Source organism: Burkholderia sp. BE17 (assembly GCF_009362305.1).
Classification (GTDB): domain Bacteria; phylum Pseudomonadota; class Gammaproteobacteria; order Burkholderiales; family Burkholderiaceae; genus Burkholderia; species Burkholderia pyrrocinia_C.
On sequence record NZ_WHNU01000014.1, the window covers coordinates 1 to 57,671 of the forward strand.

Below are 57,671 nucleotides of genomic sequence, written 5' to 3' on the forward strand. Positions count from 1 at the left end.
GCCGCCAGCATCACGGCCTTCAGGCCCGAGCCGCACACCTTGTTGATCGTCATCCCCGGCACCGCCGACGGCAGCCCGGCCTTGATCAGCGACTGCCGCGCCGGGTTCTGCCCCGAGCCGGCCGTCAGCACCTGGCCCATGATCACTTCGCTGATCTGCTCGGGCTTCACGCCCGCACGCTCAAGCACCGCGCGGATCACCGTCGCGCCCAGCTCCGGCGCCGCAATCTTCGCAAGCGAGCCGCCGAATTTGCCGACCGCGGTCCGCGCGGCCGATACGATCACTACGTCCGTCATTTCCCTTTCCTCCAGGCCCGCACGACACGGCGCATCGTTACCGGCCCTGTTAAAAAAACTGCGGTGCATCGGACAGCGTGCGCCGCTGTCCGGTTTTCGTCAATCGCGCTGCAACACGTAGCGTCCCGGTGCCGGCTCGATCACCGGAAACTGCGCGGAACCGGGTTTGGCGGGCGGCGCCACCTTGCGGCCGCCGTACTGGTCGAGCCACTCGACCCAGGTCGTCCACCAGCTTCCGGGCTGCTCGGTCGCACCGGCAAACCAGTCGTCCGCGGATTCGGGCAGGTCGCTGTCGTTGACCCAGTAGCTGCGCTTCTTCTTCGCCGGCGGATTGATCACACCCGCGATGTGACCCGACGCGCCGAGCACGAACTTCAGCGGGCCCGACAGGATCGACGTCGATGCGTAGGCCGTCTGCCACGGCACGATGTGATCCTCGCGCGAACCATAGATGAAGGTCGGCACGTCGATCAGCGACAGGTCGACGGATTCGCCGCACACGGTCAGCGCGCCCGGCTCGCGTAGCTTGTTCTCAAGATAGGTATTGCGCAGGTACCACGCATACATCGGGCCCGGCAGGCTCGTCGAATCGCTGTTCCAGTACAGCAGGTCGAACGGCGCGGGCGTGCGGCCCTTCAGGTAGTTGTCGACGACGTAGTTCCACACGAGGTCGTTCGGCCGCAGGAACGAGAACGTGTTCGCGAACTCGACGCCGCGCATCAGCCCCGGTTGCGTGCCGTTCTTGCCGCCGATGGTCTGCTCGCGCATCTGCACGTGCGCCTCGTCGACGAACACGTCGAGGATGCCCGTGTCGGTGAAGTCGAGCATCGCGGTGAGCAGCGTCATCGACGCGGCCGGATGTTCGCCGCGCGCGGCGAGCACCGCCAGCGCGGTCGCGAGCATCGTGCCGCCGACACAGAAGCCGAGCGTGTTGATCTGTTCGCGGCCGCTGACCTGCTGCACGGCATCGATCGCCGCGAGCAGCCCTTCGTTCATGTAGTCGTCCCACGTCTTGTGCGCGACCGATGCATCCGCATTGCGCCACGACACGAGAAACACCTGATGGCCGTTCGACAGCGCGTGTGCGACGAGCGAATTCTCGGGCTGCAGGTCGAGGATGTAGAACTTGTTGATGCACGGCGGAACGATCAGCAGCGGCCGCTCGAACACCTTGTCCGTCTTCGGGGTGTACTGGATCAGCTGGATCAGGTCGTTCTCGTAGACGACCGCGCCTTCAGTACACCCGAGGTTCTTGCCGACCACGAACTGCGATTCGTCGGTCTGCGAAATCTTGCCGCGCTGCAGGTCGCCGAGCAGGTTCATCATCCCCTGCCGCAGGCTTTCGCCCTGCGTGTCGAGAATCGATTTCTGCGCGTCGGGATTGAGTGCGAGGAAGTTGCTCGGCGCGGCGGCGGCCGTCCATTGCTGGACCGTGAACCGGATGCGCTCGCGCGTTTTCGGATCGGTCTGAAGCGCGTCGGCCAGTTCCTGCAGGTAGCGCGCGTTGAGCAGATACCAGGCAGCCGCGAACGCATGCGCCGGCGACGCCTTCCACGCATCGCCGCTGAAGCGGCGGTCCTTCAGTTCGGGCGATTCGAGCTTCGCGGCGGCCGCCTGCTGCATCAGCGTCATGCAATCGCGCGCGTAGTCGGCCTGCAGCGTCTGCAGCCGTTCGGGCGGAATCGCCGCAACCGGCAGCTTCAGCCCCGCGAACGGCGACGCCATGCTGCCCAGATCGGGCATCGACGGCACCTGGAACGGAAACGAAGTCGGGAACTGGAATGTCGCGAACGGATTGACGGTGGCCGATGCGGTCGCGGCGCGCGCCGGATCCGCAAAACCGCGCCACGCACTCAACCACGACTCGAACATCTGCTGCATCGGCTGGGCGGCCGGATCGAAGCCGGTGCTGCCCGCGGAAGTGCCCGCCTGAGCGGACGTCGACGAATTTTTCGATGCTGTCATTACCTGCCTTACCGGTGATTCGTGAGCGTCTATCGTGAAATCCTGCTCGCGCGCGGCGTGCCGGCTGCGAGCCGGGCCGTCATGCTCTGGAGAGGCGTCTCCAGATTCTGCCGCAGTGCGGTATTTTTATCATTATCGTTTTCCCCATGTGAAGCGCCATGTCAAACCGCTGAACATTTCTGCGCAGAGATAATCCGTGTGCAACAGACGGGACAAGGGTTCCGGCGAAACATAAAACATTTTGGTCGACTTGACTTCGGGATTTTTCATTCGACTGCGCATGCAACGCCGCATTGCCGTCTAAATATCGAGATAACCGATTTCGCGACGCAACAAAACCATGCGCGCATGCGCATGCGTCAATCTGCCAGCCAGATCGCCGCCGCCATGCGGCCCGTCACACGGTCGCGCCGGTACGAATAGAAGCGCGCGCGCTCGGTGACCGTACAGGCGGTCCCGCCGCTCATGTGCGCCACCCCCGCACGCGCGAGACGCAGGCGTGCGAGCGCATAGAGATCGGCCAGAAACTTGCCGGGCGTGCCGTCGATCGCGACGAACGCACGACGGGTTTCATCATGCTCCGACTGCGGGGCCGTGTCGAGAAACGCGTCGCGCACGTCGGCGCCGACCTCGAACGCCTGCGGGCCGATCGCCGGCCCGAGGTACGCATGAAGCGTGTCCGTCGCGCCGCCCGCGAGCGCCGCGACGCGCGCCGCGGTCTGCTCGACGATGCCGGCCGCGAGCCCGCGCCAGCCCGCATGCGCGGCACCGACCGCGCGCCCCTGCGCGTCGCACAGCAGCACGGGCAGGCAGTCGGCCACCATCACGACGCAGACGGCGCCCGACCGGTCCGTGACGCTCGCGTCGGCCTGCACCGGCGCCGCAGCCGCGGGCGCCGCCGCGATCACCTCGTCCGCGCGCACGATCTGCGCGCCGTGAACCTGCTCGAGCCATGCCGCGCTCGACTGGCCCGCCAGCGCGAGCAAGCGCGCGCGATTCGCGGCGACATGGGCCGGATCGTCACCGGTATGCAGGCCGAGATTCATCCCGCCCGCCATCGCGGCACCGTCCTGCCAGCGCCCGTACGGGCCTTCGCTCACGCCGCCGTCGCGCGTCGTGATCAGCGCGCGCACGCGCGGCGCCACCTGCCAGTCGGGCTGCACGCAGTCCTGCCACGTCAACGGCGCCAGGTTCGTCATCGGCACTCACTCCTCCTCATCGTCCAGGTACGGCTCATCGTCGTGATACTCGCCGCCGAAATCGTCATCGTCGTAGACACCGTCATCGTCGTCGAATTCCTCGTCGCCCTGCCCGAAGCCGAGCGCCGCGACGAGTGCATTCATGTCGTCCGGCAGCGGGCAGCGCCACTGCATCGCCTTGCCGGTGACCGGATGCACGAGACCGAGCCGCCATGCGTGCAGCGCCTGTCGCGCGAACCCGTCCGGCAGCGGCGCGACCGAACGCTTGCCGCGCGCGCGTCCGTAGACGGGATCGCCGAGCAGCGGGTGCCCGGCGTGCGCGCAGTGCACGCGGATCTGGTGCGTGCGGCCGGTTTCGAGGTCGCACTGGATCGCCGAAACCGGCTGACGTTGCCACACGCATGTGTCAACCGTGCGGAAATGCGTGCGCGCGGGCTTGCCCGACGCGCCCGTGACGACGGCCATGCGCGTGCGCTCGCGCGGATCGCGGCCGATCGGCGCGTCGATCGTGCCTTCCTCGGGCATCGTGCCCCACACGAGCGCGAAATAGCGGCGCTTCACCGTGCGGGCCTGCAACTGGCGCACGAGGTCCGTCTGCGCGGCCAGCGTGCGCGCCACCACCATCAGGCCGGAGGTCTCCTTGTCGAGCCGGTGGACGATCCCCGCGCGCGGCAGGCCGGCCGCCGCGTCGCCGTAGCGATGCAGCAGGCCGTTCAGGATCGTGCCGCTCCAGTTGCCGGCCGCCGGGTGCACGACGAGGCCGGCCGGCTTGTTGATGACGACGAGCGCGTCGTCCTCGTAGATGACGTCGAGCGGCACGGGCTCCGGCGTGAACGCGAGCTGCTCGGGAAGCAGGTCGGGCACGAGCTCGATCTTCGCGCCGAGCGGCACCGGCTGGCGGATCTTCGCCGGCGCGCCGTCGACCAGCACGCGCTGCGCCTCGATCCAGCTCTGCAGGCGGCTGCGGGAGAATTCGGGGAACAGTTGGGCGAGCGCCTTGTCGAGGCGTTCGCCCGCGAGCGACAGCGGCACTTCGACGACGCGCGGCGCGTCATCGCCCGCCGCGGACGGCGTCACGGGCGGTTGCAATACGTCGCCGGTCAGATCGTCATCGAGGGAATCCCCCGAAGCAGCGTCGGCGGGCCGACCGCTTGGGCTATAATCTTCGCGATTTGGTGTGCCCGGCTGGGCATTCTGCGAACTTGAACGGGTCATTTAGACTGGGTCACCGAGACTTGAAGCTAGGACATGCGAGCATGATGAATTCGACCAAACGTACGGCCAGAACCGTCGCCGCCCGGGCTGCGGCGGTAGCGGCCGCGGCCCTCATCGCCGGCTGCCACGGCTTGCCGCAGAAGCAGGACGAGACGGCTACCTGGTCGAACAACAAATTATACTCAGAGGCCCAGGACGCACTGTCCGGCGGCGACTGGGGCAAGTGCGCGAAATATTTCGAATCGCTGCAAGGTCGCGATCCGTTCGGCCATTTCGCGCAACAGGCGCAGATCAACGTCGCGTACTGCAACTGGAAGGACAACGAAGCGGCAGCCGCCGACCAGGCCGTCGACCGCTTCATCCAGCTCCACCCCGATCATCCGGATATCCCGTACGCGTACTACCTGAAGGGGATGATCCACTTCAACGACGATCTGGGCCTGTTCGGCCGCTTCTCCGGCCAGGACATGAGCGAGCGCGATCCGCAGGCGCTGCGCGAATCGTACGATGCGTTCAAGGTCGTCGTCGACCGCTTCCCGAAGAGCAAGTACGCGCCCGACGCGGCCGCGCGGATGCGCTACATCGTCAACGCGCTCGCGTCGCACGAAGTGCACGCGGCCGACTACTACTACCGTCGTGGCGCGTATGTCGCGGCCATCAACCGCGCACAGCTCGCGATCAAGGACTACAAGGGCGCGCCGGCGATCGAAGATGCGCTGCACATCATGATCCTGTCGTACGGCAAGCTGAACCAGCCGCAACTCGCCGAGGACACGAAGCGCGTGCTCGCGGGCACGTTCCCCGACAGCCCGTACGTGACGGGCCATTCGCGCCCCGGTGCGAAGAAGTCGTGGTGGCAGTTCTAAAGCACTGCGCGACGCAACGCCAGTTGCACAAACAAAAAACCCGGCCATCGAGCCGGGTTTTTTGTTGGCGCCGCATTTCGGCGGCACCACAAGTGCGGTCGCCGCGCGCGCCGTCACATGCGTTTTTCCGAGCGGTGCTCGTCGAAGAAGTCCTGGACGACCGCGATCTCGCGGGTCCGCTTGAACGGCGGCAGGCTCTGCCAGATCCGGCGCCCGTAAGGCTTGTCGACGAGCCGCGTGTCGCAGATCATCAGCACGCCTCGATCCGTCTCCGCACGAATCAGCCGGCCCGCGCCCTGCTTCAGCGTGATCACGGCCTGCGGCAACTGATGCACGGCGAACGGGCTCAGGCCCTTCTTCGTCAGCGCGTCGAGCCGCGCGGCCAGCACCGGATCGTCCGGCGGCGCGAACGGCAGCTTGTCGATCACGACGAGTGACAGCGCGTCGCCGCGCACGTCGACGCCTTCCCAGAAACTCTGGCTGCCGACCAGGATCGCGTTGCCGTACGCGCGGAAGCGATCGAGCAACTCGGTGCGGCTCGCATCGCCCTGCACGAGCAGCGGCGTATTCCAGCCACGCGACTCGATCACGTCGCGCAGCTTCGACGCGATCCGGTCGACCGCGCGCAACGTCGTGCACAGCATGAACACGCCGCCGCCGGACGCCTCGATCGCCGGCAGCGCGGCATCGAAGACGGCATCGGTAAACGCGGGCGAAGACGGTTGAGGCAGGTTGCGCGGCACGTACAGCAGCCCCTGCGACTGGTAGTCGAACGGGCTCGCGAGCGTCATCGAACGACGCGAGCTGAGGCCCATCTGCGCCGCGTAGTGCGTGAAATCGCCGCGCACCGACAACGTGGCCGACGTAAACACCCATGCACGCGGCACGCCGGCGCGCTGCTTAGCAAAGATCGGCGCAACCGACAGCGGCGTCTCGTGCAACTGGACGGTATGCGCGAACACCTCGACCCAGCGCACCTTCTCGTTCGGATCGCCGTCGGACGCCGCCTTGTCACCGGCCGCTGCCTCATCGGCCTTCGCGGCCGCTTCCGCCGCGCCGGGCGCGACCCAGCCGGCCAGCAGGTCCTGCAATTCGCGTGCGCGCCGCAGGCATGCGCCGAGCGACTCCGCCCGTTCGGCCTGGCTCGCGAGCGCCGACGCAAGCGCATCGAGCGCCGCCTCGAGCGCGTCGAGCGCGCCGAACATCGGGTGGTCGTCGCCGAGCTGCGCGAGCGACATGCGGACGATCTGATCGTTCGCGAACGCGAGGCGCAAGTCGCGCGCCGCACGTTCGAGATCACCGCCGAGCTTCACCCACTCGACCGCGTCGCGCGCATGGCTCAGGCCTTCGGCCACCGTGTCGCGTGCGAGCTCGAGGATCTGCGTCGTCGACAGCGTCTCGCCGAAGAACAGCGTCGCCGTCTCCGGCAACTGGTGTGCTTCGTCGAAGATGATCGTGTTCGCGTTCGGCAGCAGCTCGGCCATCCCCGTGTCGCGCAGCATGATGTCCGCGAAGAACAGGTGGTGGTTGACGACGACGACGTCGGCCTGCTGTGCCTCGCGCCGCGCCTGCATCACGAAGCATTCCTTGTAGTGCGGGCACTCCTGGCCGAGGCAGTTGTCGCGCGTCGACGTGACCATCGACCACACGGGTGCCGTTTCCGGCACGCTCGCGAGTTCAGCCTTGTCGCCGCTCTTCGTGAGCTTCGCGAAGCGGACGATTTCCTGCAGGTAGGCCGTGTCCTGCCGCGACGGCAGGCGGCCGTTGTCGGCCGTGCGTTGCAGGTAGTAGTGGCACAGGTAGTTCGCACGGCCCTTGAGCATCGCGACCGTCACCGGCACCGCGAGCGCGTTGCGCACGGTCGGGATGTCGCGCTGGAACAACTGGTCCTGCAGGTGCTTCGTGCCGGTCGACACGATCACCTTGCCGCCCCACAGCATCGCGGGCACGAGATACGCATAGGTCTTGCCGGTACCCGTGCCGGCTTCGACGATCAGCGTGTTGTCGCCTGCGTCGCTGTCTGACTCGGTGGCCGCGGCATCGTCCGCCGCCGGCCCGGCCGTCTTGTCGCCGTCGCCGAGGCGGCGCGCCGGCCGCTTGCGAGTTTCGAAGATCTCGGGCTCGGGCATCCGGCGCGCGGACGCTTCCATCGCGGACGCGACTGCACGCGCCATCTCGATCTGCGACGTACGCGGCCGATAGCCGTCGAGCGCGCGCGCCAGCAACCCGCCTTCGCCGAAGATCGTGTCGAGTTCGTCGACACGCTTGCGGCTCAGCTCGAAGGTGCCTTCGGGCGCACGAACGCGCCCGGCGGACGATGTGTCTCGCCGGGCATCGGGGGTGGCTTCAAGCGGTGAATTCAAGGCAAGCGTTCCTGTGTCCAGCGCCCGAGCGGCGCCGGCGCTTGCCAGGCCGCGCTCAGGCGCGCTTATCCGGTTCCAGCTGCGATTGCAGCAAAATGATTTTGTCCTTGGCCGCCAGCTTTTCCTTCTTCAGCCGGTGCAGCGTGATGTCGTCGATGTCGGAGTGTCCTTCCTTCAGCTCGATCTCCCGAGCGAGCTGCTGGTGCTGCTCCTGCAATGCAGCCAAACGGTTGTGCAATTCCTGCTGCTGTTCCGTGAGACGGTTTTGCATGTTTGCCTCCTCATCGAAGCAGCGCGCCGACTGGCGTGCCGACGCGCACGAGACTGATCCGAATCAATCCAACACGTTACTGCCCCTGCTGTTGCTGCTGCTTGGCCTTGTCGGCCGCTTCCTGCTGGCGCCGCTCGACATCGGCCTTGTGCTGCACGGCTTCCTTCTGCTTCTGCTCGTAGCGCGCGGTGTTGTCCGCCCGCTCCTGCGCCTTCTGCGCCGCTTGCTGGTGCGCCTGGTCGAGCTTGCGCTGGAAGTCTGCCTGCTTCTGGTCGTATGCCTGCTTGCTCGCCGCGTGCTGCGGCCCTTCCGCGCCGCGCTGCGCCTGCTTCAGCGCATTCTGCTCCTGCTTATCGCGAAACGCAGCCGCGTTCGTCGCGTCGTTCGCCGCGCGCTGCGGCGCTTCCGCCGCGTTCTGCGCCTGCTTCAGCGCCTGTTGCTGGTCGCGCTGCTGCGCACGCACCGCACGCTGCTCGTCGTTCAGCGCGAGTTGCTCCTGGCGGATGCTCGCGCGCTCGTCGCGCATCTGGTCGCGTGCCTTGCCGAGACAGTGATTGACGAAGAACTTGCTGTAGCAATCGTGCTCGGCCACCGCATAACGATAATCGTTTTCCGCGGAGCGCTGATTGAGCACTTTTTGACGGGCATCGAAATCCGGTGCGGCTGTGGTCGTATCGGGCCCGGCTGCGACGGCGGGCGGCGCGGTTACGCCCGAAGCCTGCGCGAACGCGCCGGAAGGTCCGACGGACAAGGCCGCGGTGAGCGCTGCGCCGAGCGCGACGAGAGAAATGCGGGAAGTTGGCAACGTCGTAGGAAAGCTGCGGGACATGTGTCAAATTCTATCACCCCCGGCTGGACGCTCCGCCATTTATGGCAAAATGCCCCGCTTCACCCACCCGCGGCATCTGGCCCGTCGGGCCCGCCGTGCAGCCTGCCGCTCCGGCCTGCCGGCCCGCGCCGCGATTTCAGCAGGCAGATCATCCACGACATGACGGAAACCGTAGCACTCAAGATCGTACAGCGCATCGCCACCGAACTGTCCGTCCAGCCGCGCCAGGTCGCGGCGGCCGTGCAACTCCTCGACGAAGGCTCGACCGTTCCGTTCATTGCCCGGTACCGCAAGGAAGTGACCGGCAACCTGGACGACACGCAGTTGCGCCAGCTCGAGGAACGCCTCCTGTATCTGCGCGAGCTCGAGGATCGCCGCACGGCGATCCTGTCGAGCATCGACGAACAGGGCAAGCTGACCGACGAACTGCGTTCCGCGATCGATGCGGCCGACAGCAAGCAGGTGCTCGAAGACCTTTATCTGCCGTACAAGCCGAAGCGCCGCACGCGCGCGCAGATCGCCCGCGAAGCCGGACTCGAGCCGCTCGCGCAGGCGCTGCTCGCGAACCCGCTGCTCGACCCGCAGGCCGAGGCGGCCGCGTATGTCGACGCCGACAAGGGCGTTGCCGACGTGAAGGCCGCACTCGACGGCGCACGCGACATCCTGTCCGAACAGTTCGGCGAAACGGCCGAGCTGCTCGGCAAGCTGCGCGACTACCTGCACAACCAGGGCGTCGTGTCGTCGGCTGTCGTCGAGGGCAAGGAACACGAGGAAGGCGAGAAATTCCGCGACTATTACGACTACGCGGAAACGATCAAGACCGTGCCGTCGCACCGCGCGCTCGCGCTGTTCCGCGGCCGCAACGCAGGCGTGCTGACGGTCAAGCTCGGTCTCGGCGAAGAACTCGACGCGCAGGTGCCGCATCCCGGCGAGGCGATGATCGCGCGCCATTTCGGCATCGCGAACCAGAACCGCCCGGCCGACAAATGGCTGTCCGACGTATGCCGCTGGTGCTGGCGCGTGAAGGTGCAGCCGCATATCGAGAACGAGCTGCTCACGCAACTGCGTGAAACCGCCGAAACCGAAGCGATCCGCGTGTTCGCGCGCAACCTGAACGACCTGCTGCTCGCGGCGCCGGCCGGCCCGAAGGCCGTGATCGGTCTCGACCCCGGCCTGCGCACGGGCGTGAAGGTCGCGGTCGTCGACCGCACCGGCAAGGTACTCGCGACCGACACGATCTACCCGCACGAGCCGCGCCGCGACTGGGACGGCTCGATCGCGAAACTCGCGCGCATCGCCGCGCAGACGCAGGCCGAACTCATCAGCATCGGCAACGGCACCGCATCGCGCGAAACCGACAAGCTCGCGAGCGAACTGATCGCGAAGCACCCGGAATTGCGCCTGCAGAAGATCGTCGTGTCGGAAGCCGGCGCGTCGGTCTACTCGGCGTCCGAACTCGCGGCGAAGGAATTCCCCGAAATGGACGTGTCGCTGCGCGGCGCCGTGTCGATCGCACGCCGCCTGCAGGATCCGCTCGCGGAGCTGGTGAAGATCGAGCCGAAGGCAATCGGCGTCGGCCAGTACCAGCACGACGTGAACCAGCGCGAACTCGCCCGCTCGCTCGACGCGGTCGTCGAGGATTGCGTGAACGCGGTCGGCGTCGACGCGAACACCGCATCGGCCCCGCTGCTCGCGCGCGTGTCGGGCCTGAATGCGACGCTCGCGCGCAACATCGTCGACTACCGCGATGCGAACGGCCCGTTCCCGTCGCGCGAGCACCTGCGCAAAGTGCCGCGCCTCGGCGACAAGACGTTCGAACAGGCCGCCGGCTTCCTGCGCATCAATGGCGGCGAAAATCCGCTCGACCGCTCGTCGGTGCACCCGGAAGCCTATCCGGTCGTCGAACGGATGCTCGCGAAGATCAGCAAGCGCATCGACGACGTGCTCGGCAACCGTGAAGCGCTGTCGGGCCTGTCCCCCGCGGAGTTTGTTGACGAACGTTTCGGCCTGCCGACCGTGCGCGACATCCTGTCCGAACTGGAGAAGCCGGGCCGAGATCCGCGCCCGGAATTCAAGACGGCGACGTTCCGCGAAGGCGTCGAGAAGGTGTCGGATCTCGTGCCGGGCATGACGCTCGAAGGGGTCGTGACGAACGTCGCCGCGTTCGGCGCATTCGTGGATATCGGCGTCCATCAGGACGGCCTCGTCCACGTGTCCGCGATGTCGACGAAGTTCATCAAGGACCCGCACGAAGTCGTGAAGGCCGGCCAGGTCGTCAAGGTGAAGGTGCTCGACGTCGACGTGAAGCGTCAGCGCATTGCGCTAACGATGCGCCTCGACGACGATGCGGCCGCACCCGGCATGTCGTCGCGCGGCAGCCAGGATCGCGGCAACGCGGGACGCAGCGCAGCACGTCCGCCGCGTTCGCGCGAGCCGGAACCGGCCGGCGCGATGGCCGCGGCATTCGCGAAGCTGAAGCGCTGAGCACGCGAAAGCCGTCGACGCACGAAAGCCCGCCGCAAGGCGGGCTTTTTTATTGCTGCCGCGAACGCGCACGGCTCAACGCACGCAGGCGCCCCGGGCACGCAGCCGGTTACCGGACGGGATGGATTGGTTTGCGCGGAATACGCAGCGCGCTGCGGCTGCGTTCGCGCTTGCGTAGCGACCGCCGGCAGTGCGAAAGATCGCGGCAGGCCCCGGTGGGCGGCCGGCCCCGGCGGGCGGCAGACGCGGCGCGCGGCCGGAAGGCCCGCGCGCCGCGCCCGGTCAGATCTCGATCTTCGTGCCGAGCTCGACGACGCGGTTCGCAGGAATCGAGAAGAAGTCGGTCGGCTTCGCGGCATTCTGGTGCATCCACGCAAACACGCGCTCGCGCCAGATCGACATCCCAGGCAGATGCGTCGGCACGACCGTTTCGCGCGCGAGGAAGAACGACGTGTCCATCAACTCGAACGTCATGTCGTGCGTGCGGCCGAATTCCTCGAGCACGGCCTTCACGTCCGGCGTCTCGTTGAAGCCGTACTCGGCCTTCACGATGTACAGCCCGCCGCCCGCATCGCGTGAGCTCAGGCGCTTGTCGTCGCGCACGTAAGGAAAGTCGCGCGTGACGAACGTCAGGAAAATGGTCCGCTCGTGCAGCACCTTGTTGTGCTTCAGGTTGTGCAGCAGGCTGACGGGCACGAGCTTGTCGTTGCCGGTCAGGTAGATAGCGGTGCCCGACACGCGATGCGGCGGATGCGCGAGCAGCCCTTGCAGGAACGGCTCGAGCGGAATGCCGTCGGCCGCCGTGCGCTCCTTGACGATGTGGCGCCCCTTGTACCAGGTCATCAGCAGGAAGAACAGCAGCGCGCCGATGCCGAGCGGCAGCCAGCCGCCCTGCGCGACCTTCAGCAGGTTCGCGCCGAAAAAACCGAGATCGACCGCGAGGAACACGGCGATGATCGCGCCGACCAGCAGGCGGTTCCAGTTCCACACTTTCACCATCACGACGGCCGCGAGCACGGTCGTGATCACCATCGTCGCCGTCACCGCGATGCCGTACGCGGCCGCGAGGTTGTCGGAGCTCTTGAAGCCGACCACGATGCAGAGGATCACGAACAGCAGCAGCCAGTTCACGACCGGCACGTAGATCTGGCCGATCGCGAGTTCGGACGTATGCAGTACCTTCATGCGCGGCACGTAGCCGAGCTGGATCGCCTGCGACGTCAGCGAATACGCGCCCGAGATCACGGCCTGCGACGCGATCACGGTCGCGACCGTCGACAGCACGACGAGCGGCAGCAGCCCCCATTCGGGCGCCAGCAGGAAGAACGGGTTCTCGATCGCCTTCGGGTTCTGGATCAGCAGCGCGCCCTGGCCGAAGTAGTTCAGTACCAGCGACGGCATCACGAGCCCGTATGCAGCGAGGCGGATCGGCTTCGCGCCGAAGTGCCCCATGTCCGCGTAGAGCGCTTCCGCGCCGGTCAGCACCAGCACGACCGAGCCGAGCACGACATAGGCCTGCAGCACGTGCTCCGACATGAACGACGCGGCGTAATACGGGTTGATTGCCGCGATGATGCCCGGCACGCGCACGATGTGGTACACGCCGAGCGCGGCAATCACGACGAACCACAGCACCATGATCGGGCCGAACAGCTTGCCGACCAGCGCGGTGCCGTGGCGCTGGATCCAGAACAGCGCGATCAGGATCACGATCGTGATCGGCATCACGAGATGGGACAGGTGCGGCGTCGCGATCTCGAGACCTTCGACGGCCGACATCACCGAGATCGCCGGCGTGATCACCGCGTCTCCGTAGAACATGCACGCGCCGAATATCCCGAGCGCCATCAGCGCACCCGCGACGCGGGTTTTCGAGTCGAGCGGTCGCAGCGACAGCGCCATCAGCGCGAGTACGCCGCCTTCGCCGTTGTTGTCTGCCCGCATCACGAACAGCAGGTACTTGATCCCGACCACCAGGATGATTGCCCAGAACAGCAGCGAGATCACGCCGAGAATCGAGCTTTCGGTCAGCGGGATGCCGTGCGCGGGGCTGAACGCCTCCTTGAGCGAATACAGCGGGCTGGTGCCGATGTCGCCGAACACGACGCCGATGGCTGCTATCGCTAGCGCCCGCATCGAGTGTTGTTGCGTCGAGTGCGGCGCGTGTGCTGCGTCGGTCGCGTGGATCGTGTCGTTCATATGAAGCGTAATAATCGGGTCCGGGTCGGACAAAACGAGCGCTATTCTACTCGCGCCCCCGTGAAACGCCGCCCTGCTCTGTTGCCGTGAAACCACGTGATCCACGCTGCGCATGCAATCCGGCGCGAGCTGTGGCAGGGCTGCCATCATAGCCGGGGTGGCGCCGTCTGCCTACCGGTCAGGCCGCGCACACCGCACGATGCACGCGGCGTGCCAACGAAAAACGGCGCCGCAAGCGGCGCCGTACAAGGCTTTCCTTCGATCGGCCAACCGCTTAGGCGCCCGAACCGTCGCGCTGCGCGCGACCGCGCTTGATCCACGCCTCGAGATTGTGCGGACGAACCGTGTCCCACTCCTCGAACGGCTGATGAATCCACGGATTCGTCGGCAGATATTGCGTGTGATAGTCGGGCTTGACCTTCGAGCAACCCTTGTACCAGAGCACCGCCGAACGCACGGCCGTCACGGCCGGATAACGCTCCTTCAGGTGCTCCTGCACACGCGCGAGCGTGACGCCCGAATCGACGAGATCGTCGACCAGCAGCACGTTGCCCGCGAGGTTGCCGCGCGTCATCGTGATGTACTGCGCGATGTCGAGGTCGCCCTGCTCGGTGCCGGCCGCTTCCCGGTACGAACTCGTCGCGAGGATCGCGAGCGGCACGTCGTAGATGCGCGACAGTTGATCGCCGACGCGCAGGCCGCCGCGCGCGAGGCACAGGATCTGGTCGAACTTCCAGCCCGACGCGTGCACCTCGAGCGCGAGCAGCTCGATCAGACGGTGATACTCGTCCCAGCCTACCCACAGGTTCTTGTCGTCGTTGCGCGGATCGGTCATCAAGTCTGCCGCCGTCATCGTGATTTGCTGCGTCATCTGGGGTTACACCTTGAACGGATGGCGGAGCAGGATCGTTTCGTCGCGGTCCGGGCCCGTCGACACCATGTCGACCGGCACGCCAGCCACTTCCTGGACGCGGGTCAGGTAGGCCTGCGCGTTGGCCGGCAGCACTTCCCACGTCTTGATGCCCACCGTGCTTTCCTTCCAGCCGGCGAACGTTTCGTACACGGGCTCGCAACGGGCCACATCGGCCGCGCCGCGCGGCAGGATGTCCACATCCTTGCCGTCGATCTTGTAGCCGACGCACAGCTTGACCTCGTCGAGGCCGTCGAGCACGTCGAGCTTCGTCATGCACAGGCCCGACACGCCGTTGATCTGGATCGAGCGGCGCAGCGCGGCCGCATCGAGCCAGCCGGTGCGGCGCGGACGGCCGGTGACGGAACCGAATTCCTTGCCGACGTTCGCGAGCGTGACGCCGACCTGCTCCTGGCGCTGCGGGTTGTCCGCATCGTACAGCTCGCTCGGGAACGGGCCCGAACCGACGCGCGTGCAATACGCCTTCGTGATGCCGAGGATGTAGTTGAGCTTCTGCGGACCGACGCCCGCGCCGGCCGACGCCGCGCCCGCGACGCAGTTGCTCGACGTGACGAACGGATAGGTGCCGTGATCGATGTCGAGCAGCGTGCCTTGTGCGCCTTCGAACAGCAGGTTCTGGCCCGCGTTGTTCGCGTCGTACAGGCGGCGCGACACGTCGGCCACCATCGGCTTCAGGCGGTCGGCATAACCGAGCATCGTGTCGAGCGTGGCCTGGAAATCGACGGCCGCGCCACCCAGGTACTGGGTCAGCACGAAGTTGTGGAAATCGAGGTTCTCGCGCAGGCGGTCGGCGAAGGTCTTCGCGTCGAACAGGTCCTGCACGCGCAGCGCGCGGCGGCCGACCTTGTCTTCGTATGCGGGGCCGATGCCGCGGCCCGTCGTGCCGATCTTGCCCGCGCCCTTGCGCGCTTCGCGCGCCTGGTCGATCGCGATGTGGTACGGCAGGATCAGCGTTGCGGCTTCGGAAATGAACAGACGGTCGCGCACGTTCACGCCGGCTTCTTCGAGCTCGCCGATTTCCTTGAACAGTGCCTCGGGGGACAGGACGACGCCGTTGCCGATGTAGCAGGCGACGCCTTCACGCATGATGCCCGACGGAATGAGGCGCAAGATCGTTTTCTTGCCGCCGATGATGAGGGTGTGGCCGGCGTTGTGGCCGCCCTGGAAACGCACGACGCCCTGAGCGTGGTCCGTCAGCCAGTCGACGATCTTGCCCTTGCCTTCATCACCCCATTGAGTTCCCACGACGACGACATTGCGCCCGGGAGTCACGTTCACTGCGCTGGCAGACATGTTGATTCGTTAGCTGGTTAAAAACGTATTCTACCTATGTTCGCGGGCGATTCCGAATTTTTCCGTTTCGCTTCAACGATATGCACGCCGAAGCACGGCCCGCGAACGCCTGTTTATCGGGGTTCGACCACCCATGCGCCGTTGCGCTCGACGAGCGAACGGTCGCATGCGAATTCGTCGAGCACGTGGTCGTGGCCCGGCAGTGCCTGGATCACGACCTCACCCGCATCGCGCAGCGTCGCGACGGCTGCACTCAACGCGTCGTCCTGCGCCCACGGCGCGAGAATCGCCGTGCCGCGCGCCTCGACCGGCGAAATCCGCGCGAGCTCGCGCAGGTCGAGCGAAAAGCCCGTTGCCGGACGCGCACGGCCATACGCCTGGCCGACGTGGTCGTAGCGGCCGCCGCGCGCGATTGCATTCGGCACGCCGTCGATGTAGGCGCTGAACATCGCACCGCTGTGGTACGCGTAGCCGCGCAGGTCGGCGAGGTCGATCGCGACTTCGGCGCCCTTTGCCTGCGCGGCGAGCTGCGCCAGGTCGTCGAGCGCCCGCGTGATTTCGGGCAGCACCGGCAAGCGTGCGCGCGCCTCGGCGAGCACGCTCGCGTCGCCGTAAAGGTTCGGCAGCGCGCGCAGCGCCGCGCGCGTATCGGCGCCGAGATCGTCGGTAAGCTCGTTCAGCAGCGGCACGTCCTTGCCCGACAGCGCGTCGTACAGCGACTCGCCGCGCTCGGCGGCCTGCGCATCGCGCGCCAGCAGCGCCGCGAGCACGCCCGCGTGGCCGAGGTCGAGACGGATGCGCGACAGGCCCGCGAGATGCAGTGCGTCGAGCATCAGTTGCTGGATCTCGAGATCGGCTTCCAGCCCGGCATGCCCGTAGATTTCGGCACCGATCTGGATCTGCTCGCGCGTCGCATGCAGGCCGCGCGGACGCGTATGCATCACGTGGCCCGCATAGCAGAGGCGCGTCACGCCCTGACGGTTCAACAGGTGCGCGTCGATCCGCGCGACCTGCGGCGTGATGTCCGCGCGCAGGCCCAACGTGCGGCCCGACAGCTGGTCGACCAGCTTGAAGGTGCGCAGGCGCAGATCGGCGCCGCCGCTCGTCAGCAGCGACTCGAGATACTCGAGCAGCGGCGGCATCACCATTTCGTAGCCGTACGAACGGAAGCGGTCGAGCAGCCTGCGGCGCAGCTCCTCGATCTTGCGCGCTTCCGACGGCAGTACGTCGGCGATATTCTCGGGAAGTAACCATGTCGACATCGGTACGGTCCTACGACGGGAAACAGCGCGCGACACGCGCGCCGCGATGTGAATCGGAAATTCGAAATCGGGCGGAACGAACGGCGGATGCGCCGTCCGGATCAGGTCTCCGCTCAGGTTGCGAGCAGCAGCAGCACGAGCCCGAGCACCATCACGATCAGCCCGCCGATCCGGATATGATGCGGCGGCCGCTCAGCTATTCTACGAAACGTGTCGCGCCAGGCGACGGGAAACACGAAGGGAAACGCCCCCTCGATGATCAGCATCAGCGCTACTGCGAGCAACAACGAGCCAGCCAGGTCCATGCGAGCGACGGCGCCGCTCGACGCGGCGCCCCAAGGTCAGTGTTTGCGGGGAGCAGGAGCCGCCGGGGCGGCACCGCCCGTCGGGCTGCGCATGAAGCGGAAGAACTCGCTGTCGGGATCGACGACGATGATGTCGTTGCGCTTGAACGTATTCCGATAGGCCTGCAGGCTCGCGTAGAACTGATAGAACTGCGGATCGCGGCCGAACGCATCGGCGGCGATCGTCGCGGCCTTCGCGTCGCCCTCGCCCTTGATCGTCTGCGCGGATTTGTACGCGTTCGCGAGCACGGCCTGCTGTTCGCGTTCGGCGTCGGCCTTGATCTGCTCGACGTCGGCCGCGCCTTCTGCACGCACCTGCGCGGCCTGATCGCGCAGCGCGCCGATCATCCGCTGATAGACGGCATCCGTCTGCGCGGCTGGCAAGTCGACGCGCGTCAGCTGGACATCGACCACGTCGACGCCGAAACCGGACGCCTTCGCCTTCGCCGCATCGCGGGCCGCATCGGCGATCCCGCGCTGGCCGCCGAGGGCATCGTCGAGCGCACGCTTGCCGAACGCGTCGCCGAGCGCGCTCTTCAGCGCGCCGGCCAGGCGTTCGGTCGCGGCCGCCGGGTCGCCGCCCGTCGCCGTGAAATATTTCAGCGGATCGCTGATCCGGTACTTCACCGCATACGCGACGAGCAGGTCGTGCTTGTCTTCCGTTGCCAGTTGCAGCGGATCGGACGACTCGAGCGATTGCAGGCGCGTGTCGATCAGCGTGGCCGTCTGCAGTGGCGGCGGCAGCTTGAAATGGATGCCGGGGCCGGCGAGTTCGGGCTGCGCGCCGTCGCGGCCCGACAGCACGGCCGTATGGCGGGGATCGACGGTCAGGACCGTCGAAGACGCCGCGAAGGCAACGATCACGATTGCGACGACAAGCGCAATGATTCGGTTCATGTTCTGCGCTCCCCGTTACTTCAGATCGTCTTCACGCGACCGGCTGCGGAACGCTTCGCGCGATGATCGCAGCACGTCGGTGCCCGACGGCGCGGCGGCCGGTGCCGCGCTCGCGGGTACGGCTGCCGCCGGCGCGACGGCCGCCGGTGCCGACGCCGCATCGGGCGCGCTCGCGCCGGTGGATGTCGCGGCGTTTTGCCGCCCCTGCTCGACGAGCTTGTCGAGCGGCAGATACACGACGCTGTTGCCGCCCTTGTTGCCGACGAACACCTTCGTCGCGTTCGAATAGATTTCCTGCATCGTTTCGAGGTACATCCGCTCGCGGATCACCGCCGGCGCCTTCGAGTACTGCGCGTAGACCTGCTTGAAGCGATCGGCGTCGCCTTCGGCTTCCGTGACCACGCGACCGGAATACGCCTTCGCTTCGTCGACGAGCTTCGCAGCCTCGCCCTGCGCCTTCGGCAGCAGGTCGTTTGCATACGCCTGCGCGGCGCGCTTCGCGGCCTCGCGCTCATCGCGCGCCTTCGCGACTTCACCGTAGGCGGCCTGCGTCTGCTCGGGCGCCGCGACGCTCTGCATCGTGACGGCCGTTACCTCGAGCCCCGACTGGTAGCGGTCGAGATCGCGCTGGATCGCGCTGGAAAGCTGCTCGCGCAGCGCGTCGCGGTCCTGGTTCAGCACGTCGGCCGCGCTGCGCGTACCGACGATCGCACGCACCGCGGCCTGCGCGGCCTGCGACACGCTGCGCTCGGGATCCACACTGCGGAACAGGTAATCGGTTGCTGAACGGATCCGGTACTGGACGATGAAGCGCACGTCGACGATGTCGGCATCGCGCGTCAGCATCGCCGCTTCCTTCACGTTCGCGAGGCGCACGACGTTGTTGCGGCCGATCTCGATCGAGCGGACCTGCGACGTATCGACGATCTCGTGCGACGCGAACGGATACGGCGCACGCCAGTGCACGCCCTGGCCGACCGTGCCCGACAGCTTGCCGAGCTGCAGCACGACGCCCGTCTGGCCGTCCTGCACGACGAACAGCCCGCTGCCCGCATAAACCGCGACCAGCACGCCGATCACGATGCCAACCCCGACCCGCGCGGCGCGGCCGTTGTCAGGACGGAAGCCATTGCCGCCCTTGCCGCCGAAAAGCCCGCTCAGGCGCCGGTTGAAATTGCGCCACATCTCGTCGAGATCGGGCGGACCTTCACCGTCGCCGCTTTGCGGACGCTTCGATTCGTTCGCACGGGGACGGGATCCGTCTTTGCCATTGCCTTCGCCGCGTCCCCAGCGGGGATCGTTGATCGACAGCAAGGCGCGCATCCGCCGCCAGGTACTCCGCTCGTTGTATTCGTTCACCAGAGTTTGTTCACCAGATTAGGCGCCGGCTAACCGGCCGGGACCGGTTAGCGCCCGTGTTCGGAAATCGTGCGGTCTTCGTGTGGTTCAGCGGACGCGCCGTCGAGCGCGCCGTTGGGCAACATCGCACTGGAAAGGTGTTCCGCGGAGGCGATCTCGGCGATGGCGGCACGCAACGCGTCAAGACCCTGACCGGTGCGCGCGCTCAAAAAGACGCGCGAAATATTACCATACTCGTCCCGCTCGACCGCGTCGCCGCGGGCCGCCAGCTCGGGCACGGCGTCGATCTTGTTGAACACCAGCACCTGCCGGATCGTGTCCGCGCCGATCTCGTGCAGCACACCGTTGACCTGCTCGATCTGCTCGAGCCTGACCGCGCTCGATGCATCGACCACGTGCAGCAGCAGATCCGCGTGGATCGTTTCCTCGAGGGTCGCGCGAAACGCCGCGACGAGCTGGTGAGGCAGCTCGCGGATGAACCCTACCGTATCCGACACGACGATCTGGCCGACCTCGTCGCCGAGGTACACGCGCCGCGACGTCGTATCGAGCGTGGCGAAAAGCTGGTCGGCCGCGTAGGCCTGCGCTTTCGTCAGCGCATTGAACAGCGTCGACTTGCCCGCGTTCGTATAGCCGACGAGCGACACCGACATCGTGCCGCTGCGCGCGCGCTGCCGGCGTTGCGTGCTGTGTTGCCGGCGCAGCCGGTCGAGCCGCGACTTCAGCATCTTGATGCGCTCGCCGATCAGCCGGCGGTCGGTTTCGAGCTGGGTTTCGCCGGGGCCGCGCAGGCCGATACCACCCTTTTGCCGCTCGAGGTGGGTCCATGCGCGAATGAGCCGCGTCGACAGGTATTGAAGCTGCGCGAGTTCGACCTGCAGCTTGCCTTCGTGGCTGCGGGCGCGCTGCGCAAAGATGTCGAGGATAAGGCTCGTGCGATCGACGACCCGCCTGTTAAGCGCCCGCTCCAGATTGCGTTGCTGGGCCGGTGCCAGTGCGTGATTGAAGATGACGATTTCGACGTTGTGCGCGTCGCAGGCAAGCCGCAATTCTTCGGCTTTGCCGCTGCCGATGAACATCGCGGCATCGGGACTGGAGCGACGACCCGTGAGGGTGACGGCGGGACGGGCCCCCGCGCTGGAGGCGAGAAGACTGAGTTCTTCGAGACTGGCTTCGAAATCGGTCTTGCCGAAGTCGATGCCGACGAGCGCTGCGTTGATCAAATTATCGGGTGTCAAGATAAGGCGGCTGGCATCGGTCGCTCGCGGCGACCGGATGCCGGCCGCTGCGATAGGTTAGGACGAAGCTTCAGCGTCCGGGTGGAAATTCACCGGGCGCGCCGGCACGACCGTCGAGATGGCGTGCTTGTAGACCATCTGGGTCACCGTATTACGGAGCAACACGACGTACTGGTCGAACGATTCAATGTTCCCTTGGAGCTTGATGCCGTTGACGAGGTAGATCGAAACGGGAACGTGCTCTTTGCGCAGTGCGTTCAAAAACGGGTCTTGTAACAATTGCCCTTTGTTGCTCATGGCGTACTCCATCTTTTTTTGCAGGTTGATCTGGATTGGCGGCGAAGAAAAAGAGATCCGGCGCCAATCGCTACACTATAGCCGATTTTGCCTGTCCGGCCCGGGGCGTAGGCCTTGCGGCCTATCCCTTGCGGGACGCGTGTAACAGGCGTGCTTCAGCCCTTGTCCGCGTACGGATTGTTCGACGAACGGAACTCTATGCGCAATGGAGTCCCGGTCAGCGAGAAAGTTTCGCGGAACCGGTTTTCCAGGTAGCGCTTGTACGTTTCCGTCACGGCGTCGAGCGCGTTGCCGTGGATCACGATGATCGGCGGATTCTGGCCGCCCTGGTGCGCGTAGCGCAGCTTCGGACGCACCGGGCCGCGACGGCGCGGCTGCTGGAACTCGACGGCCTCGATCAGCGCGCGCGTGAGCTTCGGCGTCGGCAGCTTCGCCATCGCCGCCGCATACGCGTCGTCGACCGAGCGCATCAACGTGCCGATGCCCGTCTTCTTCGCGGCCGAAATGAAGTGCGATTTCGCGAAGTCGAGGAATTTCAGCTTGCGGGTCAAATCCGCTTTCGCACGATCGCGTGCGTGGTCGTCGAGCCCGTCCCACTTGTTGACGCCGATCACGAGCGCGCGGCCCTGCTCGACGACGAAGCCGGCGATGTGCGCGTCCTGGTCGGAAATGTCCTGCTGCGCATCCAGCAAAAGAATGACGACGTTCGCGTCGGAGATCGACTGCAGCGTCTTCACGACCGAGAACTTCTCGATCGCTTCGAACACCTTGCCGCGGCGCCGCAGGCCGGCCGTGTCGATCAGCGTGTATTTCTTGCCGTTACGCTCGAAGTCGACGTAGATCGAATCGCGCGTCGTGCCCGGCATGTCGAACGCGATCACGCGGTCCTCGCCGATCAGCGCGTTCACGAGCGTCGACTTGCCGACGTTCGGCCGGCCGACGATCGCGATCTTGATGCCGCGCGACGGGTCGTTCTCGTCTTCCTCTTCGGGCTGGTCCCTGTATGCGACTTCCAGCGCCTCGTTGATCATGTCGGTCACGCCGTCGCCGTGCGCAGCCGAGATCGCGCGCGGATCGCCGAGCCCGAGTTCGTAGAAGTCGGTCGCGACCGCCGTGTACTTCATCCCCTCGGCCTTGTTGACGACGAGGAAGATCGGCCGGCCGGTCTTGCGCAGGTAGTCGGCGATCGACTTGTCCTGCGGCGCGAGCCCGTTGCGGCCGTCGACGATGAACACGACGACGTCGGCCTCTTCAACCGCCTGCCGCGTCTGGCGCGCCATCTCGTGCAGGATGCCGTCCTTCGCGACGGGTTCGAAGCCGCCCGTATCGACGACCAGGTACGGCCGCTCGCCGACGCGCCCTTCGCCGTAATGGCGATCGCGCGTCAGGCCCGGCAAGTCGGCGACCAGCGCATCGCGCGAGCGCGTGAGCCGGTTGAACAGCGTGGATTTCCCCACATTGGGGCGCCCAACAAGGGCAATGACCGGTTTCATCTGTGTTTTCTACGGTGAAGCGCAGCAGCGGGAGGCCCGCTGCTGCGGGCGGCTGCGCTGAATGAAAATATCACGAATTCGCGCCGCGCCGGATGCGCGCGCCGGGCGCGCGTCGTGCGCGCCGTCGTCTTTCGTCTCGAACTGCCTTTCAAATACCGAGCGGCCGGGAACACCGGCCGCCTTCATGTCGCGCGGCCCGGGCGCGCGGGACGAGCCCGCCGCACCTTGGCTGCGCGTGTTTCCTGCGCGTCAGCGCGGACGGAACCCGTACAGGCCGCCGTCCTTCGTCTGCACGACGAGCGTATTGCCCGCGAGGACCGGTGCTGCCGTAATCGCGCTGCCGTCTGTCTTCATCCGCGCGATGAAGCTGCCGTCTTCGCGCGACAGGAAGTGCACGAAGCCCTGGTAGTCGCCCATCACGACCGCACGCCCGAGCAGGTAAGGCACGCCGACGTCGCGGCTCTTCAGCTTGTCGTTGCGCCAGAGCTGGTTGCCAGAGGCCGCGTCGTACGCCGTCACGACCGACCAGTCGTCGCCGCCGGCGACCACCGAATCGTCCTGTGCGAGGCCGCTGCGGCTCGAGAACGCCTTTTCCCACAGCGGGCGGCCCGAGTTCGCATCGAAGCAGCCGAGCTGACCCTGGAACGTCACCGCGCAGGCTTCCGCGCCCACGAGCGTCGGCGGTCCGCTGACGTCGTTGATGCGCTCGACCTCGGTCACGCCCTTCGGGAACGACACCGGAGTCTGCCAGAACGGCTCGCCCGTCTGCAGGTTGATCGCGACGAGACCGCCGCCCGGGAAGCCCGCCAGCACCGCCGCGTCGCCCGCGAACGTCATGCCGGCCGACACGCGCAGGTTCAGCGGCACCGCGCGGTTGCGGTAGTTCCACTTCTGCTCGCCCGTCTGCGCGTTGAATGCGATCACCTGGCCGTCGATCGTGCGGACGACCACGAGGCCGTTGCCGACGAGCGGCGGCGAGAAGATCTCGCCCTGCACGCTGGTCTTCCACAGTTGCTTGCCGTCCGGGCCCAGCACGAACACGCCGCCCTTCAGCGCACCGACGGCGGTCAGGTTGCCGTCGCTGCCGACACCGGCCGACAGGTCCGAGCCGACCTTCGAGCGCCAGATCGACTGGCCCGTCTTCGCGTCGATCTTCTCGACCGAACCGTTTTCACCCGCCGCATAGACGGCGTCGCCCACGGCCACCGGCGAGAACAGATAGCGTCCGCCCTTGCCGACGCTTGCCTTCCAGACCTGTTGCACGTCCATCACGGGCTTGAACTCGGTGAGCGGCGTCGGCACGCGGCGCGCATCCTTCGACGACGAGCAGGCCGCCAATGCCAGGACAGCCGCCGCGCAGGCAACGGGCACAGCGTAACGTTTCAGCAAATTCATCGGTTAGCGAAGCAGAGTTAAGAGGTTGAGGGGACCGGGGTTCAGCCGCCGAGCGCGTCCAGCTTGAACTGCACGAGCTGGCGCGCAGACTGGTCGTCCTTCGACAGGCCGTCGAGCGCGAGCTTGTATGCGGCGCGCGCATCGTCGGTCTTGCCTTGCGCGGCAAGCAGGTCGCCGCGGCGATCGGCCACGAGGCCCTTGAATGCATCGAGCGGCGTGCCCGACAGCAGCGCGAGGCCCGCGTCGTACGCCTTCTCGTCGAGCAGCAGCGACGCGAGACGCAGCTTCGCGATCTGCTTGTACTCGTCATCCTTGGCGTGATCGACGGCCCATTGCAGTTGCGTCTTCGCACCTGCGGAGTCGCCGGCCGCGTACAGCACCTTCGCGGCCGCGAGCGCCGTCATCTGTGCATACGGCGTGCTGCCGAACTTGTCTTCCATGTCGGCGGCCGCGCGAGCCATCGTCGCCTTGTCGTTCGCGGCAGCGGCCTTCTGGACCTGCTCGTACAGCCCGGACGCCTCGGCAGCCTGACGGCGCTGCCAGTAGTTCCAGCCGTTGAAACCGGCCGCGACGACGAGCGCCGCGAGCACGATCCACGTGGTCAGGTTGCCCCAGCGGGCCCACCACGCCTTGACACTTTCAATCGATTCTTGTTCGTCGTGATAACTCATCGGCGAGCGATTCCTTCCTGTTCAGGCCTTTCTTGTCGAGCGGATGCCAGCGCGATCAGTCGTCGCCGTCTTCGGCGGATGCAACCATCGCATTGATTAGGAATTCGGTCAAGCTTTCGACCGGTACGGTCTGCTGAACGTTCTTTTCCCCGTCTTCGCCCGCCCCGCGCAGCGCTTTCACGCCCACCGTGCCGTTCGCGACCTCTTCTTCGCCGAAGATCACCGCGAATGCCGCGCCGCTTGCATCGGCCCGCTTCATCTGCGACTTGAAGCTCGCCGGCGCGCCGTCGGCGCTGCAGTGGAAGATCACGTCGAGGCCCGTGTCGCGCAGGCGCTCGGCCGCGATGAACGCCTGCTCGCGGGCGGTCTCGCCCTGGTGCACGACGTACACGTCGACGCCTTCCTGCTCAGGCGCCAGATCCTCTTCCTTCAGCAGTTCGAGGATGCGCTCGATACCCATCGCCCAGCCGCACGCGGCGGTCGGCTTGCCGCCGAGCTGCTCGATCAGCGGATCGTAGCGACCGCCGGCCGCGACCGTGCCCTGCGCGCCGAGCTTGTCGGTCACCCACTCGAACACGGTCAGGTTGTAGTAGTCGAGGCCGCGCACGAGACGCGGGTTGATCTTGAACGGAATGTTGTTCGCGAGCAGCAGGCGCTGCAGCCCTTCGAAGTGCGCGCGCGATTCGTCGCCGAGGAAGTCGATCAGCTTCGGCGCGTTCTGCGCGATCTCCTGCAGCGCGGGATTCTTCGTGTCGAGCACGCGCAGCGGGTTCGTATACAGGCGACGCTTTGCGTCCTCGTCGAGCACGTCGGCAAACTGCTCGAGGTACTTGATCAGTTCGACGCGATGCGCGGCGCGCTCTTCGGCGAGGCCGAGCGAGTTGATCTCGAGCTTGATGCCGGTCAGGCCGAGGTCGTCCCACAGGCGCTGGCACATCATGATGATCTCGGCATCGGCATCGGGACCCGCAAAGCCGAGCGCCTCGACGCCGACCTGGTGGAACTGGCGGTAGCGGCCGCGCTGCGGACGCTCGTGACGGAACATCGGGCCGATGTACCACAGGCGCTTCGGGCCGTCGTACAGCATGTTGTGCTCGATCGACGCGCGCACGACGGCAGCGGTGTTTTCCGGGCGCATCGTCAGATTCTCGCCGTTCAGCGCGTCGGTGAAGCTATACATTTCCTTCTCGACGATGTCCGTGACTTCGCCGATGCCGCGCGTGAAGAGCTGCGTGTGTTCGACGATCGGCGTGCGGATGTTCTGGTAGCCGTATGCGCGCAGCAGCGATTTCACGGTGGCTTCGAAGAATTCCCACAGGCCGGCATCCTGCGGGAGGATGTCGTTCATGCCCTTGACGCCGGTAAGCTTCTCTATCTTGCGTTTCTGTTCAGTCATCGTGTGTGGACGAATTAATTCACGGCCGCGTCGGCGCGGCCATAGTTGCGTGCGACATAGTCGCTGACGATCTGCTGGAATTCCTCGGCGATCCGCTCGCCGCGCAGCGTCTTGACCTTCTCGCCGTCGATGAAGACGGGCGCGGCCGGGTTCTCGCCCGAACCCGGCAGGCTGATGCCGATGTTCGCGTGCTTCGATTCGCCCGGGCCGTTGACGATGCAGCCCATCACCGCGACGTTCATCTTCTCGACGCCCGGATACTCCTTGCGCCAGGCCGGCATCTGCTCGCGCAGGTAGGTCTGGATCTGCATCGCGAGTTCCTGGAACAGCGTGCTCGTCGTACGGCCGCAGCCCGGGCACGCGATCACCATCGGCGCGAACGAGCGCAGGCCCATCGTCTGCAGGATTTCCTGGCCGACGATCACCTCGCCCGTGCGCGACGCGCCCGGTTCCGGCGTCAGCGAGATGCGGATCGTGTCGCCGATCCCTTCCTGCAGCAGCACGCCGAGCGCGGCCGTCGATGCGACGATGCCCTTCGAGCCCATGCCGGCCTCGGTCAGCCCGAGGTGCAGCGCGAAGCCGCAGCGGCGGCCGAGTTCGCGGTACACGGCAATCAGGTCCTGCACGCCGCTGACCTTGCACGACAGCACGATGCGGTCGCGGCCGAGACCCAGTTCGACCGCACGCTCGGCCGAGCCGATCGCCGACTGGATCAGCGCCTCGTACATCACGCTTTGCGCGTCCCACGGCTGCGAGCGCGCGCCATTCTCGTCCATCATGCGCGCGAGCAGGTCCTGGTCGAGACTGCCCCAGTTCACGCCGATCCGCACAGGCTTGTCGTACTTGGCAGCGGCCTCGATCATCTGCGCGAACTGCGTATCGCGCTTCGCACCCTGACCGACGTTGCCGGGGTTGATCCGGTACTTCGACAGCGACTCCGCGCAGCCCGGGTAGTCGCGCAGCAGCAGGTGGCCGTTGTAGTGGAAATCGCCGACGAGCGGCACGGTCACGCCCATCCGGTCGAGCTGCTCGCGGATCGCCGGCACGGCGGCCGCGGCCTCGGGCGTGTTGACCGTGATGCGCACCAGTTCGGAGCCCGCGTTCGCGAGCTCCTTGATCTGGATCGCGGTGCCGATCGCGTCGGCCGTGTCGGTATTCGTCATCGACTGCACGCGCACCGGCGCGTCGCCGCCGATCGTCACGAGCTGCCCGCCCCAACGGACATCCACCCCATGCGACACGCGACGGGGCTGATGCCCGCCGAACACCGGCTCGGTTGAACAAATCTGACTGCTGCGTGGGGATTGAGCTTCGGATTGCATCGATAGATCCATTTACGCGGAATACGCCGCGACGCGGCGCATGAATTGAAAAAGCGCCGTGCCCTCACGGCCTGCCGATATCGACGACAGGCCTTCGCCACGGCGCTTGACGTCAGGGCAACGTGAACCGCGCCACATTGCCCCGCGCTGCCGAATATTTTGCCGGATCGACAGGTTTTCCGTCGAACGCGACCGCGTCGAGGCCTGCCTTGTTGCCGATCGTGACCTTGAACGGCCCGTCGCCGGCGACCTGCTTCGTCTCGCCGGCCCGCACCAGCGCCGAGAACAGCTCCTTGCCGTTCTTGTCGCGCACGCTGAACCAGCAATCCTGCTTGACCTTCAGTTCGACCATCGACTGGCCAGCCGCGACCACGACGCTCGCCGGCTCGGCCGGCGCGGCGGCACTCGCCGCCGCCGTTGCCACGACCGGCTGCGATGCAGCCGCCGTCGCGACCGGGGCCGCAGACGCCGCGGGCGCCGGCGCGGCAGACGCAATCGCCTGCGTCGCTGCAGCGGACGTCGCGGCCGGGGCCGGAACCTCATTGGCGGCTACGGCCGACGCGCCGCTCGCGGCTGCCTCTTCAACGGAAGACGATGATGCCGCCGGTGCGCTCGCAGCCGACGCATGCTCCGCGTCGCCGCCCTTGAAGCGCGCGAGCAGGCTCGACGAATCGCCGCCAGTGTGCCACATCAATACGGCAACCACCGCGACGACGACGATCGCCGTTCCCCACAGCCACGGGTGGTTGCGCGACGAACCGCCCAGCGGAATCGACACGCGGCCGCGCGGCAGATCCGTCCCCGACGATGCGGGCATCGACAGGTCGACTTCCGGCACCCCGCGCTCGCGGCGCAGCGCCTGCGCGAACGGTTCCGGGTCGACGCCGAGCATCTTCGCGTAGCTGCGCACGACGCCGAGCGCGAACGTCACGCCAGGCAAATGACTGATGTCGCCGGCCTCGAGCGCCCGAAGCTTCTGCGGTGCGACCTTGAGCCGCGCCGATACGTCGTCGACCGTCCAGCCCTTCGTCTCCCGAAGCTGCGCCAGCCGGCTGCCGACCGCCGCCAGCGATTCCAGTCCCGCCGGTGCCGGTCTTGCGGCATTCGTCTCTGCGCCGTTAGTCGGCTGCGGCTCACTCATCCTTGTCCTCGCGTCGATTCTTCTTCACTGGCGGCCGCCGCCGGCTCCCGCCGGCCTGCACCCGCAACTGTTCATACCATGCGCGGCGCCGTGGCGCCGCGACCGATCGCTATTCGCGTGTTGTACCGCCAAGAGGTTCGGGCATCCTTGGCTAGGCACCCCCGTCAAACCGCCCGAACTTCGATGATTTTTGCTGCTGCGCCCGTTCGTTCCGCGAGGCGCGTGCGGTCCTTCACCGCGCCGGCCAGCTGACCGCATGCGGCATCGATATCGTCGCCTCGCGTCTTGCGCACGGTCGTGACGACACCCGCGTCGATGAGGACCTGTGCAAAGCGCTTGATCTGCTCCGGCTTCGAGCGGATGAGGCCCGATTCCGGAAACGGATTGAACGGGATCAGATTGAACTTGCACGGCACGTCGCGCGTGACGGCCAGCAGTTCGCGCGCATGCGCTTCGGTGTCGTTGACGCCGTCCAGCATGCAGTATTCGAAAGTAATGAAGTCGCGCGGCGCGACTTTCAGATAGCGCTGGCACGCAGCCATCAGCTCGCGAAGCGGATACTTCTTGTTGAGCGGCACCAGTTCGTCGCGCAGCGCATCGTTCGGCGCGTGCAGCGAAACGGCCAGCGCGACCGGCAATTCGGTGCCGAGGCGGTCCATCATCGGCACCACGCCGGACGTCGACAGCGTGACGCGGCGGCGCGACAGGCCGTACGCGTTGTCGTCGAGCATCAGCCGCATCGCGGGCACGACCGCGCTGTAATTCAGGAGCGGCTCGCCCATGCCCATCATCACCACGTTGGTGACGACCCGCTCGGCCTTGCCGTTCGGGCCGGGCGCGCGGCCCAGCGACGCTCGCAGCGCAAATTCGGCCATCCGTAGCTGGCCGATGATTTCGGCTGTCGACAGGTTGCGGGAAAAGCCCTGCTTGCCCGTCGAACAGAAGCGGCAGTTGACCGCGCACCCGGCCTGCGACGACACGCACAGCGTGCCGCGCGTCTCTTCCGGGATGAACACGGTTTCCACCGCATTGCCGTTTCCGACGTCGATCAGCCACTTGCGCGTGCCGTCGGTGGAAACGTGATCGCTGGCGATATCCGGCATCACGATCGACGCTCGGCCCTTGAGTTTCTCCCTCAGGGACTTCGCGAGATCGGTCATGCCGTCGAAATCGCCGGCGTTGTACTGATGGATCCAGCGCTGCAACTGCTTGGCGCGGAACGGCTTCTCGCCGAGGCTGCCGCAGTACGCGACAAGACCCTCGGCATCGAAGTCGAGAAGATTGACGGAAGTTTCGCTCGTCATGATGTGCTGCCTTGCCGCGTGCGCTGAATCCTGCCTACCTGCTGCCAGCCAGAGCTTAACGCGAGTAAACGTTCATTTCCGGGAAGAAGAACGCGACTTCGACCGCAGCCGTTTCTGCTGCGTCCGAGCCGTGCACGGCGTTCGCGTCGATGCTGTCGGCGAAGTCGGCGCGGATCGTGCCCTTTTCCGCCTTCTTCGGATCCGTCGCGCCCATCAGGTCGCGGTTCTTCAGGATCGCGCCTTCACCTTCCAGAACCTGGATCATCACCGGGCCCGAGATCATGAAATCGACGAGATCCTTGAAGAACGGACGCGCTGCGTGAACCGCGTAGAACTTCTCTGCGTCAGCACGCGACAGGTGCGCCATGCGCGATGCGACGATCTTCAGGCCGGCGCCTTCGAAACGGCTGTAGATCTGGCCGATCACGTTCTTTGCCACCGCATCCGGCTTGATGATCGACAGGGTGCGCTCGATTGCCATAAAAACTCCAAGAAATTAAGAAGTTACAGGTTCAAATGAATCCGCTATTGTAGCACGATCCCGTGTATCATTGCGATTGAACCCTTACACACGTGAAAGGTTCCGAATTCATATGTTTTCCGCCGCGCTGCCATTGAAACCTCGCGGCGCGGAACGTATCTTAGCCATAGCTGTTCCGGTTTGCTGCGCCGCACACCGCGCGCGCCGAACCGGCCCCGGACGCCCACGCGTTCCATGTTAGGAGAAACCATGAACGACTATCCGTACAATTTCGGTCGCGGCGGTTCCGTCAGCACCGCCGAGGTTCGCAACCGCGTGCTGCGGAACACGTACTGGCTGCTCGCGCTATCGATGGTGCCGACCGTGCTGGGCGCCTGGGTCGGCGTCACGACGGGCTTCTCGCTGTTCGCGGCCACGAGCCCGATGATGAGCCTGCTTGCGTTCTTCGCGATCGCGTTCGGCTTCATGTTCGCGATCGAGCGGACGAAAAACAGCGCGGCCGGCGTGTTCGTGCTGCTCGGCTTCACGTTCTTCATGGGCCTGATGCTGTCGCGACTGCTGAGCTTCATCCTCGGCTTCTCGAACGGCCCGTCGCTGATCATGCTCGCGTTCGGCGGCACCGGCATCATCTTCGCCGCGATGGCGACGATCGCCACCGTCAGCAAGCGCGATTTCTCGGGGCTCGGCAAGTGGCTGTTCATGGGCGTGATCGTGATCCTGCTCGCGTCGGTCGCGAACATCTTCCTGCAGCTGCCGGCACTGATGCTCACCGTGTCGGTGCTCGCGATCGCGATCTTCTCGGCGTACATGCTGTTCGACGTCCAGCGCGTCGTGAACGGCGGCGAGACGAACTACATCTCGGCGACGCTCGCGATCTACCTCGACCTGTACAACGTGTTCACGAACCTGCTCGCGCTGCTCGGCATCTTCGGCGGCAACCGCAACTGACGTTCGCCACGCACCATGAAAAAACCGGCCCTCGGGCCGGTTTTTTTACGTCCGCCTCCCGGCTCAATCACGCTCGAACAGCGCGATCGATTCGACGTGCGACGTATTCGGGAACATGTTCACGACACCGGCGCCCTTCAGCCGGTAGCCGGCCTCGTGCACGAGCAGGCCCGCGTCGCGCGCAAGCGTCGACGGGTTGCACGACACGTAGACGATCCGCTTCGGCAGCGGGCCTTCGCCGCTTTGCGCGATCTCGGCCAGCGCCTTCGACACCGCGAGCGCGCCTTCGCGCGGCGGATCGATCAGGAACTTGTCGAATGCACCAAGCGCGCGGAGGTCGTCGCCCGTCACTTCGAACAGGTTCCGGCATGCGAACGTCGTATGGCCGTCGACACCGTTCTCGCGCGCATTCGCAAGCGCGCGCGTCGTCAGCGTGTCGCTGCCCTCGATGCCCATCACTTCGCGCGACAGCCGCGCGAGCGGCAGCGTGAAGTTGCCGATCCCGCAGAACAGGTCGAGCACGCGGTCGTCGCGCGACGGTGCGAGCAGGCGCAGCGCGCGCCCCACCAGCACGCGGTTGATCTGATGGTTGACCTGCGTGAAGTCGGTCGGCTTGAACGGCATGCGGATGCCGAACTCCGGCAGCGTGTAGTCGAGCGACACGTCGAGCGGATAGAACGGCGTCACCGTGTCGGGGCCCTTCGGCTGCAGCCAGAACTGCACCTTGTGTTCGTCCGCGAACGCGCGCAGCAACGCTTCGTCGTCCGAGTTGATCGGCTCCAGCACACGCAGCACGAGCGCGGTGACCTCCGAGCCGACCGCGAGCTCGATCTGCGGCATCCGATCGCGGATCGACAGCCCCTCGACGAGCCGGCGCAGCGGCACCAGCATCGCCGACACGTGCGGCGGCAGCACTTCGCAGCTCGTCATGTCGGCAACGTAGCTGCTCTTCTTCTCGTGGAACCCGACCAGCACGCCGCCCTTCTTCGCCACGTTGCGCACGGTCAGGCGCGCACGATAGCGATAGCCCCACGACGGGCCGTGGATCGGCGCGAACATCGTTTCCGCCCGCAGCTTCGCCAGGTGCCACAGGTTGTCTTCGAGCACGCGCTGCTTGACCGCCACCTGCGCGCGCATGTCGAGATGCTGCATCGAGCAGCCGCCGCAGGTGCCGAAGAACTTGCATTTCGGCTGCGTGCGCATCACGCTCGGGCGCAGAATGTCGACTACCGTCGCCTGCTCGTAGCTCGGCTTGCGGCGGTAGCTCGAATAGGTCACGCGCTCGCCGGGCAGCGCGCCCTCGACGAAGATGACCTTGCCCGGCTCGCCGTCCTCGGTCATCGTGCGGCCGACACCGCGCGCTTCCATGTCGAGCGATTCGATCTCGAGAACCGGGGCGATCCCGGGCGCGACGGGCGCATTTTTCGATTTGCGCGCAGAAGTGGGGACGGCTTCAGACACCAGCTTTTCCTGACAAACGTTGAAGAAGGCGAGATTGTAGACGACGAAGGCCCGCATCGGCCGCTTTGCATCGGGCAAGCGCCGACACTTAAGCATAGACGCCCCTGTATTGCGCCGGGACGGCCAGGTGATTAACTCTCGGGAACGCCCGCAGCCGGCGGGATGCGAACCGATCACGAGAGGCCGGTAGCCCGAAATCCACCCGGCAGGAGATTCGACCATGCGACTGATCGACTGGAACATCCAATGGGGTCGGGACGCCGACGGCGTTGTCGACCTTTCACGCACCGTCGCAACGATTCGCCGGCTCGGCGATTTCGACGTGCTGTGCCTGCAGGAGGTCACGCGCGGTTTCGACGCGCTGCCCGGCCGGCCGGGCCTCGACCAGTTCGCCGAACTCGCGTCGCTGCTGCCCGGTTATACGATCGTCGAAGCCATCGGCGCGGACCTGCCGGCCATTGAACCGGGTGCCCCGCGCCGCCAGTTCGGCAATGCGATCGCGACCCGGCTGCCGGTCGGGCGCGTGTTGCGCCAGTTGCTGCCGTGGCCGGCCGATGCCGACGCGCCGTCGATGCCGCGCATCGCGCTCGACGCCGAGTTGCGGGCGCCTTTCGGCCCGCTGCGTGTGGTCACCACGCACCTCGAATACTATTCGGCGCGCCAGCGGCTTGCGCAGGTCGATGCGCTGCGCGACCGGCATCGCGAGGCCTGCGCGCACGCGGAACGGCCCGCGCCCGCCGAAACTGCCGAGGGGCCGTTCAGCGCGACCGGCCAGCCGCGCGACGCGATCGTCTGCGGCGATTTCAACAGCGCGTTCGGCAGCGATGCGTACCGGCACTTCCTGGAGCCGATCGCCGACGCCCCGCACTTCGTCGACGCATGGGTCGCGCGGCATCCCGGCAGCACGCCGCCGCCGACGGCCGGCGTCTACGATACGGTGCAATGGTCGGAGGGGCCGCTCGCATGCGACTTCGTGTTCGTGACCGATACGCTGCTGCCGCGCGTCATGCGCTGCGAGATCGACGGCGACGTGCGCGCGTCGGATCACCAGCCGGTGCTGCTCGAACTCGCCTGATCGCGCCGGCCGCGTAGCGCCGCGACGCCCGCCCGCGCTACGCGGCGAAGCCGGCCAGGTATTCGGCCCAGTGCGACGCCGGTTCCTGCGCGAGCGCGTTCTTCACGAGCAGGATCTCGTCCGCATACTCGCTCTGCGTCAGGCCGCCGCGCATCAGCTGGAACCGGCAGTACAGCAGGTACGTATTGACGACGTCGGTCTCGCAATAATTACGAATTTCCTCGATCCGCCCGTCCTGGAACGCCGGCCACACCTGGCTGCCGTCCATCCCGAGCTTGCCCGGAAAGCCGCACATCTTCGCGAGCGCGTCGAGCGGCGCGTTCGCGCGCGCCTGATACATCGCGAGCACATCCATCAGGTCGGTATGCCGCGAGTGATAACGCGAGATGTAGTTGTTCCACTTGAATTCGCGGTCGTCCTCGCCGAGATCCCAATAGCGGGTCGCGGGGATGCCGTGCACGAGCGCGCGGTAATGGAGCACCGGCAGATCGAAGCCGCCGCCGTTCCACGACACGAGCTGCGGCGTGTATTTCTCGATCACGCGGTAGAACGACTGGATCAGCGTCGCTTCGTTGTCCTGCGGCGTGCCGAGCGAGCGGACGCGAAAACCGTTGTTGTCGCGGAACACGCACGAGATCGCCGCAATACGCTGCAGGTGATGCGGCAGGAAATCGCCGCCAGTCTTCTCGCGCCGTGCGGCGAATGCATGTTCGGCCACCGCGGCGTCGTCGAGCGTCGCGGGCAGGTCTTCCAGACGGCGAATGCCGTCGACATCGGGAATCGTCTCGATGTCAAAAACAAGAATCGGAGTCATCGGTTACAGAACGGCGTCCTTGCGCACGCCGTTGGAGGCGAAAAACCGCTTGAGGCGCACCAGCGCTTCCTGCTGGATCTGCCGCACGCGCTCGCGCGTGAGCCCCATCTCGTCGGCGAGCTCCTCGAGCGTCGCCGGTTCGATGTGATTCAGGCCGAAGCGGCGCTCGATCACGTGCCGATGCTTGTCGGACAGCCGCGACAGCCACGCGCGCGTCAGCGTCTCGAGCTCGCGGTGCTGCACCTCGGCGTCGGGCGACTGGCTCTGGTCGTCGGGCAGCAGGTCGAGCAGGCTGCTCGCAGGATCGAGGTCGAGCGGTGCGTCGAGCGACGCCGTGTGCTCGTTGAGCGCGAGGATGTCGGTGACTTCCTCGGCGGTCTTGCCGGTGAGATAGGCGATGTCGTCGATGCTGGCTTCGCGGCGCTCGGCCGCCTCGCCCGTCGACATCGAATTCTTTTCGAGGTGGCGCTTCGCGCGCAGCACCTGGTTCAGTTCGCGGATCACGTGCACGGGCAGGCGCACCGTGCGGGCCTGGTTCATGATCGCCCGCTCGATGCTCTGCCGGATCCACCAGGTCGCATAGGTCGAGAAGCGGAAACCGCGCGTCGGGTCGAATTTCTCGATCGCGTGCATCAGGCCGAGGTTGCCCTCCTCGATCAGGTCGAGCAGCGGCACGCCGCGATTCAGATACCCCTTGGCGATGCTGACGACGAGACGCAGGTTGCGCTCGATCATCACCTGCCGCGCCTCGAATTCGCCGGCCTTCGCGAGCCGGGAATAGCGCTGCTCTTCCTCGACGGTCAGCAGCGGCTTCACGCTGATGCGGTTCAGGTAATGCTGGATCGTATCGGCCGTGAGCTCCGCCTGCAGCAGCGTGCGGAAATCGTCGACGTCGGGCGCGGCTTCCGCGCGGCCTTCGCGCTCGTCGTCGCCACCGTCCGCCTCGGCGTCGCGCGCCTCGAGATCTCGTTCGTTTTCCGCGACGTCGTCGTCATCGTCCGTCGAAGCGCCAGCTCGCCCCGCCGATGCTTGCGTGGCACGACTGATCTTCTCAGACTCGGCTTGCGGCTCGTGGCGCTTCGATTTCGGCATGGTCGTCTCGGTTATTGAGGCGGCAAATACTTCAGCGGATCGACAGGCTTACCCTGCCGGCGAACCTCGAAATGCAGCATCACGCGGTCGGCATCGCTGTTACCCATCTCGGCGATCTTCTGCCCCTTCGTTACCGCGTCCCCCTCTTTTACCATCAAAGCGCGATTGTGTGCATACGCCGTGAGGTAAGTTGCATCGTGTTTGATGATAATGAGGTTGCCGTAGCCACGCAGGCCGTTGCCCGAATAGACGACGCGGCCGTCGGCCGCCGCCTTCACGGCCTCGCCGGCCGTGCCGCCGATGTTGACACCCTTGTTCTTCGCGTCGTCGAACCCGTTCAGCACGGGGCCGCGCGCGGGCCACGCAAACGTCACGGGGCCGCTCGGCGCCGCCGCCGTGTCGCTCGATCCGGTGGCCGCGGCCGGCGGCGCTGCGAGCATGGACGACGTGCCGGCGGCCGGCGTCGCGGGGCCGCTGCTGAGCGGCGCGGTCGCAACGGCGGCGCCCATGATCGGTGCGCCCGCAGCCGGTGCGCCCGCAGCCGGTACGCCCGCAACCGCAGCGCCGCCCGGCGGCGCAACGCGCAGCAACTGGTCGACCTCGATCTGGTTCGGGTTCGTCAGGTTGTTCCACGACGCGATGTCGCGATAGTTCTGCCCGTTCTCGAGCGCGATCCGGTACAGCGTGTCGCCCGGCTTCACACGGTAGAAGCCAGGCGGCGGCGGCCCGAGCGGCACCGCGGGCTGCGTGGTGGCCGTCGTGCCGAGCGACCCGGAGCGGTCGACGACAGGCGCGTTGTCGAGCCGCGTCGCACAGGCGGCCAGCAGCGTGGAGAACGCAGCCACACAGATCGCGCGCTGGGCGAACGTGAGCGGTTCCCTGGATCGGTTGTTTTGCATCGCGCGCAACATACTCATCGGTTTCAAATCACTCCGGATTTTAAAGGGACAAAGAAAACGCGATCAAGCCGGGACTCTCGCCATTGCGCGTGCGCGATGCGCTCGACGAGCGTGAGCACCTGGTGCTGCCCGCTCTGCGCGCCGACCGGCGCGACGAGCCGCCCACCGATCGCGAGTTGCTCGAGCAGCGCCTGCGGCACGTCGAGCCCCGCCGCCGCGATCACGATCGCGTCGAACGGAGCCGCGGACGGCAGGCCGACACGCCCGTCGCCGTAGTGCAGCCGGATGTTCGGCACGCGCAGCGGGCGCAGGTTCAGCTTCGCGCGCTCGTAGAGCGGCTTGATGCGTTCAATCGAATACACGTCGCGTGCCACGTGGCTCAGCACGGCGGCCTGGTAGCCGCAGCCCGTGCCGATCTCGAGGACGCGCTCGAGCGTGCGGCCGGCCATCGCGAGCTCGATCATGCGCGCGACGACCGACGGCTTTGAAATTGTTTGCTGATGGCCGATCGGCAACGCCGAATCCTCATAGGCCTGCGTCGCAAGCCCAGGATCCACGAACATGTGGCGCGGCACCGCGGCCATCGCTTCCAGCACGCGCACGTCGGTCACGCCGTTCGCGCGCAGCCGTTCGACCATCCGCTCGCGCACGCGTTCCGACGTGAGCGCGAACGCGCCGGCCGGCGCGACACTCGGCGCGGCCGGCTTCGGCAGCGCCGGCTTCAGCGCGGTCGGCTTCGGCGCGGTCGCAGGCTTCGCGACGGCGGAACCGGACAGCGGCGCGCGCCCGGCAGCCGGCTTCACCGCAACCGGTTTCAGCACGGCAACAGGCTTGTCGACGGCCTTCGGCGCCGCGACCGCCGCATGGCGTTCACCGGCCCGACCTTCCGACTTGCGTGGCGCTCGCTTGAGATCTTCGAGCGCGAGCGGGAACCGCTTCGCGCGCTCGCCGCTCATGAAGCCCGTCCTCTGGCGCGCGCCCATTCGCGCGTCGCGGGCAGCATCTGCGTATGCGTAAGGTCGAGCTGCAGCGGCGTGATCGACACGAAACCGTTTGCGACGGCGTGGAAATCGGTGCCCTCGCTCGCGTCCAGCGCCGCGCCCGCCGCACCGATCCAGTACACCGGCTCGCCGCGCGGGTCGGTCTGGCGAATCACCGGCTGCGACGGATGACGCTTGCCGAGGCGCGTGACCTTCCAGCCCTTCAGTTCGTCGTAAGGCAGGTTCGGAATGTTGACGTTCAGCAGCGGCTGGCCCGGCAGCGGATGCGCGAGATAGTGCTCGACGATTTCCGCGGCGACGCGCGCAGCGTCCGCCAGATGGGCCCAGCCCTTGTCGGCCAGCGAGAATGCGATGGCCGGAATACCGAACATGATGCCTTCGGTGGCCGCTGCAACTGTCCCCGAATAAAGCGTGTCTTCGCCCATGTTCTGGCCGTTGTTGATCCCCGACACGACGATGTCCGGCTTCGCGTCGGCCATCCCCGTCAACGCGACGTGCACCGAATCGGTCGGCGTGCCGTTCACGTAGAAGAAACCCGTACCCGTCGCGCGCTGCACCGACAGCGGTCGCCACAACGTGAGGGAATTCGATGCGCCGCTGCAGTTCTGCTCGGGCGCGATCACAGTGAGTTCGGCCAGCGGCCGCAGCGCTTCGCTGAGCGCGGCGAGACCGGGGGCGAGATAGCCGTCGTCGTTGCTGAGTAGGATTCGCATCCGGCGATTGTAACCGAGGAAAGATGGCGCGAGAGCGACAGTCCGGCGGCCGCGGACGGCAGGGTGCGCGCAAGCGCGCGCGGTGCGCCGCCGCATTGAGCGGCGGCGTTCCGCGCTCTCAAGAAAACGCCGGGCCGCCCCTGGTTTTCCGCCCCGAAGGACGTCCTCTTGGGGGATGCCCCCTCGGGAATGCCTGCGCGAAGCGACAGGCCCGGCAGCGCTCAGATCGCGCCCGCGTCGCGCAGCGCGGCAATCGCCTGCGCGTCGTAGCCGAGGCCGCGCAGCACCTCGTCCGTATGCTCGCCGAGCTCGGGCCCGAGCCAGCGCGTTTCGCCCGGTGTGTCCGACAGCTTCGGCGTGATGTTCGGCAGCGGAATGTCGGTGCCGTCGGCGAGCTTGAAGCGCTGGATCATCTGCCGCGCGACGAACTGCGGATCGGTGAACATGTCGGCGGCGCTGTAGATGCGCCCGGCCGGCACGTCGGCCGCGTTGAGCACGACGAGCGCATCGTCGATCGTGCGCGGCGCGAGCCACTCGGCAATCGCGTCGTCGATTTCCTGCGTGCGCGGCACGCGCCCGTCGTTGCGCGCGAGCGCGGGATCGTCGGCAAGGTCGTCACGCTCGATCGCCTTCATCAGCCGCTTGAAGATCGGGTCGCTGTTGCCGCCGATCACGATGCTGCCGTCGCGGCACGCATACGTATTCGACGGGACGATACCCGGCAGCGACGCGCCGGTGCGCTCGCGCACCATCCCGTACACGCCGTATTCGGGCACCACGCTTTCCATCATGTTGAATACGGCTTCGTACAGCGCAACGTCGACCACCTGCCCCGCACCGCCGTTGACCTTGCGGTGATGGAGCGCCATCAGCGCGCCGATCACGCCGTGCAGCGCGGCGATCGAATCGCCGATCGAGATGCCGATGCGCGGCGGCGGCAGGTCGGGATAGCCGGTGATGTGGCGCAGCCCGCCCATCGATTCGGCGATCGCGCCGAAGCCGGGCCGGTCGCGGTACGGGCCCGTCTGCCCGTAGCCGGACAGGCGCACCATCACAAGGCCCGGGTTGTCGGCCGACAGCACGTCGTAACCGAGCCCAAGCTTTTCGAGCAGGCCCGGACGGAAGTTCTCGATCACGATGTCGGCCTCGCGCGCGAGCTGCCGCGCGATCGCCTTGCCGGCATCGGATTTCAGGTTGAGCGTGACCGACTTCTTGTTGCGCGCCTGAACGGACCACCAAAGCGACGTGCCGCCCTGCTCCGGATGGAGCTTGCGCCACTTGCGCAGCGGGTCGCCGCCGTTCGGATCCTCGATCTTGATCACTTCCGCGCCGAATTCGGCGAACAGCCGCGACGCGAACGGCCCCGCGATCAGCGTTCCGAATTCGAGCACTTTGACGCCCGCGAGCGGGCCCTGGCTGGTGCTCATGTGTCTCCCTGGCATGAGGAACGGCGCCGCCCGCAGGCGACGCCCGGCTTACATCGTGCGGCGGTCGAGCATCGCGCGGGCGATGGTGCCCGCGTCGACGTATTCGAGCTCGCCGCCCACCGGCACGCCGCGCGCGAGGCGCGTGACCGCGAGGCCGCGCGCCTTCAGCGTCTGGCCGAGGTAGTGCGCGGTGGCTTCGCCCTCGTTCGTGAAGTTGGTCGCAAGCACGACTTCCTTGACGATTCCGTCGGACGCGCGCCGCACGAGGCGGTCGAAATGGATTTCCTTCGGACCGATCCCGTCGAGCGGGCTCAGTCGCCCCATCAGCACGAAATAAAGCCCGCGGTAAGTCATCGTCTGCTCGAGCATGATCTGGTCGGCAGGCGTCTCGACGACGCACAGCAGCGTCGGATCACGCTCTTCGTCGCTGCAGACCTCGCAGATCTGCGCTTCGGTGAACGTGTTGCATTTCTCGCAGTGCTGCAGGTGCTCGGTCGCAAACAGCAGCGACCGGCCGAGCCGCTCCGCGCCCTCGCGGTCGTGCTGCATCAGGTGGACCGCCATGCGCTGCGCGGATTTCGGCCCGACGCCGGGCAGCACGCGCAGTGCTTCGACGAGAGCGGACAGGGCGGACGGCTGTTTCATACGGCGGCAAACAGTGGCAAGGACACCGCGCTCAGAACGGCAGCTTGAAGCCCGGGGGCAGCGGCAGGCCCGACGTCATGCCGCTCATCTTTTCCTGCGACGTCGCTTCGGCCTTGCGCACGGCGTCGTTGAACGCGGCCGCGACGAGATCCTCGAGCATGTCCTTGTCGTCCGCGAGCAGGCTCGGGTCGATCGACACGCGACGCACTTCGTTACGGCACGTCATCGTCACCTTGACGAGGCCCGCCCCCGACTGCCCTTCGACTTCGATCAGCGCAAGCTGCTCCTGCATCTTCTTCATGTTTTCCTGCATTTGCTGCGCTTGCTTCATCAGTCCGGCGAGGTTGCCTTTCAACATGGGAATACTCCTTCTTTCTTGATCGTGTGAAAACCGGCACGCGAAGTGTGCCGGCCAATTTGTGCGGGCGTGATTGTGCCTGTCGCGGTGCGGTCAGTTCAATGCAGCGTCGGCGGCGGACCGTCCGGCGCCGAATCGGCGAGCGGACGCACCGAGCCCTCGACGATGCGCGCACCGAAGTCGCGCACGAGCTGCTGGACGAACGGGTCGCCGTGAATCTCCTGCTCGGCCTCGCGCTGGCGTGCCGCGCGCGCGGCCGCATCGAGCGCTGCCGCCGTGCGCCGTGCGGGCCCGACTTCGACCGCTACTTCGACTGGCTTGCCGAGCGCATCGGCCAGCGCGGCCTTCAGCTTCGCAACCTGCACGGCGTCCGCATACTGCGGCACCGGCACGGAAAGCTTCAATGTCGTCGCATCGACGGCCGTCAGTTCGCTGTTGAACGCGAGCTGGTATGCGACGCCCTTGAGCGGCAGGCGCGCAGCCAGTGCCGGCCATTCGCCGTCGAAGCCGACCGGATCGAGCGCGATCGCGGGCGGCAACGGTCGCGTGTCGACCGGCGCGGCCGGACGGGCTTCCGCCGGCTTCGGCGATACACGCACGTCATCGGGACCGCTGTCGAACACGGGGACGAAGCCATCGTCGGGCCCGCCGAACATCTCGTCGGCGCTGAGCGGCACGTAGTCGTCCGGCGGGATGTCCTCCCACGGCGGCGAAGCCTGGCGCGAATCGGCTGCTTGCGGCGCACGGGCGGCAGCGCGCGGCGTCGGCACCTGCACGGCGGGACGCGGCGCGGCCGGCTTCTCGGCGGCCGGCTCGACCGCCGGTTTCGCGGCAGCGCCTGCCCGCGCACGGTCGGACGACACGCGCATCCCCGCGTTGCGCAGCACGTCGAGCGCAGCGGCAGCGCCGCCTGCACGCGATGCCGGACGCGCGGCGGGTTCAGGCGGCGCAGCGCGCGGCACCGGTTCGGCTGGCGCAGCGGCCGGTTCGTCGTTTCGCTGCGTAACGGCAGCAGTGGCAGCAGCGGCAGGCGGCTCGGGTTCCTTGCGGGCCGGTGGCGGCATATCGCCGGCCGGCGCCGCATTCGCTTCCGGCTGCGGCGCCTCGATAACTTGTGCATCACCCGGAGCCGGCGCGGGTGCCTCGGCAGCAGCCGGCTTCATGGCCGGCCGGCCCGCTTCGTCGCCGGCCCTTGCCGGCGCTGAACGCGCGACCGGCGCAACGGGAGCAGCCGGCGCGGCGGCCTGCGGACGCATCGTGTCGGCGGGGGCAGGCGATACCGGCTTCGCCGCAGCAACCGATGCCGCGGCAGCGCGCGGGCCCGGCACGGCACGCGGCACGGACGGCTGGCCGCCCGGCGCACTGCCGGCGGCAACGGCCGGCTCGAACGCGAGCATCCGCAGCAGCGTCATCGTGAAACCGGCGTACTCGTCCGGCGCAAGGCCGAGCTCCGCGCGGCCGACCGTCGCGATCTGATAGAACAGCTGAACCTGCTCGGGGCTCAGCGTCTCCGCGAAGCGGCGCAGGTCGGACGCTTCCGGCCATTCGTCGAGCACCGAGCCCGGCGCGAACTGCGCCCACGCAATCCGGTGCAGCAGGCTCGCGAGATCCTGCAGCGCGGTCGAGAACGACAGGCTGCGCAGCGACATCTCGTCGGCAATCTCGAGGATTTCCGGGCCGCCGCCGGCCGCGAGCGCGTCGAGCAGGCGCACCATGTAAGTCTGGTCGAGCGCGCCGAGCATGCCCGACACGGCCGACTCGGTCACCTCGTTCGCCGAATAGGCGATCGCCTGGTCGGTGAGCGACAGCGCGTCGCGCATGCTGCCCTGCGCGGCACGCGCGAGCAGGCGCAGCGCCTGCGGCTCGAACGTGATCTGCTCTTCGCCGAGGATCCGTTCGAGATGCGACACGATGTGCCCGGCCGGCATCTGCTTCAGGTTGAACTGCAGGCAGCGCGACAGCACGGTGACGGGAATTTTCTGCGGATCGGTCGTCGCGAGGATGAACTTGACGTGCGGCGGCGGCTCTTCGAGCGTCTTCAGCATCGCGTTGAACGCGTGGTTCGTCAGCATGTGCACTTCGTCGATCATGTAGACCTTGAAGCGCGCATCGACGGGCGCGTACACCGCGCGCTCGAGCAGCGCGGCCATCTCGTCGACGCCGCGATTGCTCGCGGCGTCCATCTCGACGTAATCGACGAAACGCCCCTCGTCGATCTCGCGACAGGCGCGGCACACGCCGCACGGCTGCGACGTGACGCCGGTTTCACAGTTGAGTGCCTTCGCGAAGATCCGCGACAGCGTCGTCTTGCCGACACCGCGGGTTCCGGTAAACAGATAGGCGTGATGGAGACGCCCGCCGTCGAGCGCGTGCGTAAGCGCCCTGACGACGTGCTCCTGGCCGACGAGCGAAGCGAAATCCTTCGGACGCCACTTGCGTGCGAGAACTTGATAGGTCATCGGGAAATTGTATCAGCAACGCTGCGTCGCGCCGACACGCGAAACGGTGCGGAAGACGAGCAAAGTGCAAGTAAAACGGAGTGTGACGCGGAAATAAAAAACGCCCTGCGAACGGGGCGAGAAGGAAGGTGACGAGCCCGACCCTCGGCACTGGCGGAAAACGATTGTGGCTGCTTCGTTCCCGACCTGACCAGGTTCACCGCCCCACCATGCGAGGAGGCCCGTCACGGCATATTCTATCACCGCTTCCGGATGAATGCGACCGTTTGTTCGCACCAATGCGAACAACCATGCCGGTCGGCACGTGTCCAGCGCCCCGAATCGCTACATATATGCCGCCCCCTTGTAATTTGCGAGCCGACCTCCACCTGCGGGGCACAACGGTCGAACGTCGCGTCGTACCCCTACTCGCGTAGCGGCTACTATCGCCGCCCGCAGCAGATAGCAATTTAGGCTAATATGACGCCCGAACGACCCGCGAGCCGCGGCATGCAGCGCTTACGCCCCTCCTTCCCGGAGAGCGGAGTGACCTGCCGCAGCGGCCGGCAGCCTACGGCGGCCGGTACGCCGCAACGCGCAAGCAGGCAGTCCCCGAACCGTAAGAGGTATTGACCCAATGAGCGAACAGATCAAACACATCAGCGACGCATCGTTCGAACAGGACGTCGTCAAGTCCGACAAGCCCGTGCTCGTCGATTTCTGGGCCGAATGGTGCGGCCCGTGCAAAATGATCGCCCCGATCCTCGACGAAGTCGCGAAGGACTACGGCGACAAGCTGCAGATCGCGAAGATCAACGTCGACGACAACCAGGCAACGCCCGCGAAATTCGGCGTGCGCGGCATCCCGACGCTGATCCTGTTCAAGAACGGCGCGGCCGCCGCGCAGAAGGTCGGCGCGCTGTCGAAGTCGCAGCTCACCGCATTCCTGGACAGCCACCTGTAATACCGGCAGTTCCGCGGACGTGTTGTCAACCGGCAACACGTCCGTCGTCAAGCCGCCGATCGGCCGCTCAAGCGCGAATCGGCCTATGCTAGAATTAAAAAACGTCTACAAGACGCATTTAAGTCTCTGAGCGCTTCCGCTCGCCCTCCTCCCTTATTTCTTTCGTCGCTTCTCCTCCCTGGCGGGTTCTCCGTATGCATTTATCCGAGCTCAAGTCTCTGCACGTGTCCGAACTGATCGAAATGGCCAATGGCCTCGAGATCGAAAACGCGAACCGCCTGCGCAAGCAGGAGTTGATGTTCGCCATTCTTAAAAAGCGCGCCAAGACGGGAGAGACGATCTTCGGCGACGGTACGCTCGAAGTGCTGCCGGACGGCTTCGGCTTCCTGCGCTCGCCGGAAATGTCGTACCTCGCGAGCACCGACGACATCTATATCAGCCCGTCGCAGATCCGCCGCTTCAACCTGCACACCGGCGACACCATCGAAGGTGAAGTCCGCACGCCGAAGGACGGCGAGCGCTACTTCGCGCTGGTGAAGGTCGACAAAGTCAACGGGCAGCCGCCCGAGGCCTCGAAACACAAGATCATGTTCGAGAACCTCACGCCGCTGCACCCGAACAAGCCGCTGTCGCTCGAGCGCGAAATGCGCGGCGAGGAAAACGTCACGGGCCGCATCATCGACATGATCGCGCCGATCGGCAAGGGCCAGCGCGGCCTGCTCGTCGCGTCGCCGAAGTCGGGCAAGACCGTGATGCTCCAGCACATCGCACACGCGATCAAGCAGAACCACCCGGACGTGATCCTGTTCGTGCTGCTGATCGACGAGCGCCCTGAAGAAGTGACCGAAATGCAGCGCTCGGTCGCCGGCGAAGTGATCGCATCGACGTTCGACGAACCGGCCACGCGCCACGTCCAGGTCGCCGAAATGGTGATCGAGAAGGCCAAGCGCCTCGTCGAAATGAAGCACGACGTCGTGATCCTGCTCGACTCGATCACGCGCCTCGCACGTGCATACAACACCGTGATCCCGGCATCGGGCAAGGTGCTGACGGGCGGTGTCGACGCGAACGCGCTGCAACGTCCGAAGCGTTTCTTCGGTGCTGCGCGCAACATCGAGGAAGGCGGCTCGCTGACGATCATCGGCACCGCGCTGATCGAAACCGGCAGCCGCATGGACGACGTGATCTACGAAGAGTTCAAGGGCACCGGCAACATGGAAGTGCACCTCGAGCGCCGCCTCGCGGAAAAGCGCGTGTATCCGTCGATCAACCTGAACAAGTCGGGCACGCGTCGCGAGGAAATGCTGATCAAGCCCGAGATCCTCCAGAAGATCTGGGTGCTGCGCAAATTCATCCACGACATGGATGAAGTCGAGGCAATGGAATTCCTGCTCGACAAGATCCGCCAGACGAAGAGCAACTCCGAGTTCTTCGACCTGATGCGCCGCGGCGGCTGATCGCCCCGCGCCGCAACGAACGGCCGCCCGCGCATCCTGCCCGGCGGCCGTTTTTCGGCCCCAACATGAACGTGAACGTACAGGTTGATCTATAATCGCGGCATCGCCCCCCGACCGAATCCCCCTCCCGATGCCGAACGACGCCTCCACCCCGCTGCTGACCGTGAGCGACGCCGCATCGCGGCTCGGCGTCACGCCGCGCACGCTGAAGTATTACGAAGAGCGCGGGCTCGTCACGCCGTCGCGCAGCGAAGGCCGCTACCGCCTCTACGACGAAGCCGATCTCGAACGCTTCGCGCGCATCCTGCGGTTGCGCGCGCTCGGCTTCTCGCTGCATGGCATCACCGAAATGCTGAAGCGCCCGCTGGAAGAAACGGGCGACGGCCGGCGCCGCTATTCGGATGCGTCGCTGCGCGACATCCGCACCGGCCTCGCCGAGCAGATCGGCACGCTCGACCGGCGGATCGCGGCCGTCCAGCGCGAACTGAAGGAAGCCGTCGCGCTGCGCAAGGAACTGCAGCACGACATCGACTACGTCGAGCGGCGCCTCGCCGGCGAAAACCCCGATGCGCTGATCGCGCAGCGGCAGGCCGAAGCCGACGCGCGGCGCACTCGTAAGGATCGAGAATGAACGCGGTGCCCGGCCGCTCGCCGCTGTGGAGCCGCGCGAACCTGCGCGCGGACCTGCTCCCGTGGGCGCTCGCGCTCGTCACCGGCATCGACTACTTCGACAACGCGGTCTTCTCGTTCTTCGCGAGCTACATCGCGGGCGGCATCAACGCATCGCCCGACGAACTCGTGTGGTCGTCGAGCGCGTACGCGGTCACGGCCGTGCTCGGCATCCTGCAGCAGCAATGGTGGGTCGACCGGCTCGGGCATCGCCGCTACGTCGCGGGCTGCATGCTGATGTTCTCGTTCGGCGCGATCGCGGCCGCGCTTGCCGACACGTCGCTGGAACTCGCGTTCGCGCGCGGTTTCCAGGGCTATTTCATCGGCCCGATGATGGGCGCGTGCCGGATCCTGATCCAGATCAGCTTCAAGCCGCAGGAACGGCCTCCCGCGACGCGCGCGTTCCTGATCATGATCCTGCTCGGCAGTGCGCTCGCGCCGATCGTCGGCGGGCTGCTCGTCGCGCATTCGACATGGCGCGCGCTGTTCGCGTGCACGGCGCCCGCCGGCATCGCGTTCGCGATCCTTGCGCTGCTCACGCTGCCCGATTCGGGCCGGACACCCGACGACGAACGCGGCTCCGGACACTTCTGGCCGTACGTCGTGTTCGCACTCGCGCAAGGGGCGCTGCAGATCGTGCTGCAGCAGGTGCATTACCAGCTCTACAGCGGCTCGCCGATGCTGATCCTGCTGACGATCGCGGGGATCGGCGCACTCGCGTGGTTCGCGTATCACCAGTGGCATCACCCGACGCCGCTCGTGCGGCTGCACGCGTTCCGCGAGCGGACGTACCAGGTCGGGCTGCTGCTCTACATGTTCTATTACTACGAGACGACGGGTTTCAGTTACCTGACATCGCGGTTTCTCGAAGGCGGGCTCGGCTATCCGGTCGAGAACGCCGGGCGCCTGGTGGGCACGATGTCGCTGATTTCGGCCACCGCGCTGTTCGCGTACCTGCGCTACGCGAAATTCGTCACGCACAAGAAATGGTTCGTCGTGCCGGGGTTCGCGATCGCCGTCACGGCCGCGCTGTGGATGACGCGGATGACGCCGCAGGTCGGCGAAGCCGCGCTGATCGCCCCGCTGCTGCTGCGCGGGCTGCTGCTGCTCTTCATCGTGCTGCCGGTGGCCAACCTGACGTTCCGGATCTTCGCGATCGACGAATACACGCACGGCTACCGGCTTAAGAACATCGTGCGGCAACTGACGATCTCGTTCGCGACGTCGTCGGTGATCATCGTCGAGCAGCATCGCGTGGCCGTGCACCAGACGCGGCTCGTCGAGCGCGCGAACGTGTTCGACCCGATGTTCCAGCAAACCGTCGACGCCCTGACACGCAGCTATGCGGCCGCCGGGCACGCGCTGAACGAAGCGCACGGCCTCGCGATCGCCGCCATCGCCCGCATGGTCGCGCAACAGGCGTCGTTCCTCGCGTCGCTCGACGGTTTTTACTTCCTGGCGGGCGTCGCGCTCGTCGGCGGCCTCTTCGCGGCATGGCAAAAAGAGATCGATTGAGTTAAAAGACAGGCTTTGGATTTCCGTCCGCAGCCTCCATGCTATCGAAACTGACCCGCTGGTTCGACGACCGCCGCCGCGACCGCGCGCTGCGCAGCCACCCGATCCCCGACGCGCTGTGGCAGGACACCGTCGAGCGCCTGCCGTTCCTCGCGACGCTGTCGCCCGACGCGCTCGGCCGGTTGCGCGAGCTGACGAGCCTGTTCATCGCGAAGAAATCGTTTTCGACCGCGCACGGGCTCGAACTGACCGATGCGATGATCGTCGCGATCGCCGCGCAAGCCTGCCTGCCGGTGCTGAATCTCGACCTGTCGCTGTATGACGGCTGGGTCGGCGTCGTCGTGTATCCGGGCGAATTCGTGATCCGCAAGACCGTGCAGGACGAGGACGGCGTCGTCCACGAAGTCGAGCAGGATGCGAGCGGCGAGGCATGGGAAGGCGGCCCCGTGATCCTGTCGTGGGAAGACGCGCAGATGACGGACGGCCATGACGCGTACAACGTCGTGATCCACGAGTTCGCGCACAAGATCGACATGGTCAACGGCGCGGCCGACGGCTATCCGCCCCTTTTTCGCCGCTGGCACGCGCCGCACCTCGATGCGCAGGCGTGGGCCGACGTGTTCGAACATGCGTACGACCAGTTCTGCGCACGCGTCGACGCGGTGCCGGACCGTGCGTGGGCGCGCTTCGAGCGGGAATCGCTGATCGATCCCTATGCGGCCGACCACCCGTCGGAATTCTTCGCGGTGTGCAGCGAGGCGCTGTTCGTGCGGCCGAAAGCGTTCGAGTCAGAATTTCCGGAGCTGTACCGGCTGCTCGCCCGCTACTACCGGCAGGATCCGGCCGGCACCGGCGCGCTCGACGCACCGTGAAAATTATTCGTCAACCATCTGATTTTCTGGCATAATCGCCGTTTTTCGACCTTAGGCAAGTGGCTCGCGCCGGGCTTGGCGTCGTCTGGTGTATGCGCAATGTGCGCGCTCCGGCACGGCAAGCGGCGGGTTGGCTACCGCTCTCACCAAGGAAAGACCATGAAAGAAGGCATCCACCCGAACTACCGCGAAGTCGTCTTCCAAGACATGTCGAACGGCTTCAAGTTCATCACGCGCTCGACGATCCAGACGCGCGAAAACATCGAACTCGACGGCAAGACCTACCCGCTCGCCAAGATCGAAGTGTCGTCGGAATCGCACTCGTTCTACACGGGTCAGCAAAAGATCATGGACACGGCAGGCCGTGTCGAGAAGTTCAAGAACAAGTTTGGCGTACGCGCCAGCGGCAAGGCGAAGTAAGCTTCGCACCGCATCCGGTGGTTGCAACGCACCGGTATCGCACAAAAGGGCAGCCCAGGCTGCCCTTTTTTGTCTCTGCTCGCCGGAAAAACGCCGGCCGGCGTCCGGGCAACGACCTGACGCGCAGCAGCCGGCGCGTCTACAATGCCGGATGCTCGAAACCGGCTCGACCGCGCGCACCCGCGCCGGCCGCCTGCCCATAACAAAACGCTCATCTGCATGAAGCCTGTCGTCCGTCTCACCGCCTCCGCCACGCGTGCGCTGCCGCGCTGGCTGCTGCTCACGCTCTGCTTCGTCTATGCCGCGTTCGGCCTGTTCGGCCGCGACCCGTGGAAGAACGAGGACGCGGCGGGCTTCGGCGTGATGTGGACGATGGCCAAGGGCGGCTGGCACGACTGGCTGCTGCCGAACCTCGTCGGCAAGTTCATCACGCCCGACGGGCCGCTCGGCTACTGGCTCGGCGCGCTGTCGATCCGCGGCCTCGGCCCGTGGGTCAATGCAAGCAATGCGTCGCGCGTCGATACGGGCGTGCTGTTCTGCGTCGCATGCGCATTCGTCTGGTACGCGGCCTACCTGCTCGGCCGCCGCGCCGAGGTCCAGCCGTTCAAGTACGCGTTCGGTGGCGAGCCGGAGCCGCGCGACTACGGCCGCACGCTCGCCGACGGCGCGCTGCTGGTCCTCGTCGCATGCTTCGGCCTCGCGGAACGCGGGCACGAAACAACGCCGCAGGTCGCGCAGTTCGCGTGGATCGCGATGCTCGTCTACGGGATCGTGCGCGGCATCGACAAGCCGATGCAGGGCGCGCTGTGGTGGGGCCTCGCGATCGGCCTCGTCGCGCTGTCCGGCAACCCGGTGCTGGTCGTCGCGCTGCTCGCCGGCACTGCCGCGCTGTGGCTCGTCACGCCCGAGATGCGCAACCTGCGGCTGCCGCTGGTCGGCGTGCCGCTCGCGGCCGCGATCTTCGCGCTGTGGCCGCTTGCCGCGTTCGTCGCGGCGCCCGACGACGCCGCCTGGTTCTTCAACCAGTGGATCCACGGCAGCCTGATGCGCTTTTCGGGCCCGCCGACCGCCGTGCTCGCGTATGCGGCGAAAAACCTGCCGCTGTTCACGTGGCCCGCCTGGCCGCTCGCGATCTGGGCGTGGTGGAGCTGGGCCGGCATGCGCCGCCGCGCGCACATCGCGATTCCGCTGTCGGTCGCCGTGCCGCTCGTCGCGCTCGTGATCCTGCAGAGCCAGCAGTCGAACCGCATGTACATGCTGCTGCTGCCGCCGCTCGCGGTGCTCGCGACGTTCGCGCTGCCGACCCTCAAGCGCGGTGCGATCAACGCGTTCGACTGGTTCGCGGTGCTGAGCTTCACGATTCTCGGCACCTTCGTATGGCTCGTGTGGCTCGCGTCGCTCACGGGTTTCCCGCATCCGCTCGCACGCAACCTCGCGCGTCTCGTGCCCGGCTACGAGCCGCATTTCAAGATCCTGTCGTTCATCTGCGCGGTGATCGTCACCGTGTGCTGGTGCGTGCTCGTGCGCTGGCGCGTCTCGCGGCAGCCGAAGGTGCTGTGGCGCAGCGTCGTGCTGTCGGGCGCGGGCACCACGCTGATGTGGGTGCTGCTGATGACGCTGTGGCTGCCGATCGTCAACTACGGCCGGACCTATCGCGATGTCGCGCAGCAGATCGCGCTGCACCTGCCGTCCGACTACGAGTGCATCTCGCCGGTGCGGCTCGGCGATGCGCAGATCGCGACCTTCGCGTACTTCGGCAACATGCACTTCGATTTCTCCGGCGACTGCGACGTGATCCTGCGCCAGGACCGTTCCGACTTCGGCGAGCCGAGCGCGATGTCGCAATACGTGTGGCGTCTCGTATGGGAAGGCCGCCGCGTCGCCGACCGCGACGAACGCTTCCGCCTGTACGAGCGCATCGAACGACCGAAGACGCCCGTCAAGCGTCGCCCGCCGCGCCGCCAGGCGGCCGATTGACGATGTTCGGCGACATCCGCCGGATCGTCGGTCTCGCGTGGCCGGTGCTGGTCGGTCAGCTCGCGATCATCGCGTTCGGCGTGATCGACACCGCGATGGTCGGCCGCTACTCGGCCACCGATCTCGCCGCGCTCGGGCTCGGCTCGTCGATCTACGTGTCGATCTATATCGGCCTGACGGGCATCCTGTCCGCGCTGCAGCCGATCACCGGGCAACTGTACGGCGCGCGGCGCTATGCCGAGATCGGCGAGGAAGTCCGCCAGGCACTGTGGCTCGCGCTGCTGCTCGCGATACCCGGCTTCCTGCTGCTGCATTTTCCCGAGCCGCTGCTGCACATCGCGCACACGCCCGCCGCGCTGCACGACCGCACCGTCGACTACCTGCGCATCCTGTCGTACGGGCTGCCCGCCAGCCTCGTCTTTCGCATCTACAACGCGCTGACCAACGCGGCCGGCAAGCCGCGGCTCGCGATGATCCTGCAGATCGGCGCGCTGCTGCTCAAGTTTCCGCTCAACGTGTGGTTCATCTTCGGCGGGTTCGGCGTGCCGGCCCTCGGCGGCCCCGGCTGCGGGCTGGCCAGCACGCTGATCAACTGGGCGCTCGCGCTGATCGGCTACACGCTGCTCGCGAAGCTCGACGTGTTCGCGCCGCTCGCGATCTTCTCGCGCTTCTGCTGGCCCGTCTGGGAGCGCCAGAAGGCGATCCTGAAACTCGGCGTGCCGATGGGCCTGTCATACCTGATCGAGGTCACGTCGTACACCTGCATGGCGCTGTTCATCGCGCAGTTCGGCACGACGACGCTCGCCGGCCACCAGATCGCCGGCAACATCGGCGCGGTGCTGTACATGACGCCGCTGTCGATCGGCGTGGCGGCCTCGACGCTGGTCGCGCGCGCGCTCGGCGCCGGACGCCCCGAAGAAGCACGGCTGCTCGGCCGGCACAGCGTGATGTTCGCGTGCGGCGTGGCCGCGACATACGGCGTGCTCGTATTCACGCTGCGCCCGCTGATCGTCGGCGGCTATACGCCGAACCCGGCCGTCGCCGCGGCCGCGCTGCCGCTCGTCGCGATCGTCGCGTGCTACCACGTGTTCGATGCGCTGCAGGTCACGTCGGCGTTCGTGCTGCGCGCGTACAAGGTCGCGATCGTGCCGACCGTGATCTATGCGGTCGCGCTGTGGGGCGTCGGACTTAGCGGCGGCTACGTGCTCGGCTTCGACGTCGGCGGCATCGCGCCCGCATGGCTGACGGGCGCGCGCGGCTTCTGGTTCGCGAACACGGTCAGCCTGATGCTTGCGGGCGCCGGGCTCGTGTTCTACCTGCGCCACGTGAGCCGCGCGCACGTATCGGCCCAGGCCTGACGCGCTGCCCGCTACGCATCCGCCAGCACGTCGGCCGCGTGATAGGACGACCGCACGAGCGGGCCGGCGACGACTTCCCTGAAACCGAGCCCCAGCGCCTCGTCGCGCCACGCGGCGAATGCGTCCGGGCTCACGTAGCGCCGCACCGGCAGATGGTGCGCGGACGGCGCGAGATACTGGCCGAGCGTCAGCACGTCGACTTCGTGCGCGCGCAGGTCGCGCAGCGTGTCGCGCACCTCGTCGTCGCGCTCGCCGAGCCCGAGCATCAGCCCCGATTTCGTCACGAGCGTCGGCCGTGCGGCCTTCGCCTGCGCGAGCAGTTCGAGCGAGCCGCGATAGTCGGCGCCCGGCCGCGCCACGCGATACAGCGACGGCACCGTCTCGATGTTGTGGTTGAACACGTCCGGCCAGGCCGACGACAGCGCGTCGAGCGCGCGCGCCACGCGGCCGCGGAAATCCGGCGTCAACACTTCGACGCCGATGCCCGGCACGCTCGCGCGCACCGCCGCGATGCACGCGGCGAAATGCGCGGCGCCGCCGTCGCGCAGGTCGTCGCGGTCGACCGACGTGATCACGACGTAGCGCAGCCCGAGCGCCGCGGCCGCATCGGCCAGCCGCGCGGGCTCGTCGGGATCGAGCGGCTCGGGACGGCCGTGCGCGACGTCGCAGAACGGGCAGCGCCGCGTGCACAGCCCGCCCATGATCATGAAGGTCGCGGTGCGCTGCGCGAAGCATTCGCCGATGTTCGGGCACATCGCCTCCTCGCAGACGGAATGCAGCCGATGGTCGCGCAGCACGGCCGCCATGTCGGCCACCGCCGCGCTCATCATCGGCCGCGCGTGCAGCCACGGCGGCTTCGGCAGCGCCGCGCCGGCCGCGGGCTCGACGCGCACCGGAATGCGCGCGAGCTTGTCGCGACTTCTAGCGCCCGGCTGGCCGAGCGCCGTGAGGCTGGGTCGTTCGAGCGCGGCGGCCATCGTCAGTCTCCGAGAAACGCGACGATCAGGCGGTTCACGTCGGCAGCCGCCTCCATCTGCACCATGTGCCCGCTGCCGGCGATCACCTCGGCGCGCACGCCGTCCGGCAAGCCCTGCGCGTGCTGCGCGGGGATCACCTGGTCGCGCTCGCCCCAGATCACGAGCGTGCGCGGCGCGAGCGCCGCGAGCCGCTCGCGGAACACGCGCCGCTGCGCCGCGCCGTCGAACGCGGCGTTCGCGATCTTTTCCAGCGCGGCCTGCACACCTTCGAGCCGCTTGTACTTGACGAGATCCTCGACGAGTTGCCGCGTCACGAGCGCGTTGTCCGCGAACAGCGCACCGAGGTGCGGCTTCAGCGTGTTGCGGCTGTTGCCGGCGACGAAGCCGTCGATATAGGCGCGGTTGATGTCGGCGCCGAGCCCCGCGCTCGCGATCAGCGTCAGCGACGCGACGCGTTGCGGCGCGCGTTCGGCCGCGGCCATCGCGACCGCGCCGCCCATCGAATGGCCGATCAGGTGCGCGCGCTCGATGTGCTGCGCATCGAGCAGCGCGAGCACCGCGTCGGCCAGTTCGTCGAGGCTGCCCGTGTCGACCGCCTTGCCCGACTCGCCATGACCGGGCAAGTCGAGCGCCCACACGGGCCGGTGCGCGGCGAGGTCCGCGTGATTGAACAGCCAGTTGTTCAAGTCGCCGCCGAAACCGTGGATCAGCACGGCGGGCGTGCCCATGCCGTCGCCGAGCCTCAGGAAGCGCACCGTGCGGCCGCCGATCTGCGCCTTCTCGGGCTGCGGTCCCGCCGCTTCGTCGGACGCCGCGCTCGGCACGAAATCGCGCTGGAACTCGGCGATCGCCGCATCGATGTCGGCATCGCTCGCCTCGGCCGCCGCGACGACGCCGAGCAGCGCGCCGACCGGCAGCGTCTCGCCCTCCTGCGCGACCTGCCGGCGCAGCGTGCCGTCGAACGCGCATTCGACGCCCGACGAGATCTTGTCGGTCTCGACGTCGAGCACTTCGTCGCCCTTCGTCACGCGCTCGCCGATCGCCTTCAGCCAGCCGTTGACCTGCCCCTGCTCCATCGACAGCCCCCACTTGGGCATTGTGATCATGTGAATCGACATCGTGTCAGCTCCTCGTCTTCAGGACCGCCTGCGCAATCGCATCGGCGGACGGGATATACAGGTCTTCCAGCACGCTCGCGAACGGCGCGGGCGTATGCGGCGCGGTCACGAGCTCGATCGGCGCCTTGAGCGTTCGGAACGCGCGCTGCGCGACGAGCGCGGCGATGTCGGTCGCGATCGAGCAGCGCGGGTTCGCTTCGTCGACCACCACCACGCGCCCGGTGCGCTCCGCGCTTTCGAGGATGGTTTCCTCGTCGAGCGGCGACGTCGTGCGCAGGTCGATCACGTCGACCTGGATGCCGTCCTTCGCGAGCTTCGCCGCCGCATCCATCGCGAGATGCACCATCCGGCCGTACGTGACGATGGTCGCGTCGTCGCCGTCGCGCATGACGTTCGCCTCGCCGAACGGAATCGCATAGGACTCCTCCGGCACGTCGCCCTCGCGCGTGTAAAGCAGCTTGTGCTCGAGGAAGATCACGGGATCGTCGTCGCGGATCGCCTGGATCAGCAGCCCCTTCGCGTCGTACGGCGTCGACGGACACACGACCTTCAGCCCCGGGATGTGCGTGAACAGCGACGTGAGCATCTGCGAGTGCTGCGCGGCCGCGCGCAGCCCGGCGCCGTACATCGCTCGGATCACGACCGGCGTCACGGCCTTGCCGCCGAACATGTAGCGGAATTTCGCGGCCTGGTTGAAGATCTGGTCGAAGCACACGCCCATGAAATCGATGAACATCAGCTCCGCGACCGGCCGCATCCCGCACGCAGCCGCGCCGACCGCCGCGCCGATGTAGCCGCCTTCGGAAAGCGGCGTATCGAGCACGCGGCCCGGAAACTTGTGGAACAGCCCCTTCGTCACGCCGAGCACGCCGCCCCACGCGTCGTCCTCGCCCGGCGCGCCCGCGCCGCCCGCATTGTCCTCGCCCATCACGATCACGCTGTCGTCGCGAGCCATTTCCTGCGCGAGCGCCTCGTTGATCGCCTGCGAATAAGTGATCTTCCTTGCCATGTCTGTCTCCTGGAATGTTCGGTTCGCCGTGCCGGCTGCGATGTCAGGCCGCGCTCACGGATACGACACGTAGACGTCGGTCAGCAGGTCGGCCGCGTCGGGCAGCGGCGCGGCCTTCGCCTGCGCGACCGCATCGTCGATCAGCGCCTTCACCTGGGCGTCGACCGCGCGCAGGTCGGCGGTCGTCAGCGCCTCGGCGCGCACGACGCGCGTCTCGAAGTGCTTCAGGCAGTCCTTCTCGTCGCGCAGCTTCTGCACCTCGCCGGGTGCGCGGTAGGTCTGCGCATCGCCTTCGAAATGGCCGAAATAGCGTGTGAACTTCACCTCGACGAGCGTCGGGCCGCCGCCGTTGCGCGCACGCTCGACGGCCTCGCCAAGCGCTTCGTGCACCGCGAAGAAGTCGAAGCCGTCGACGATCACGCCCGGCATCCCGAACCCGTTCGCGCGATCCGCGATGTTGTCGGTCGCGACCGACCAGCTCGACGACGTCGCTTCCGCATAACCGTTGTTTTCGGCGACGAAGATCGCGGGCAGCCGCCACACCGACGCGAGGTTCATCGATTCGAAGATCACGCCCTGGTTCGACGCACCGTCGCCGAAGAAGCACACGCCGACGCCGCCGGACTTCTTGTGCTTCGCCGCGAGCGCCGCGCCGCACACGAGCGGGCCGCCCGCGCCGACGATCCCGTTCGCGCCGAGCATCCCCATCGACAGGTCGGCGATGTGCATCGAGCCGCCCTTGCCGTGACAAACGCCGGTCTTCTTGCCGTAGATCTCGGCCATCATCCCGTGCACGTCGACGCCCTTCGCGATGCAATGGCCATGGCCGCGGTGCGTGGTCGCGACGTAGTCGGCAAGGCCGAGGTGCAGCATCGTGCCGACCGCGGACGCCTCCTCGCCCGCGTACAGGTGAACGAAGCCGGGGATTTCTCCGGTCGCGAATTCGACGTGAAGGCGCTCCTCGAATTCGCGGATCGTGCGCATCAGCCGGTATGCGTCCAGCAGCTTGTCCCTGCTGAGCTGGGTCGAAACGGTCATGTGTGTCTCCTGGATAGGTCTGACTGCGAATGCCGCCGCGGCCGTGCCGTGGCGACGGATTGCACGGCCTGCGGCCGTCAGTGGAACGTGAAGCCGCCGTCGACGTTCACGGCCTGGCCCGTCACGTTGTCCATCGTCGCGAAGAACAGCGCGAGCCGGCCCATGTCTTCGGGCGTCTGCGCGCGGCCCTGCGGGATCAGCGTCAACTGGTGCCGCTGCCACGATTCCTCGACCGATTCGCCGTCGGTCTTCCATTCATCGGACAGCCGGTCCCACATGTAGGTACGCACGATGCCGGGGCAAATCGCGTTGACGGTCACGCCGTCGCGCGCGAGTTCCTTCGCGAGCGCGTTCGTGAAGCCGACGACCGCGAACTTCGATGCGCTGTAATGGGCGAGATTCGGAAAACCTTCCTTGCCGGCGATCGACGCGACGTTGATGATCCGGCCGCGGCCCTGCGCCTTCAGATGCGCGAGCGCCGCGCGGCAGCCGAGGAACGTGCCCTTCGCGTTCACGTCCATCACGAAATCCCAGTCGCGCTCGGTCAGCGCTTCGACCGGATGAATGCTGATCACGCCCGCGCAGTTCACGAGGATGTCGAGCCGGCCGAGTTCGGCGAGCGCCTGCGCGACCATCGCGTCGACCTGCGCGGCCTGCGTGACGTCGACCTTCGCGACCGCCGTCCGGCGGCCGAGCGCGCGCACCTCGCGCGCGGTGGCGTCGAGCGCGTCGTCGAGCAGGTCGGCCAGCAGGATGTCGGCGCCCGCGCCGGCGAGCGTCAGCGCAATGCCGCGGCCGATGCCGCGCGCGCCGCCCGTGACGATGGCGACCTGTCCTTCGAGAGGGGTTGTCATGGCAATGTCTCCTTGATGATCGTTATGGATATCGAAATGTCGTTCGAGAAACCGGATGCTC

The 57,671-nt window shown here is 66.8% G+C and carries 51 protein-coding genes, 1 other RNA gene and 1 pseudogene (1 of these 53 running past the window's edge); 12 read left to right on the forward strand and 41 right to left on the reverse strand.

Going from position 1 to position 57,671, the window contains the following annotated elements; translation table 11 throughout:
- From GD429_RS13890 to GD429_RS13905, 4 genes and pseudogenes are all read right to left on the reverse strand, one after another.
- A pseudogene (locus tag GD429_RS13890) lies at positions 1-296 on the reverse strand (acetyl-CoA C-acetyltransferase); the annotation flags it as partial.
- 99 nt (positions 297-395) lie between these two features.
- On the reverse strand, positions 396-2,261 hold the full coding sequence (phaC, locus tag GD429_RS13895) for a class I poly(R)-hydroxyalkanoic acid synthase (protein ID WP_152857449.1): 1,866 nt from the start codon (positions 2,259-2,261) through the stop codon (positions 396-398).
- A gap of 359 nt (positions 2,262-2,620) precedes the next feature.
- Complete coding sequence (pgeF, locus tag GD429_RS13900; RefSeq protein WP_152857450.1) at positions 2,621-3,460, reverse strand: peptidoglycan editing factor PgeF; 840 nt, start codon at positions 3,458-3,460, stop codon at positions 2,621-2,623.
- A 6-nt stretch (positions 3,461-3,466) separates the two neighbouring features.
- Entirely contained in the window at positions 3,467-4,675 is a 1,209-nt protein-coding gene (locus GD429_RS13905; protein ID WP_152857451.1) for an RluA family pseudouridine synthase, read from the reverse strand.
- 41 nt (positions 4,676-4,716) lie between these two features.
- Between GD429_RS13905 and GD429_RS13910 the strand changes: the two genes are divergently transcribed.
- Positions 4,717-5,541, forward strand: coding sequence for an outer membrane protein assembly factor BamD (locus GD429_RS13910; protein ID WP_021163132.1), 825 nt, complete (start codon positions 4,717-4,719; stop codon positions 5,539-5,541).
- A gap of 113 nt (positions 5,542-5,654) precedes the next feature.
- Here GD429_RS13910 and GD429_RS13915 read toward each other — a convergent pair whose 3' ends face one another.
- The 3 genes from GD429_RS13915 to GD429_RS13925 all read right to left on the reverse strand — a co-directional run bounded on the left by GD429_RS13915 (position 5,655) and on the right by GD429_RS13925 (position 9,004).
- On the reverse strand, positions 5,655-7,904 hold the full coding sequence (locus tag GD429_RS13915) for an ATP-dependent DNA helicase (RefSeq protein WP_152857452.1): 2,250 nt from the start codon (positions 7,902-7,904) through the stop codon (positions 5,655-5,657).
- Between the two features lie 55 nt (positions 7,905-7,959).
- Positions 7,960-8,175 (reverse strand): YdcH family protein, encoded by a 216-nt coding sequence (locus tag GD429_RS13920; protein ID WP_034181296.1) that lies wholly within the window; start codon positions 8,173-8,175, stop codon positions 7,960-7,962.
- A 76-nt stretch (positions 8,176-8,251) separates the two neighbouring features.
- On the reverse strand, positions 8,252-9,004 hold the full coding sequence (locus GD429_RS13925; protein WP_152857453.1) for a hypothetical protein: 753 nt from the start codon (positions 9,002-9,004) through the stop codon (positions 8,252-8,254).
- Positions 9,005-9,163: 159 nt separating this feature from the next.
- On the opposite strand from GD429_RS13925, the gene GD429_RS13930 reads away from it, so the two are divergent.
- A complete protein-coding gene (locus GD429_RS13930; RefSeq protein WP_152857454.1) occupies positions 9,164-11,488 on the forward strand; it encodes a Tex family protein in 2,325 nt (774 codons plus the stop codon).
- Between the two features lie 282 nt (positions 11,489-11,770).
- Here GD429_RS13930 and GD429_RS13935 read toward each other — a convergent pair whose 3' ends face one another.
- From GD429_RS13935 to ndk, 17 genes are all read right to left on the reverse strand, one after another.
- Positions 11,771-13,687, reverse strand: a complete 1,917-nt coding sequence (locus GD429_RS13935) for a potassium transporter Kup (RefSeq protein ID WP_152857455.1) — start codon at positions 13,685-13,687, stop codon at positions 11,771-11,773.
- Positions 13,688-13,961: 274 nt separating this feature from the next.
- Positions 13,962-14,558, reverse strand: coding sequence for a phosphoribosyltransferase (locus tag GD429_RS13945; RefSeq protein WP_034181292.1), 597 nt, complete (start codon positions 14,556-14,558; stop codon positions 13,962-13,964).
- A 6-nt stretch (positions 14,559-14,564) separates the two neighbouring features.
- A complete protein-coding gene (locus GD429_RS13950) occupies positions 14,565-15,911 on the reverse strand; it encodes an adenylosuccinate synthase (RefSeq protein WP_152857456.1) in 1,347 nt (448 codons plus the stop codon).
- 113 nt (positions 15,912-16,024) lie between these two features.
- A complete protein-coding gene (locus GD429_RS13955) occupies positions 16,025-17,173 on the reverse strand; it encodes an ATP phosphoribosyltransferase regulatory subunit (RefSeq protein ID WP_152857457.1) in 1,149 nt (382 codons plus the stop codon).
- Between the two features lie 113 nt (positions 17,174-17,286).
- Positions 17,287-17,478, reverse strand: coding sequence for a DUF2065 domain-containing protein (locus GD429_RS13960; RefSeq protein WP_006478685.1), 192 nt, complete (start codon positions 17,476-17,478; stop codon positions 17,287-17,289).
- Between the two features lie 36 nt (positions 17,479-17,514).
- Positions 17,515-18,414, reverse strand: a complete 900-nt coding sequence (gene hflC, locus GD429_RS13965) for a protease modulator HflC (protein WP_152857458.1) — start codon at positions 18,412-18,414, stop codon at positions 17,515-17,517.
- Positions 18,415-18,429: 15 nt separating this feature from the next.
- Positions 18,430-19,773 (reverse strand): FtsH protease activity modulator HflK, encoded by a 1,344-nt coding sequence (gene hflK, locus GD429_RS13970; protein ID WP_321574598.1) that lies wholly within the window; start codon positions 19,771-19,773, stop codon positions 18,430-18,432.
- Between the two features lie 47 nt (positions 19,774-19,820).
- Positions 19,821-20,996, reverse strand: coding sequence for a GTPase HflX (gene hflX, locus GD429_RS13975; RefSeq protein ID WP_174419041.1), 1,176 nt, complete (start codon positions 20,994-20,996; stop codon positions 19,821-19,823).
- Between the two features lie 72 nt (positions 20,997-21,068).
- The gene (gene hfq / locus GD429_RS13980) at positions 21,069-21,308 is read right to left on the reverse strand and encodes an RNA chaperone Hfq (protein ID WP_006399927.1); all 240 of its coding nucleotides are present in this window, start codon (positions 21,306-21,308) and stop codon (positions 21,069-21,071) included.
- Between the two features lie 155 nt (positions 21,309-21,463).
- Complete coding sequence (gene der / locus GD429_RS13985; RefSeq protein ID WP_072437233.1) at positions 21,464-22,801, reverse strand: ribosome biogenesis GTPase Der; 1,338 nt, start codon at positions 22,799-22,801, stop codon at positions 21,464-21,466.
- Between the two features lie 249 nt (positions 22,802-23,050).
- Positions 23,051-24,196, reverse strand: coding sequence for an outer membrane protein assembly factor BamB (gene bamB, locus GD429_RS13990; protein ID WP_152857460.1), 1,146 nt, complete (start codon positions 24,194-24,196; stop codon positions 23,051-23,053).
- 41 nt (positions 24,197-24,237) lie between these two features.
- A complete protein-coding gene (locus GD429_RS13995; protein WP_152857461.1) occupies positions 24,238-24,867 on the reverse strand; it encodes a tetratricopeptide repeat protein in 630 nt (209 codons plus the stop codon).
- A gap of 55 nt (positions 24,868-24,922) precedes the next feature.
- Positions 24,923-26,263, reverse strand: a complete 1,341-nt coding sequence (gene hisS, locus GD429_RS14000; protein WP_152857462.1) for a histidine--tRNA ligase — start codon at positions 26,261-26,263, stop codon at positions 24,923-24,925.
- 14 nt (positions 26,264-26,277) lie between these two features.
- Positions 26,278-27,585, reverse strand: a complete 1,308-nt coding sequence (gene ispG, locus GD429_RS14005; protein WP_152857463.1) for a flavodoxin-dependent (E)-4-hydroxy-3-methylbut-2-enyl-diphosphate synthase — start codon at positions 27,583-27,585, stop codon at positions 26,278-26,280.
- A gap of 112 nt (positions 27,586-27,697) precedes the next feature.
- Positions 27,698-28,726, reverse strand: coding sequence for a helix-turn-helix domain-containing protein (locus tag GD429_RS14010; protein ID WP_152857464.1), 1,029 nt, complete (start codon positions 28,724-28,726; stop codon positions 27,698-27,700).
- 164 nt (positions 28,727-28,890) lie between these two features.
- Positions 28,891-30,030: a 23S rRNA (adenine(2503)-C(2))-methyltransferase RlmN gene (gene rlmN, locus GD429_RS14015; protein ID WP_152857465.1), complete on the reverse strand. Its 1,140-nt coding sequence runs from the start codon at positions 30,028-30,030 to the stop codon at positions 28,891-28,893.
- A gap of 55 nt (positions 30,031-30,085) precedes the next feature.
- Positions 30,086-30,511: a nucleoside-diphosphate kinase gene (gene ndk / locus GD429_RS14020; RefSeq protein WP_011352265.1), complete on the reverse strand. Its 426-nt coding sequence runs from the start codon at positions 30,509-30,511 to the stop codon at positions 30,086-30,088.
- A 249-nt stretch (positions 30,512-30,760) separates the two neighbouring features.
- Between ndk and GD429_RS14025 the strand changes: the two genes are divergently transcribed.
- The gene (locus GD429_RS14025; RefSeq protein WP_034181280.1) at positions 30,761-31,459 is read left to right on the forward strand and encodes a Bax inhibitor-1/YccA family protein; all 699 of its coding nucleotides are present in this window, start codon (positions 30,761-30,763) and stop codon (positions 31,457-31,459) included.
- Between the two features lie 63 nt (positions 31,460-31,522).
- On the opposite strand, the gene rlmD is transcribed toward GD429_RS14025, so the two are convergent.
- Positions 31,523-32,920 (reverse strand): 23S rRNA (uracil(1939)-C(5))-methyltransferase RlmD, encoded by a 1,398-nt coding sequence (gene rlmD, locus GD429_RS14030; protein WP_174419030.1) that lies wholly within the window; start codon positions 32,918-32,920, stop codon positions 31,523-31,525.
- Between the two features lie 220 nt (positions 32,921-33,140).
- Between rlmD and GD429_RS14035 the strand changes: the two genes are divergently transcribed.
- Positions 33,141-33,995: an endonuclease/exonuclease/phosphatase family protein gene (locus tag GD429_RS14035; protein ID WP_152857467.1), complete on the forward strand. Its 855-nt coding sequence runs from the start codon at positions 33,141-33,143 to the stop codon at positions 33,993-33,995.
- 37 nt (positions 33,996-34,032) lie between these two features.
- Here the strand turns inward: GD429_RS14035 and GD429_RS14040 are convergent, their stop codons facing one another.
- The 10 genes from GD429_RS14040 to ffs form a co-directional block, all read right to left on the reverse strand.
- Entirely contained in the window at positions 34,033-34,809 is a 777-nt protein-coding gene (locus GD429_RS14040) for a 3'-5' exonuclease (protein ID WP_034181277.1), read from the reverse strand.
- 3 nt (positions 34,810-34,812) lie between these two features.
- Positions 34,813-35,901 (reverse strand): RNA polymerase sigma factor RpoS, encoded by a 1,089-nt coding sequence (gene rpoS / locus GD429_RS14045; protein WP_034181276.1) that lies wholly within the window; start codon positions 35,899-35,901, stop codon positions 34,813-34,815.
- A gap of 11 nt (positions 35,902-35,912) precedes the next feature.
- A complete protein-coding gene (locus tag GD429_RS14050; protein WP_152857468.1) occupies positions 35,913-36,818 on the reverse strand; it encodes a peptidoglycan DD-metalloendopeptidase family protein in 906 nt (301 codons plus the stop codon).
- Between the two features lie 5 nt (positions 36,819-36,823).
- Positions 36,824-37,756 carry a protein-L-isoaspartate(D-aspartate) O-methyltransferase gene (locus GD429_RS14055; protein ID WP_152857469.1) on the reverse strand — a complete coding sequence of 311 codons (933 nt, stop codon included), beginning with the start codon at positions 37,754-37,756 and terminating at the stop codon, positions 36,824-36,826.
- Positions 37,753-38,514 (reverse strand): 5'/3'-nucleotidase SurE, encoded by a 762-nt coding sequence (gene surE / locus GD429_RS14060; protein ID WP_152857470.1) that lies wholly within the window; start codon positions 38,512-38,514, stop codon positions 37,753-37,755. Before surE ends, GD429_RS14055 begins: the two co-directional genes overlap by 4 nt.
- 221 nt (positions 38,515-38,735) lie before the next feature.
- Entirely contained in the window at positions 38,736-39,941 is a 1,206-nt protein-coding gene (locus GD429_RS14065) for a CaiB/BaiF CoA transferase family protein (RefSeq protein ID WP_152857471.1), read from the reverse strand.
- 48 nt (positions 39,942-39,989) lie between these two features.
- Positions 39,990-40,586 carry a recombination mediator RecR gene (gene recR / locus GD429_RS14070; RefSeq protein ID WP_034181272.1) on the reverse strand — a complete coding sequence of 199 codons (597 nt, stop codon included), beginning with the start codon at positions 40,584-40,586 and terminating at the stop codon, positions 39,990-39,992.
- Positions 40,587-40,617: 31 nt separating this feature from the next.
- The gene (locus GD429_RS14075; protein ID WP_006482124.1) at positions 40,618-40,944 is read right to left on the reverse strand and encodes a YbaB/EbfC family nucleoid-associated protein; all 327 of its coding nucleotides are present in this window, start codon (positions 40,942-40,944) and stop codon (positions 40,618-40,620) included.
- Positions 40,945-41,042: 98 nt separating this feature from the next.
- Complete coding sequence (locus GD429_RS14080) at positions 41,043-43,403, reverse strand: DNA polymerase III subunit gamma/tau (RefSeq protein ID WP_152857472.1); 2,361 nt, start codon at positions 43,401-43,403, stop codon at positions 41,043-41,045.
- A 127-nt stretch (positions 43,404-43,530) separates the two neighbouring features.
- Positions 43,531-43,629: signal recognition particle sRNA small type (ffs, locus tag GD429_RS14085), an RNA gene on the reverse strand.
- Positions 43,630-44,019: 390 nt separating this feature from the next.
- Here ffs and trxA point away from each other — a divergent pair.
- The 8 genes from trxA (at position 44,020) to GD429_RS14130 (ending at position 52,614) form a co-directional block, all read left to right on the forward strand.
- A complete protein-coding gene (trxA, locus tag GD429_RS14090) occupies positions 44,020-44,346 on the forward strand; it encodes a thioredoxin TrxA (RefSeq protein WP_006402348.1) in 327 nt (108 codons plus the stop codon).
- 194 nt (positions 44,347-44,540) lie between these two features.
- A complete protein-coding gene (rho, locus tag GD429_RS14095) occupies positions 44,541-45,803 on the forward strand; it encodes a transcription termination factor Rho (RefSeq protein ID WP_006478662.1) in 1,263 nt (420 codons plus the stop codon).
- Positions 45,804-45,933: 130 nt separating this feature from the next.
- A complete protein-coding gene (locus GD429_RS14100) occupies positions 45,934-46,434 on the forward strand; it encodes a MerR family transcriptional regulator (RefSeq protein WP_152857473.1) in 501 nt (166 codons plus the stop codon).
- The gene (locus GD429_RS14105) at positions 46,431-47,987 is read left to right on the forward strand and encodes an MFS transporter (protein ID WP_152857474.1); all 1,557 of its coding nucleotides are present in this window, start codon (positions 46,431-46,433) and stop codon (positions 47,985-47,987) included. The genes GD429_RS14100 and GD429_RS14105 overlap by 4 nt, the downstream gene beginning before the upstream one ends.
- A gap of 38 nt (positions 47,988-48,025) precedes the next feature.
- Positions 48,026-48,859 (forward strand): zinc-dependent peptidase, encoded by an 834-nt coding sequence (locus GD429_RS14110; RefSeq protein WP_152857475.1) that lies wholly within the window; start codon positions 48,026-48,028, stop codon positions 48,857-48,859.
- A 159-nt stretch (positions 48,860-49,018) separates the two neighbouring features.
- A complete protein-coding gene (locus tag GD429_RS14115; RefSeq protein WP_006753671.1) occupies positions 49,019-49,279 on the forward strand; it encodes a type B 50S ribosomal protein L31 in 261 nt (86 codons plus the stop codon).
- A gap of 144 nt (positions 49,280-49,423) precedes the next feature.
- A complete protein-coding gene (locus tag GD429_RS14125; RefSeq protein ID WP_152857476.1) occupies positions 49,424-51,256 on the forward strand; it encodes an ArnT family glycosyltransferase in 1,833 nt (610 codons plus the stop codon).
- Positions 51,257-51,258: 2 nt separating this feature from the next.
- Positions 51,259-52,614: an MATE family efflux transporter gene (locus GD429_RS14130; RefSeq protein WP_152857477.1), complete on the forward strand. Its 1,356-nt coding sequence runs from the start codon at positions 51,259-51,261 to the stop codon at positions 52,612-52,614.
- Positions 52,615-52,625: 11 nt separating this feature from the next.
- Here GD429_RS14130 and lipA read toward each other — a convergent pair whose 3' ends face one another.
- From lipA to GD429_RS14160, 6 genes are all read right to left on the reverse strand, one after another.
- Positions 52,626-53,591 carry a lipoyl synthase gene (lipA, locus tag GD429_RS14135; protein WP_152857478.1) on the reverse strand — a complete coding sequence of 322 codons (966 nt, stop codon included), beginning with the start codon at positions 53,589-53,591 and terminating at the stop codon, positions 52,626-52,628.
- 2 nt (positions 53,592-53,593) lie between these two features.
- A complete protein-coding gene (locus GD429_RS14140; protein WP_152857479.1) occupies positions 53,594-54,709 on the reverse strand; it encodes an acetoin dehydrogenase dihydrolipoyllysine-residue acetyltransferase subunit in 1,116 nt (371 codons plus the stop codon).
- 4 nt (positions 54,710-54,713) lie between these two features.
- Positions 54,714-55,718, reverse strand: coding sequence for an alpha-ketoacid dehydrogenase subunit beta (locus GD429_RS14145; RefSeq protein WP_034181263.1), 1,005 nt, complete (start codon positions 55,716-55,718; stop codon positions 54,714-54,716).
- A gap of 54 nt (positions 55,719-55,772) precedes the next feature.
- Positions 55,773-56,756, reverse strand: coding sequence for a thiamine pyrophosphate-dependent dehydrogenase E1 component subunit alpha (locus GD429_RS14150; RefSeq protein WP_152857480.1), 984 nt, complete (start codon positions 56,754-56,756; stop codon positions 55,773-55,775).
- Positions 56,757-56,833: 77 nt separating this feature from the next.
- Positions 56,834-57,610, reverse strand: a complete 777-nt coding sequence (locus tag GD429_RS14155; protein WP_152857481.1) for an SDR family NAD(P)-dependent oxidoreductase — start codon at positions 57,608-57,610, stop codon at positions 56,834-56,836.
- Between the two features lie 59 nt (positions 57,611-57,669).
- Positions 57,670-57,671: a 2-nt sliver of an ATP-NAD kinase family protein gene (locus GD429_RS14160; RefSeq protein ID WP_321574601.1), read on the reverse strand. 1,057 nt of this gene lie beyond the right edge of the window; just 2 of its 1,059 coding nucleotides fall inside the window; its start codon lies beyond the right edge, outside the window; only part of the stop codon is in view: it crosses the right edge, with 2 bases visible at positions 57,670-57,671.

Coding starts and splice junctions, on each gene's coding strand:
- phaC (WP_152857449.1), bottom strand. CDS start 2,261: ATGACAGCATCGAAAAATTCGTCGACGTCCGCTCAGGCGGGCACTTCC.
- pgeF (WP_152857450.1), bottom strand. CDS start 3,460: ATGACGAACCTGGCGCCGTTGACGTGGCAGGACTGCGTGCAGCCCGAC.
- GD429_RS13905 (WP_152857451.1), bottom strand. CDS start 4,675: ATGACCCGTTCAAGTTCGCAGAATGCCCAGCCGGGCACACCAAATCGC.
- GD429_RS13910 (WP_021163132.1), top strand. CDS start 4,717: ATGATGAATTCGACCAAACGTACGGCCAGAACCGTCGCCGCCCGGGCT.
- GD429_RS13920 (WP_034181296.1), bottom strand. CDS start 8,175: ATGCAAAACCGTCTCACGGAACAGCAGCAGGAATTGCACAACCGTTTG.
- GD429_RS13925 (WP_152857453.1), bottom strand. CDS start 9,004: ATGTCCCGCAGCTTTCCTACGACGTTGCCAACTTCCCGCATTTCTCTC.
- GD429_RS13930 (WP_152857454.1), top strand. CDS start 9,164: ATGACGGAAACCGTAGCACTCAAGATCGTACAGCGCATCGCCACCGAA.
- GD429_RS13935 (WP_152857455.1), bottom strand. CDS start 13,687: ATGAACGACACGATCCACGCGACCGACGCAGCACACGCGCCGCACTCG.
- GD429_RS13945 (WP_034181292.1), bottom strand. CDS start 14,558: ATGACGCAGCAAATCACGATGACGGCGGCAGACTTGATGACCGATCCG.
- GD429_RS13950 (WP_152857456.1), bottom strand. CDS start 15,911: ATGTCTGCCAGCGCAGTGAACGTGACTCCCGGGCGCAATGTCGTCGTC.
- GD429_RS13955 (WP_152857457.1), bottom strand. CDS start 17,173: ATGTCGACATGGTTACTTCCCGAGAATATCGCCGACGTACTGCCGTCG.
- GD429_RS13960 (WP_006478685.1), bottom strand. CDS start 17,478: ATGGACCTGGCTGGCTCGTTGTTGCTCGCAGTAGCGCTGATGCTGATC.
- hflC (WP_152857458.1), bottom strand. CDS start 18,414: ATGAACCGAATCATTGCGCTTGTCGTCGCAATCGTGATCGTTGCCTTC.
- hfq (WP_006399927.1), bottom strand. CDS start 21,308: ATGAGCAACAAAGGGCAATTGTTACAAGACCCGTTTTTGAACGCACTG.
- der (WP_072437233.1), bottom strand. CDS start 22,801: ATGAAACCGGTCATTGCCCTTGTTGGGCGCCCCAATGTGGGGAAATCC.
- bamB (WP_152857460.1), bottom strand. CDS start 24,196: ATGAATTTGCTGAAACGTTACGCTGTGCCCGTTGCCTGCGCGGCGGCT.
- GD429_RS13995 (WP_152857461.1), bottom strand. CDS start 24,867: ATGAGTTATCACGACGAACAAGAATCGATTGAAAGTGTCAAGGCGTGG.
- hisS (WP_152857462.1), bottom strand. CDS start 26,263: ATGACTGAACAGAAACGCAAGATAGAGAAGCTTACCGGCGTCAAGGGC.
- ispG (WP_152857463.1), bottom strand. CDS start 27,585: ATGCAATCCGAAGCTCAATCCCCACGCAGCAGTCAGATTTGTTCAACC.
- GD429_RS14010 (WP_152857464.1), bottom strand. CDS start 28,726: ATGAGTGAGCCGCAGCCGACTAACGGCGCAGAGACGAATGCCGCAAGA.
- rlmN (WP_152857465.1), bottom strand. CDS start 30,030: ATGACGAGCGAAACTTCCGTCAATCTTCTCGACTTCGATGCCGAGGGT.
- ndk (WP_011352265.1), bottom strand. CDS start 30,511: ATGGCAATCGAGCGCACCCTGTCGATCATCAAGCCGGATGCGGTGGCA.
- GD429_RS14025 (WP_034181280.1), top strand. CDS start 30,761: ATGAACGACTATCCGTACAATTTCGGTCGCGGCGGTTCCGTCAGCACC.
- GD429_RS14035 (WP_152857467.1), top strand. CDS start 33,141: ATGCGACTGATCGACTGGAACATCCAATGGGGTCGGGACGCCGACGGC.
- GD429_RS14040 (WP_034181277.1), bottom strand. CDS start 34,809: ATGACTCCGATTCTTGTTTTTGACATCGAGACGATTCCCGATGTCGAC.
- rpoS (WP_034181276.1), bottom strand. CDS start 35,901: ATGCCGAAATCGAAGCGCCACGAGCCGCAAGCCGAGTCTGAGAAGATC.
- GD429_RS14050 (WP_152857468.1), bottom strand. CDS start 36,818: ATGAGTATGTTGCGCGCGATGCAAAACAACCGATCCAGGGAACCGCTC.
- GD429_RS14055 (WP_152857469.1), bottom strand. CDS start 37,756: ATGAGCGGCGAGCGCGCGAAGCGGTTCCCGCTCGCGCTCGAAGATCTC.
- surE (WP_152857470.1), bottom strand. CDS start 38,514: ATGCGAATCCTACTCAGCAACGACGACGGCTATCTCGCCCCCGGTCTC.
- GD429_RS14065 (WP_152857471.1), bottom strand. CDS start 39,941: ATGAGCACCAGCCAGGGCCCGCTCGCGGGCGTCAAAGTGCTCGAATTC.
- recR (WP_034181272.1), bottom strand. CDS start 40,586: ATGAAACAGCCGTCCGCCCTGTCCGCTCTCGTCGAAGCACTGCGCGTG.
- GD429_RS14075 (WP_006482124.1), bottom strand. CDS start 40,944: ATGTTGAAAGGCAACCTCGCCGGACTGATGAAGCAAGCGCAGCAAATG.
- GD429_RS14080 (WP_152857472.1), bottom strand. CDS start 43,403: ATGACCTATCAAGTTCTCGCACGCAAGTGGCGTCCGAAGGATTTCGCT.
- trxA (WP_006402348.1), top strand. CDS start 44,020: ATGAGCGAACAGATCAAACACATCAGCGACGCATCGTTCGAACAGGAC.
- rho (WP_006478662.1), top strand. CDS start 44,541: ATGCATTTATCCGAGCTCAAGTCTCTGCACGTGTCCGAACTGATCGAA.
- GD429_RS14100 (WP_152857473.1), top strand. CDS start 45,934: ATGCCGAACGACGCCTCCACCCCGCTGCTGACCGTGAGCGACGCCGCA.
- GD429_RS14105 (WP_152857474.1), top strand. CDS start 46,431: ATGAACGCGGTGCCCGGCCGCTCGCCGCTGTGGAGCCGCGCGAACCTG.
- GD429_RS14110 (WP_152857475.1), top strand. CDS start 48,026: ATGCTATCGAAACTGACCCGCTGGTTCGACGACCGCCGCCGCGACCGC.
- GD429_RS14115 (WP_006753671.1), top strand. CDS start 49,019: ATGAAAGAAGGCATCCACCCGAACTACCGCGAAGTCGTCTTCCAAGAC.
- GD429_RS14125 (WP_152857476.1), top strand. CDS start 49,424: ATGCCGGATGCTCGAAACCGGCTCGACCGCGCGCACCCGCGCCGGCCG.
- GD429_RS14130 (WP_152857477.1), top strand. CDS start 51,259: ATGTTCGGCGACATCCGCCGGATCGTCGGTCTCGCGTGGCCGGTGCTG.
- lipA (WP_152857478.1), bottom strand. CDS start 53,591: ATGGCCGCCGCGCTCGAACGACCCAGCCTCACGGCGCTCGGCCAGCCG.
- GD429_RS14140 (WP_152857479.1), bottom strand. CDS start 54,709: ATGTCGATTCACATGATCACAATGCCCAAGTGGGGGCTGTCGATGGAG.
- GD429_RS14145 (WP_034181263.1), bottom strand. CDS start 55,718: ATGGCAAGGAAGATCACTTATTCGCAGGCGATCAACGAGGCGCTCGCG.
- GD429_RS14150 (WP_152857480.1), bottom strand. CDS start 56,756: ATGACCGTTTCGACCCAGCTCAGCAGGGACAAGCTGCTGGACGCATAC.
- GD429_RS14155 (WP_152857481.1), bottom strand. CDS start 57,610: ATGACAACCCCTCTCGAAGGACAGGTCGCCATCGTCACGGGCGGCGCG.